Genomic DNA, 57,671 nt, shown 5'->3' with positions numbered 1-57,671 from the left:
TTACCTTCCAGCTTGCACAGGGTTACAATACGGCGGCGCTGCGGCGACAGCTCTGCAATGGCCTGCTCCAGCAAATGGTACTGCACCTCCTGCATAACCTTGCGTTCCGGCCCCGCATCTTCGCCCGGGCCAAGCGATAGTAACTTCTGGTGAAAGGTTTGTTCGCGCAGCTTTTTACGGGTATAGTTTACAGACAGGTTAAAGCTAATCACAAACAGCCAGCCCGCTACAGACTGCGATGCCTTGATCTCCTGCCTTTTTTCCCACAGCTTTATAAAAACCTCCTGCAAAATGTCTTCTGCAACTACCGTCTCTTTCACGAGTTTCAGGATGTTGCGATAAACTACTTCGTGATACTTCCAGTACAGGGTATCAAATGCGGCTACTTCATTTTCGTGTAGCCGTTCTACTAATACTGCATCTAATGTGTTCATGTCGGCATTTGGTTGTAAAAGCAGTCCCGCTTCCCCCAAAGCATTAGTTTCCCTCTTTTTCACTATAAAATAGTGACAATTCTGCTCACTTTATAACAAAAATTTAAATTAAAATATTTGCAAATGTGCTTTGCATTGATAAGTATGTCCTTTTAATTTCGGGATAACACTAAAGTTGTGTATAGCCCCCATATGCCTTCAACCGGGTAATTGACCGTTTTACCCGTTCACCTGCCGTGAATGTCCCTTTTATATTTTGAACGGCTAAATGGCCGGTTTTATGATAAAACAGCCATTTTTTTGGGCAAACAAATTGATCGTATATGCAGTGCCGTTATTGCAATTAATAATGAATAATTAATACTGATAGGGCAGGATAATAAACAGCATGGTTCATTGGCCCCATGTTGTAAACATCATGCAGACAGTGAACATTAACTCCATGCTTTTTTAATGCGCTTTACTGGTACAACCTTACCTTGCCGATGAGCACTTTTCCTTCGGGTGTGGTAACATTTACGATATACACGCCATCTGTATATGCGCCAAACAGGCGGAAACGGTCGCTTTTCAGTATTTCCCGCTGCAGCTCACGGCCCTGGCTATCCTGTATGGTAAGCAGGCTGCCCTGCCAGGCTTCCCTACCATGCAGCAACAGGTCACCGGTTTCCGTATCAGCCGCCAGATCCAGCTTTACAGCCTGGGGCGGCACGTTCACAAAGCCAAGGCCACCGTCAAGAGGCTGGCGGCACTGGCAAGGTGTTACGGTAACGGTAATGGCGTCGCGGCCCCGTTCTGCTGTATATAGCTCAGAGGCGGCATAATACACTGTAGTTTCCTTTGGGCTTACTTTAAAAGCGCTGCCGGTATGGAGCAAATGACCTCCTTTGGGTGCATCGTACCAAAGGGTTTCCGGGAAAGGATGGCCGGATGTGGCGATAAGCACGGCATTGTCGCCGGCACAAATGCTGTACTGCTCATAGGGGATCTGCAGGTTTTGCTCATAGGTCCAGGGAGCATGCGCCAGCGGACGGTAGTTGTTGTTGCCCTGCGCGCTAACTGCAAAAGAGCCGGCAATGGTTAGCAGGAATGCGAGAAGCGTGCGCATACCGCTGCAATTAAATGAATTTTTCTTCATAATATTTGAATTTCCGGGGTGGCTAAAACAATGCTATTGGTATTAACAACGCAAATAGACTGTAACTAAAGATTGTTTTGGATGTTTATGTTCGTGGAATGGTTAAACCTACATGCATTATTTTAGCAGTAAAAAAAGTATAGCGAATTTAGGGAGTTTTGGAATACCAACCACCTACATAAACAGGTAGGTACATGAAAAAAGGTTGTCCATTTTAGCAGACAACCTTCTGTTTATCAGGTCAGCGTAGCTGTTGTTTATGGTTCTGACTCTACCAGCACAATCTTTACAATAATAGGCTTGTCCGGCGCTGCCCCCGCGCTGCTGCCGCTTACATCCTGTGCTTCAATAGTAAGGCTTCCGGTGGTGTATGTATAGGAGTAGCTGTAACCTCCGTAAACTTCAGGGATGGCCTCAAAAGTTTCCCCATCTGCAGATATATATACAGATACGCCAAAATCCTGGTTCACCTGGTCGGTGATTTCCGGCATGCTGAGGGTAACAGCGTAACTGGGAACATCCGTCAGCTGCCAGTCTGCTTTTTGTATAGTAGTTTGGATGGTTTGGTTAGGGGTTACATATTCATACTTCTTGGTGCAGCCAGTGATCCATACGCTCATCACTAACAGTGGTAAAAATAGCAATGCTTTCATACTGTGAATTTTAGTTGTATACAGGAAGATTTTTGTATGACAAGCAAAGACAATGCCATTAACAAATATTTTTATTACATTTATGATAGCAGCATGTGCTGTAACCGGTAAACCCTCATACTATGTTTACATATTCCTCATCAGACCATTCCTACTCCTCCCGCGCAGCGGCCAGCGAACCAACCGCCTTACCTGCCGTTCCCGGTGCACCTTTACAAAAAAATGCCGCCAATATGGACGAGCTGGTACAAGGTAAATTTGTAACCCAGCTGCAACCGGAGGAAGAAGAAAAGCTACCTGCACAAGGAAAGTTTGTGATACAGAAAGCGCCTTTAAAGGAAGAAGAAAAACCCCTGCAGGGAAAATTTACCGTACAACGGAAAGCCAATAATACCGGGATGCCGGATAATCTTAAATCCGGTATAGAAAACCTGTCGGGTATGGATATGTCTGATGTGAAAGTACATTACAACTCCAGCCAGCCGGCCCAGCTAAATGCGCTGGCCTATGCGCAGGGCAGCAACATCCACATAGGGCCGGGACAGGAAAAACACCTGCCGCACGAAGCCTGGCATGTGGTACAGCAACGGCAGGGCCGCGTGCAGGCCACCACACAACTGAAAGAAAGCGTACCGGTAAACGATGATCCGGGGCTGGAGCACGAAGCCGATGTAATGGGCGCCAAAGCCATGAACGCATAACGCAGCCTGCTATTCGGACCGCAGGCTCTTCACCGGGTTCATAAGCGCCGCTTTAATACTCTGGTGGCTTACCGTTAATAACGTAATAAATAATGTGCCTGCGCCGGCGGCTACAAATACCCACCAGGGAATAGTGGTACGGTACTCATAATGCTGCAGCCAGCTATGCATAAAATACCAGGATAACGGCACGGCCAGCAGCAAGGCAATCAATACCAGCCAGGCAAACTCGCGGCTGATCAAACGCCAGATGCTGAACACGGAAGCGCCCAATACCTTGCGCACGCCTATTTCCTTGGTACGCTGCTCTGCTACAAAAGCCACCAGCCCAAACAGCCCCAGGCAGCTGATAAAAACGGCCAGTACCGCAAACAGGGTGGCCAGGCTGCCTACCTGCTGCTCGCTCTCAAACTTTTTTGCAAATTCATCATCTACAAAACTGTATTCAAAAGGCACATCAGGCATGTAGGATTTAAATACTTCCTCTATCCGCTGTAATGCCGCACTGGTATTCATGTGAGGGTTCAGGCGGATGTTGAGGTAGTTGCCCTTGTGGTTATCCAGCATGTACACTGTTTTTCTTATGGCGCGGTAAGGCGACTCCATCAACATGTCTTTAATAACGCCTATTACCGTGTATGGGGTTGTTTTGTCAAACAGTGTTATTTTAATCACTTTGCCTACCGGATCTTTTAAACCCATGTATTTAACGGCTGCTTCATTGAGCACAATGGCGTTGGAGTCAGACGCCAGCTGCGGAGAAAAATCCCGGCCTGCCGCCAACTTCCAGCCTACTGTTTTGCCAAACCCCGCGGTCACATATGCTTTTGCAAACCATTCGTCGGAGTGGGGCCCTGTATTGTCCCAGTCCAGCCCATTGGCGCCAAAGCTTACGCCGGTTATGCGGTTCAGCGACTCTGCCGCTTCCGTTACCGCACCGGATTGTTTGAGCTGGTCATACACGGCTGCAAAATGTTCATGTATTTCAGGCGTAGGCGTTGATACCATTACCAGGCCGTTGGGGCTGTAGCCCACTGACCGGTTTTTGCCCAGCTGTATTTGCCGGAACACAACCATCACGCCAATGATAAGCGTAGCCGATACGGTAAACTGCACTATTACCAGTACTTTACGCGGTACTACCGCCAAACGCCCTGCACGGAAAGTGCCTTTTAACGCTTTTACCGGTTGAAAGGCAGACAGGTAAAAAGCCGGGTAGCTGCCCGCGATACAGGCTGTTAATATGCTAAAGCCAATACCGGCGGCCCAAAACAGCGGCTGTTCCCATGGAATGCTGATCTTTTTGCCGGCTACCTGGTTAAAGAACGGTAGCATCAGCTGTGTTACCAGCAGGGACCCTACGAACGCAAAAGCCACTACCAGCAGCGACTCGCTCATAAACTGGCCTACCAGCTGCTTGCGCATAGAGCCAATGGCTTTGCGGATGCCCACCTCCCGCGCACGTTTTTCCGAGCGGGCAGTAGACAGGTTCATGAAATTAATGCAGGCCAGCAGCAATACAAATACGCCAATGATACCAAACATCCATACATAACGGATGCTGCCGCCTGTGCTTATACCATTGTTATCAAATTCAGAATATAACCGCCACCGATCCATGGGAAAAAGAAACATCTGCGGATGCTGCCGGGCCTCTTCCCCGGTAACGCGGCGGAGCTTCAGGTCCTTTATTTTCGCAGATACCTGTTCCATGCCTGCATGGTCTGCTACCTGTACATACGTCTGAAACCCGTCCTGGTCCCAGTTATCTTTCTGGATCCACTCCCTGTTAGCCACATACAGCTTCCAGGATGCCAGGAACTGCATATCGCTGAAATCGGAGTTGGCAGGAATATCTTTATATACTGCCGCTACCTTTACTGCTACTTCATTGTTGATCTTCATCAGCTGCCCTATAGGATCACGGTCCCCGAAAAAGGCTGCTGCTACGGAGGCCGACAGCATAATGGAAGACGGGTCATTTAATGCGGCAGGGCTGCCTTTGATCACCCGGATGCCCAGCATGTCAATGGCGCCCGGCTCCATATAATAACCGCTTTTGTTGAGCGGCGTGCGGCCGCTGGTTAACACCTCATGCGATGTTAACGATGACATGATCACATGTTTGAAATCGCTGCCGTACAGGTTGCGCAGTTCAGGACCGGTAGGATAAGGCGTATTCCAGGAAACGCCTACGCCGCTGCTGGTGCGGCGGCTTTCCATTACCAGCGCTATATTTTTATGGTTGGGGTGATAGTGGTTGTAGGAAAGTTCGCTGTACATCCATAAGCCAATGAGCATGGCAACGGTTAATCCTGCAGAGAGGCCGCCGATGTTGATAACAGCGGCTGTTTTATTTTTAAGGAGATTTCTCCAGGCAATTTTAAAGTAGTTCCTGAACATACAGCTGGTTTAAAAGGTGGATGAACCTGCAGCTGCTCCAATAAAAATGCCGGGGAGCTAAATAACTGGTTATCAACAGGTGGTTGGCGTAAAAGTGTCCGCTTTTGTACAGGCGGTGGTCATTTGGGGACGCTCATTCAAACACTACCTTTCCCTTACCGTCTATATTCGTTCTTTTATCAAAAACAAAGTCAATATATTTTGCATCACCTTTTTGCGCCTGCACTGTTTGCCTTACGCGGCCATACTCCTTTCCTTCTTCGTTAAATACTTTTACAGTGATTTGACGATCTATGTCTTTATCAAAAATCAGGTAAGCTGTTAATACATTGTCTGTGGCGCTGTCGGCACTGGTGATTGTCATTTTTCCGGCGCTCAGCCCGGCCTCTTTCAGCCCGCCGGAAAAAACTACTTCGTTCCGGAATGTTTTTTCCACCCCTTTTGCAACGCCGTCTGCAAATTCAGCGCCTGCTTTTGCAACCACCTCTCCTGTTTTGTTTACGGTAGATTTAGCCTTTTGCTTCGCCCAGTTGCATGAGCATAATACTGTGGCTGTTAATAGAATGAGCAGCTGTTTCATGTTGGGTGCTAAATTGATTAAAAGGCGTTATTGTTATCTATATTTTATTACTTATTCCCTAGTTCATTCTTCGTTACTGCAAGCAAATAACCACTGGTGTCCTGCCTCTCACTTCTGTTACACCGAAACATACAACCCGTTCTGTAAATTTATTGTTCGCCTTTAATTTCAACGTGGTCATACAGTTGGCTACTCATAGGCATATTATCGCCAAATCTACACGGTCTTCCCTTCTTTTCCAAACTCCTTGCGAATACCGGCCAGCACATCCTGCTGCAGGATGGTGGTGCTGCCGCGCTTCAGCGCCATCAGGCAGCTGTAACGGCTGATGTTGATAATAGCGCCGCCGGCCATTTCGTGCCTGCGGGCTATTTCCTCCAGGTTCAGCCTGGGCTCCAGCTGCACATTGGCAGGGAAAGCCTGCTGCCACAGGCGCAAACGCTGCTCAGGCCCGGGCATGGAAAAATAGATCATGGATTGAAAACGGCGGCCAAAGGCTTCGTCAATATTGGCTTTGAGGTTCGTGGCCAGCACTATCATGCCGGGGAAGTCTTCAATGCGCTGCAGCAGGTAAGCTACTTCCTGGTTGGCATAGCGGTCGTTGGAAGAGGAGGTTTGCGTACGTTTGCCAAACAGCGCATCTGCTTCATCAAAGAACAATATCCAGTGCTGGTTGGCCGCGCGGTCAAATACCTGCGCCAGGTTTTTCTCCGTTTCGCCAATGTATTTAGACACGATCATGGACAGGTCTATCCGGTACACATCCATGTTGAATGTTTTGCCCAGCAGGCAGGCGGTCAGGGATTTACCGGTGCCTGGCGGCCCATAGAACAGGCTGCGGTAACCGGGTTTTATTTTGCGGTGCATCCCCCAGTCATTCATCAGGGTATCACCATGCTCAATCCAGGCGCGGATCTCCTCTACCTCTTCCATGGTATGATCTTCCAGCACCAGGTCGGTCCATTCCAGGCCGGTTTCTATTCGTTTAGCCGGGAAGGTGATACTGTAATCCGGCTTGTGCGCGGTGCCCAGGGTAAAGTAGCTCAGGTATTCGGGATATAAGCTAAGGGCGCCGGCCAGCAATGGCTCATCTGCATTGGCGGGTACCAGCTTTAGTATGGAGTGCCTGGCAAAAAAATGATCGGGGCCAAACAGCTCTATGAGCCGGAAACGCTGTTCCAGGTTGTTCCCGGCTACCAGGAAAGCGGCGGTTTCACCGGTGGGCAAAAACCCGCCATGGTGCTGACCTTTAATGCCGCCAAACTCCGTAAAGCCACGGTCGTACGTAGCATTTTTGGTAAAGAAAACATCCAGCAGCTGCGGGCAAATATGCGGCATCAGCGCCAGCAGCAGCACCAGGCGCTCCGTGGCGTTCATGTTGTAATGCTGCACCAGCTGCGTATATACGGCGCTGTTATCATGCAGCGGCGGTGGCGACGGCTCATCCGGCAGGTCAGCGGCACCGTCTTCTCCAAAATATTTTTTCATGCGCATGTCCACCACCTGCTGGAACCAGGCCATTTCCCGGTGCAGCACAGCTGCGTTTTCACGGATCATGTGTATACCCATTCTGTATATAAAACTTTATCCATCCACGGGGTTTTGATCATGCCAATACCCCAGGGAAGCGTTTGCATAATTACGTCATATCCGCGCTGCTCCACGCGCAGGAACCAGGCTTCTTCGGTTTGCCGCAGGCCACCTTCCCGCTGCAGGAAAGCGTCCTGGAAGCCTTCTACAGAGGAGTTCTTCATTTTCTCCCACTGCTGTATCACCACCTTTATCATCTGTTCCGACAGCTGCTTTTCTGTTGCTGTGAGCTTTATTTCCAGCGGCACCGGCGCTTCCAGCGGAAAATTACATAATACCTTATTCAATGCCAGGGCGTGTTCAGGATGCTCTTCCAGCCCGTTTACGGTAAACTGTAAAAAATGAATGGCGCGGTGCTGGGCTTCCTCCCCGGTAAAGCGCCCATCCTGCAGCCACCCTAAATGCTGGAAAGCAAAGGATAAAAAAGGATGCAGCAATACCAGGCCGGCATTGCTTACATAAATAGTGTCCATCTCCGGCGGCTTTATTTTTTCCATGTTGCGGGGCGCCGGCAGTTCCTCCGTTACGGCAGGCGTATTGGCGGCTACCATGGCAGGCGCCGGCGGGTCCTGCTTTTGACCTGCGAACAAAACCGATTTTTCATTTTCGTATAGCTGCTGCCGTACCTGCTGCATGTGCGCGTGTGTTTGCACATACTGCGTTGCCTGCTGCTGCAGGGCCGGCAGTATATTACGCAGGTGCGCATAGGCGGCTGCATTAACGGTGCCGCCGGCATCGGCCAGCCTGCCAATAAAATTATCTACGCCCGGCAAACCGCTACCGGTAATGAACAACAGGAAACGTTGTGCATAGTCGGCTGCGTGATGCACACTGAATACGCCTGCCAGCAACTGTATGTGAAATTGCCGGAAAAGCAGGCGTATCTTTTCCCTCTCAAAGCTGTCGGTGATAATGACATCAAACAGCTGCTGCAGCTCCCGTAAAGCAGCATGCGGCGGGTGGCCCCAGCCAATATGTATGTCCTGCATCATGTGCAGGAAGGTAGCATCATCCAATTGCTGTGCGGCCTGTTCGGCCAATATCTTATGCGCAAATATATTCCGGTAAAAGGCCATTCGCTCCTGCTGGTGGTGCTGCGCGTAAAAAAGCACTGCTTCCTTGAAACCGGCAATCGGCCGCGTGTGGCTGTGCGCCGCTGTTTCCTGTAACAGCAGCAGGCTGTCCTGCATGGCATAGGTTTCCAGGCTTTCCCGTACCTGTGCTTCGTATATACCTGCCGGTGGAGTGAACAGGTGGTACAGGGCAACCCGGGCCGCAAGCTGGCTGCTGCCGGCGCTGAACAATTGTGTTAACTGTTCCGGCCTTTCGCGGAACAACAAAATAACCGCCTGTTTCAGCAGCTCGTTGGCTGCAGGTACGGCTATAGCGGGAAGGTGGTCCGGCAGCCGCCTGTGTGCAAGAAAAAAGGTAAGCACGTCCACGGCCTGCTGCAACCAGTGCTGCTGTTCTGTAACACTGCCAATGGCAGCGTACTGGCGGAAACGGTGTAACAGGCGCGATACCGCAGCCGGCAAACCGGCTGCCGGCGCAGTACCGGCAGCAGTAGCAGCGCCCGGCCCGGGCAATACCTGCCATAATCCATCCTGTATTACCATAGTGTCTGCGGCCAGCGGCGCAATGGCTTCCTGCATCCAGGCAGCTATTAATTCCCGTACAGGCGTAGGCGTTGCTTCCATTACCTGCCATATGCGAAACAGCTGGTTAAGCATTGCCGGTACCGGCTTTACGGCTGCTGCTATACCAGCCAGCTGCTCCCGGTAGTTCGCATACAACCATTCCAGCATTTTAGCTACCAGCTCTCCGGCCAGCACCGGGGTAAAAGTGCCCGCGGTAACAGGCAGGTTGCCGGTGTGCAGGAAATATGCCCACCATTCCTGCACCAGCTGTGCTGTTTGTGTTTTTATAGCGGCATCCATGGGTGCAATGCCCTTGCGGATATTGTCCAGCAAAGGATGCATGCCTTGTATGCCACCGGCATTCCAGGCAGCAGCGGCAGCGTGGTAAGCGGCGCTCCACGCGGTTTGCAGCGCTTCTGTTAATTCCTGTATATGGGCAAGCAGTAACGCATGGTGCGGCGCACCTGGCGCAGCCTGCAACATACTTTTCATTATAAACACCAGGCTGCCGGGCAACAGGCTCATAGCATCCGGCACACTTTGCGCCTGCAACACCCGTGCTATGAATGCAGGCAGCGTTACCTCCCCGTAGCCGGCGCCGGCCCAGGCCAGCCATAAGCTTTTAAGCAAAGGCTGCTGCAGCTGCATACCGGTAGCGGGCGGCGTTATTTGCACGCCTATGGTTTGCAATAATGCATGCACACTTTCATATAACGATAATGCAGCCCCGGGTAAGCCGGCTGCCTGCATTATGCGCAACAATACTTCCGGGCTGGTTTCCTGCAGGCTTCTTTCCAGGGCATATGGCACGGTACCCGCGTATTTGAGCACAGCTGCCGCCTGCGCAGGTGATTGCTGCAACAGCTGCTGCCAAAGGCTGTTAATGGAAAAATGGGCATAGGTGCTACCCCACCAGGGAATGCTGCCATATAAAAGGCGGTATAACAGCACATCGCGCAGCTGCTGCTGCTCGGGGGGCACAGCGTTGCCGGTAACCACATGCTGCGGGGTTACACTGCCGGCTGCCTGTAAGGGAATGCCGGCGGTTAACTGCTGCAATATATTTTCATTTGCAAATGCAGCGTGCTGCTGCCCGGCTTGAACAAGATGCGTCCATCTTTTAAATGCGGCTTCCTGCGGCAGCACAGCACTTAGCATTTCCTGCAAAAGCGCCTCCCCTGCTTTGGCCAGGGCGGTTACCTGCATGTACAGCGCAGGCAGCGATGCATACGGCGCCCACCAGGGAAAAGAGCCATACAGCAGGTAGTAGCGCAGCAGTGCTACCTGCCCGCCGGGAGCAGCAGCCATGGCCGTTGCCGCCGGATCTGCGTTGGGCAATGTTGCATGTGCGGCCCCTTCCGGCAATTGTATGCCGGTATGCTCCTGGTACAGGCTTTTTATAAAGCCACCCAGGGAGCCGGCGGCTATGTCCTGACGGTAAAATTCCAGCGCATTGTAAAACAGCTGCAGCAGCTGGGTATAGGCAACATTAAAATGCTGCGCCATTTGCGTAAGGTGGCTGTGCACAAACTGCCGGCGGTTAAAGGTGGCGCGGCTTTCTGTAAGCAGGTAATTGAGCACAAACCACCATACGGCCCTTTCCAGCGTAGTGCTTTCTGTTTGCAGTATGAGCTGCTTTTGCTGCAGCAGCACCACCTCCCGGCTATAGGCAAAAATAAAAACCGCCTCCGCGGGCTCCAGCACCTCTACCACTTTTTGAACGGCGTTCACCGGGAACTGGTAGGCCAAACGTTGACGTACATACGCCGCCCGGCCGATGTCCCTTATAAGGACCGCCAGGCTTTGCGGCGCGGCGGCCACCAGCTGCAGCAGGGCCTGTGCCGGCTGCTCGCGCTCCGCTGCGGTGGTCCACCAGGGCATGGTGCCGCTTAACAGGTAATGGCGCAGCAGCTCCTGCAGGCGCTGCGCACCTGTTTTAAGCTGCACCTGGCCCGTAAGGGTATATTGCTCGCCTGATACGCCATAACGCAAAATATCCGACAGCGCTTTTTCCAGGGCCGCGTTTATCCGTTCGGGCAACTCGGCATCTATATCCTTATACAGGATAGTGCCTATATCCAGCTGCAGGGTGTCCAGCACAGCCACCATTTGTTCCGGCACTATGCGTTGCAGCAGCGCATCCATGCTGCTGCTGATCTGCTGGCGGAACAGGTGGCTGATGCGCTCCTGCAGCGCCAGCGCCCTGGGCCTGCTGCTGCTTTGCACCTCAAAGGTGTACTGCCGGATAATATGGTGCACTTCACTCATCTGTCAAAAAAATGTGCCGGCGCCAGGGTTTCTATCAGCGCTGCGGTAACGGGCTGCAGGTCGCGCTTTTCGCGCAATGCCTGCAGCCATTCCAGGTAAGCGGTTTCAAAGTTCCGCATGTCGCCTACGCCTAACCATTTATGCTGTATGATAAACTGCACGGGCGTGTATTGCCGGAACAGCTCTTCTGCAAACGACCTGAACTCCGGCAGCTGAAAGCGCGCCGGCCACGAAGGGAATATAACGGTAAGGCCAAAACGGAAAAAGTCTTCCCGCAGCAAACGGCCATAGCCGTGTTTCACATAATATACAAAGTACCCCTGCTGCTGCGCGGCTTCTTCCTGCAGCTGCTGAATCGCGGCGGTTCTTTCGTCAAAAGTGTACCAGTAAGGATGCTCCTTTAACAGGTTGCCGTTGCGGTCATACAGGCGGTAGCCAAAGCTGCGCTCTGTATGCCGGGGTTTCAGGAGCAGGTGCTCTACCAGGTAAAACCCTTCTGACCCTATGCTGATCCGGCGCAGGTGCGCGATCATATCCTGCAGGGCATGCAGCGCTGCAGCGCGCGTGGCCGCGCGGATCACCACCCGCCACACTTCATGCTGCCGGTGCCGGTAAACAACCAGGTGCTCCCGGCGCTCCTCATCATATACAATACGGTAATTGTCTGTGCTTAGTCCCTGCTTCAGGAACGATACCGGCTGACTGCCATAATCATACACCACCGGCTGCTGCGCCGGATCGGCGGCTTCCGGCAGGTCCTGCACCGATACCTTGATCACCTCATCCTTTAACCTGTATTCTTTGGTTAACCACAGGTGCAGGTGATCGTGCTGTTTGTTAACCTGCACTTTCAGGTGGTCTTCGTCAAACACCGCTGTCAGGCGTTTACGTTGTACGCCCTGTATGTACAGCAGCTGCCGCATCCATTTTTCATAGCCTGCGTATTCACCGGGGTCAAAAAGATCTGCTGTATAGTTAAAAGCACGCAGGCGGTTAGCCGTGAGCTGCACTGCATCGCGGAGAATGGCGGCTTTCCATTCCAGCTCCCTGCTTATGCGCACTTTTTCCCCGCTGCCGTAAAGCTGCTCATATAGTGTAACGGGGTATTTCATGAGCGACAGGTTAAAGCGGGCCAGCAGATGATCCAGCACACGTTCCTTACGCTCCTGGTAAGTACTGTCTTTTTCCTGCTGCAACGATTTCATATACCCGTTACCGGTATCTTCCATAAACTGCTCCCACGTTAATGCGCCGCCCTGTTCTGTAAAGGCGTGCAGCAGGCTGCCCGCGTGCGGCACATTATACAGCGGCTGCGCCGCGTATGTGTAAGGCTCAACATTCCCGGCCAGTGGTGAAAAAAAACTGCCCATGCTACCCAGCTGCGCCAGGTAGTTGGCCAGCAGCTGCTCAAAGAACAACAGGTAAGCCTTTAGCTGCCTGGCCTGCGCCTTGCGCTTTGCAGACGCGTGCTTACCCAGGCCATGCGAGCCTATGCCGTATATATCCGGAAAGTGGTGCTGCAACGAATAATACCAGCCCAGGTTGCGGTAGGCGGCTTTTAAAGGCGGATCGGTTTCTCCTGTTTTTTGCCCCACAAACCTGCGCCGGGCAATGATCTTCATTTTCTGGTAGGTGTTCCAGAAGGCAACTTCTTTTAAGCGATACTCGTATTTATCGCTGAATATCTTTATTTCATTGTTATCGCTGGAAGCCTGCAGCAAAGGATAATAATTTTCCTTCAGCGTCAGGGGGCGGGCGGTGTAATTCCCATCATCGCCCGCTATATACAGGCTTTTTACCTTGGTAACCCCCGCTACGGCAGATACGGCCTTTACCAGCGCAGCCGGGTCTACTATGCCGGAACGGGGCTGCAGGTCGCTGTCAATGATGAAGCCATTTTTCAACAGCGGACCGCTGTAAATAGCTTCAACGGTATATCCTTTTTCCAGCAGCTCCGCTTCTGTAAAAAAGCGTACCGGTGGATGCAGCACGGTTTCCAGCGCATTCAGGATATGCGCCATCAGCTCCTGCAGGTCGTAGCGGCTATCAACCATAATCTCGGCCTTGAGGGATATTTCCTGCGGTTGCAGCACGGTAAAATCTGCAACGTCTTCACCTATATTACGGTAGGCCATCATACAACGTTGTACCGCTTCCGTTACCTGCTGCAGGGTAGCGGGCGTTGTATCGGTGCTCATCAGCTCGTCCTGCACCTGCATCAACACCCTGTACATTCCTTTGGTAGCGCCGCCCGGCGTTGGCGGGGCAGCCGGCTCTATCCAAACATTTTCCAATTCATCCACCTCATCCAGCAACAGCTTGCGGTAATCTTTTACTGTTACCGGGGCGGTGCTGAGAATAGCCGCCTTTGCATAAAATGCATGCTGTTGCGCATCAATATTTCCATGTTTGTCGGCCAGTATTTCGTCTATAGGAAAATCCGTACGGTAGGCCAGGTCGGTAATGGCATAGCACAGCTGCTCCAGGATGGTAACACCCGGGTCGTGCAGGTTGTAATCTGTCCATATCTTACCGGACAGTGCCTGCACATGGGCAATAGCTTCGTGGCGCAGCTGATCATAATCAAATGCCGGTTCCCGGGGCTTATCGCGGGAAATAACTATCGACGTCATAATTGCTTATATAAGGGTGATCGCTTAATAATAATATTCGTCCGGCATGAACAGCTCATCTGCCCAAAGGCGCGTAATACGGTAAAAGATCTCCACTCCCGGGCCATAGTTGCTGCCGGTGCGCATCTGCAGGGCATAATTATGTGTACGGCCTTTCCAGCGCAGGCGTATCTTGTTCCAGCAAAAGCCATAGTAGGCGCAGTCCTGGCGTATTTTGTTACGGGAGCTGCCAAAGGTGCTCATGGCATAAGCATGCATCATGGCATGGCGGCCCGCATGTTTAAGGCCGGTACGCGCCACCACCTCAAATACCTGGCAGTTGTCCAGTTCCTGTAAAACAGGATGCCATTTACCATCTGCCGGTATTCTGCCTGCTTTATAAGTGCCTATGCGCCCTTCCATACCGGTAAACCCGTTAACATCCATTTTAAAAACAGGGTCGCACTTTTTGCCAATGCCCATCTTTCCATCCATGTGAAAGAAAAAACTTTTATCGTCCTGTTCTGTTTTACCATCGCTTCCTGCATTGGGCTGCAGGCGCAAACCCGGATGCTCCTGCTCGTCTTTTTCCATAAAAAAGAAGGGTTCCAGGTCGTCTGTAGCACGGTAAAAAGATACCAGCCGTTTGGAGCTGCCCAGCGCGGAAATCAGCAGGCCGTTCTCCTCATCTTTAGAAAAACCGTCTTCCTGCTTGTTGATCGTAGAGTCTATCAGGTAGCCAAAATGGTTTTCTGTAGGCATTCTCCCGTTCCTGAAGTATTGTTTGAGCTCCTCACGCCCATACACTTTTTTATGTTGTTTAGCGTCCATTGTGGATCAATTTATTTTGGGTGAATACTGATCGTTAACATTTCTTCTTCAAAGACAGCGCCCGGCTGCCGGTCCGGTGCGCCTTCAGACGACTGATCGCCCACCAGCAGCTCGCGGCTTACCTGCAGGCTGTCAATGCCCAGCGGCTGTGGGTCTTCATACAGGGGCGATTCTATTATTGTAATAAGATGATCGTCAGAAGGTATCAGCACGCCTTCCGGTACAGAGGCGCGGATAAAAGGCACTTCTACTTCGGCGGTATCGGTGATACGCGCTGTCACCTGCCCGGTGCGCGCGTCTTTTTCAAAATAAAAATGCACCAGTGAAAAAGCTGTTACGTAGTTCACATAAGGCAGGCGGTTAATGAAGTTCAGCATTTCAGAGCGGTACAACACACTTCCTATCTTAAAGTTGTTCACCGTATCAAGCAGCCAGGGGCAGAGATAATGCTTAATGTCTTCCTGCAGCTTTTGCAGGTACAGGTTATCGTTATGGCTGCTGTCATCCGGTGTAAAGCGCACTTTACACACCACTTTTATGCGCTCATATACCGGGTTCCTGATCTCTGCTTTTACAAAGGGCGGCAGCTTTCCCTGCACATAAGCCTGTATGCGGTACAGCGTTGCCAGGTCTACCCGGGGCTCCAGCGTGTTAAACTGCCCGCTGCTGCTGCGGGGCGGGGCCGGCACAACCACAATGCTTATATCCGGCTGCTCCGGCTGCTGCTGCCCCAGCCCTGTTTCAACAGGTAAACTTTTAACGATCAGCAGCTCGGGAAATTGCTGCAGCAGCACCTGCGCAATATCAAGCCCCAGCACCGGCCGCTGCTTATGCCGCAGGCGCTCGCTTACACGGGTGTAATACTGCGGCGCTGTTTCCAGCCGGCGGCCGCCGAAAGATGCAAAGGGCTGCCATACCTGCTGCACGGTTTTAATATCCGTCTTAAATTTTTTGATGGCGAAAGGATCAATGGATAAGGTTTCATTCAGGCTTTGCCCTTCGCCTGCAAACAGCCGCTCTGCTACTGCTGCATTGGGAAAAATGCCTATTACCCTGGGATTGGCGCCTGTAACCTTGTCTGCAGATATTCTGAGCCAGTAAAGCGACGGATCCATCATGGTATTGCCGTTGCTGATATTGTCGGGTATACGTATTCTGATAATGCCGCTTTTCACCAGGTTGCCGGTATCGTCAGACAGCAGCTGCGTTCTTTCAAACGGCAGCCAGCGGTTATTATTCAGATGGCTCCATTTTAGCGGCGCAATATCTACCGCTGTATCGCCATAATGTTTTTCTTCCAGCTGAAAAAGCAGCGACAGCTCCTCTCCCGGGTACAGCCGGTCAAGACCAATGAACAGGTTACCCATATCTTCCGCCACCGGCACCAGCGTAAAGGTATTGTTATTCACTACCGGGTAAGTTTTGCGGTAACCGTACGGCATTACGTGGTACACTTCCAGGCCATCGCCCTGCTGCTCGCTCTGCACAGATTTCAGCGCTTCCATATGTTCCAGCGTATAGTTCACCGCCAGCGATTTTATAATAGGCACATACGGGAGGTTGGGCACCGGCTTTTTCTTTTTGGGCAGCAGGCTCTTTTGCGCGTTGCTCATAATTGTTTCGGGGAACACCTGCGAAAACAGGCGGTGGCCAAAGGCTTCGGAGGGCGCCAGTAATTCCAGGCGAATGGCGCCGTCGCGGTAAAGCGGTACATCCGGCTGCATTTCATCATTCAGCAGCATATCATTGGAAAACAGCAGCTTGGTAAAGTCTATGCCCCGTAACGCAGTAGCGTCTGATAAATAAAGCGTGCCTTCCCGGTCGCGGGTGGTCTGAAATAAGTTGAGCACCTGCTGGCTGCTGCGTTCCGGCAGGTACAGGCCGTTATTAAGGCTGCTCACGCCTATCTTAAATGCTTCGTTATGCAAATCGGCGTCATAACCCAGGTAATAGGCATCAAAACCGGTTTCGTGGCGCGGCAGGTTCAGCCACTCCAGGTTAATGCCAAAACTGCGGGTGAACCGGTTAAACACATTGCTGTTCCGTATGTCCAGGTAAGAGCCTACATAAGGCTGCGGTCCGAATAAAAGGAAAGAATGCTCAGGGCTAAGCGGCCCTATATTGTTCTGAAGCCGGAAAGATTTATGACCGGTAACCTTCACCTGCACGCACACACGTTCCAACAGCAGCGACCGCAGGAAACTGTAGGGATGGTGGAAGCTGGCATTGTTCAGCAGCACCTTCAGCAACGGCGCCTTTGACTGCAGCCCGCTGCCATGCGCCTTTTCATTGTATATGGTCCAGGCCTTGTCTGTGGGGTCCAGCACAAAAAAAAGCTCCAGGCTGTTGTCTGTAGCGGCAGTCATATTGCTTTTTACGCTGAAGCGCTGCACGGCTTCCCATCCGTCGGGTGAAGTGTAATACAGCTGAAATGCGCCGCTAAGCAGCTGCGTGGTTACCACTGCTTCGCTACGGGCAGACACCTGCGCAAAGTTCTTTATGTACGCAATGAGTCCGCTAAAGGTGGCAGGATCAAAATAAAGCTTCACGCATACCTGCCGGGTGCCTTCGTGCAGGAACATTACCGGGGAGCCAATGATAAAACCAATGTCGGTATCTTCCATGCTGCGGTGAGAGGCCGGCAGGTCGTGCTGGTCTTCGCCTAGCAGCAGCCAGGGTTTTATTACCGTGCTTTCCTTCTCATAATCGGCCGCGGGTATTACCGGGTGTATAGACAGGTAGGGCTGCGCTTCGCGTATGTCCTGCTGCTGCAGCGTGGGGGCCGATATTTGCAGGTAGTTGCTCACGTACAGGCTGTACAGCGCCATGATCTTAATGTTGTGCACTTTTATGGCGTCCTGCAGCACATAAGGCAGCGGCTCTTTGCGTGCCGGCGTAGCCGCCAGCAACACCTGGCCTTTGTCTACCGTAAACGTGCGGGCTACCGGTACCGGCTCTACGAAAATATGTACGCGGTCGGGTACCGCAGGTAATGTTTGTATGCCCAGCACCTGGCGGAAATAAAAATCAAGGTGCCGCCCCGGCAGCTTGTTCAGCTGGTACTGCAGGTGTTTGTACAGCTCTGTAAAAGCAAGCAGCAGCCCTATGTGCGGGGCATGCTGCATCACATCGGGCTGCGTTCGTAAATAATAAGCGGCGGAGCCCGACACCTGGTAGAACTTTGTGCGCAGGCCATCATACAGCTCATGCAGGGAATAGTAGCCTTCAAACACTTCTGTGCCTTCGCCGGGGTTTTCAAATGCATAGGTATACAGGCGGCGCAGGGTATGCGTCATTTCCAGCGGGCGAACCCGGTTTTCATACAGGGCCACCTGCCGGGGAAACAGGTGAATAACCTGGTACTCGAAACGGTGCAGGCGCGTCATGTCCTGTTCCAGCGCTTCCATTACCTGCTCTATATAACGCCATACAGTGTATGTTTTATCGGCCTGCCGCAGCTTTTGCAGCGTGTCCATTAACGTAATACCGATGTTATACAGCAGCAGGAACAGCTCGCGGGTATGTTCAAACAGCACGTCATCATTCTCTGTATTATTCAACGCTTCGCGGATGCGCATGAAAGCGGCTTCATAGGGCGTAAAATCCAGCGTGCCGGCAATAATGAGCATTACCAGCAGGTCGCTATGAAAAAACTCTTCCCAGGTACCGTCTACCTGGTTTTGAAAATTATAGTAGTTAAACTGGGTAGAAAGATTGGCAAGCTGCTGGAGCAGCTCATGCGGCGACCGGTCATCCACTTTTACATACGCCGGTACCAGGGCCTCCAACTGCCTTTCCAACTGGCTGATACCGTCCTGTATATGTTCAAAAAAATTGCTCATCCGTCGCTGATATTGGTACCTTCCAGGTAGTAGAAGGGATATACCATATTGTGTCTTGTATTAGTGGCTATAATGCTGTAAGTGATCTGCATGTACAGGGCGCCGCTCTCCTGGCTTCTGTCGGCCACCACCGCATCCAGGAACTTGATGCGCGGCTCATATTTGAGCAACGCGTGGTAAATGATGTGGTTCAGCTCACTGATCATGCGGGAGTCGGCTATTTCAAATACCAGCTTCTTGATATTACAGCCAAAGTCAGGCTGCATCAGGCGCTCCCCCGGTATAGTGCTGAGGATGATGCGGATGCTTTCTTCAATATCCATTACATCCGATACCATTTGCACGCCGGCATCCAGCTTATCGAAAGAAGGCGGAAAGCTCCAGCCTGTGCCTAAAAAAGATTGCATTTCCTTTGCCATGTTACCCTCCTATTAATACTGTAGGAAAACCGCTTACAATTACGCCGCCATGCGCAGTGCTATCGCCCATGCGGGCAGCGGGGCGCCCGCCTATCAGTACCGTGGCGGAGCCCATCACAATAGCATCCGGCGGTCCCACACAGGTAAGCATATCGCCCATTACAGCAGCCGGCAGCATGCCAATGAGCACATTGGGCATTCCGGGGCCTATAACGGGACCGCCTACATGCGGAATTGGCGGCAGGCCCGGCGTAACCAGCGGGCAGGTGTGCATATCGGTGAGGCGTGCGGCAGGTTGACCCATTCAGGTAATAATTAATAATTAAGAATGAATAATTAATTGATCATCACGGTTGCGCCCGTGATTTGTACTACGCCCCCGGACGTGAGCTGCGCATTACTGGTGCCTGTAGCGGAAAACGCAGTGGTGGCCGTATTGCTGATGTTCATACCGCTTACCGTTACATTAGCCGGGGAGGTAACGCTCACACCACCTGTGCCATCCAGTGTAATGCTGCCGGTTGCCTTTAATGTCAGGTTGGCAACGCTGGTGACCGCTATGCCGGAGGCGGATGTTTTAATTGAGTTCTGGTTCATATCGGTGATCTCAATGCCCATGGCGGTATCGCTCATGGTGATGGTATTGCCGCCGGGAGTGGCAATGGTGATCACCTTGTTCATATCGTCAAAAGTAACCTTCAGCTGGCTTTTGGTATAGATGGCCTTTGTATAGTTCATGTTATCCGCAGGCACAACAGGCGGCACTTTGCCCTTGCCATACAGGCTGCCGAGTATGACGGGAAAACGCGGGTCGTTTTCCACAAAACCCACTACTACCTCATCCCCTACTTCGGGAAAAAAAATATCGCCTGCATTGGCGGTTGCATACAGGTTGCCTAACCTTGCCCAGGTACCGGTTTGCCCGGTGGCGGTGGATGCCAGCTTTACCTGTACGCGATATTCTGCGCCGGGATCCTGAGAAATAGCTACCACCTCCCCGAGCTGCAGGCCCTGAATAGCGGGCACCTGGCCGTTTGCAGGGGAATAAGTAAAGCCTTCCTTTTCATATATGGGTTTGCTGTCGAGCCCAAACTTTACGCGGGTGGTCCACTTTCCTTCTTTCATGTCGTGCGTAACTGCTGTCACATATGCGTTGCCGTTAAAGCGCGAGCCTACGCCGCTCAGCTCTATAAGCGTGTTAGGCAGCACGCTGGCATTACCCATGAACGACACCCTGCCCCGCACGGCCTGCAGGCGCATGCGCAGCAGGTTACTGTTGGCCCATGTTTGCAGCTCGGCCTGCGTTAAGGGGGAGTTAGACACCATTTCCAACGCTGTTTGCTGTAATGCGCTGCCCAGCTGCTGCGGCGCGGGATCGCCCTGGGAGTTAACCGTGGGCTCGGATGCGCTGGATTGCAGCATGGCAAGGGTTTGCGGGTCCCAGGCAGATGCCGATAAGCCGGACGCCTGTTTTTCTGCGCTCAGCTCTGCATGAAAGCTGTTGATGGATTGCCCGAAGGCAACGGTTACCACGGCCGAACCGGACACCAGCGGCGGCCCTACCACTACCTGGTCATCTTTCAACGATACCAGGTAGCCGTTGAACTCTGCGCGGGCCAGCAGGAAATCCCAGTCCGTTGCATATTTCTGGAACATGATCTCATTCACGTCCGATGTAGCGGTAACGGAAGCGGAAAGGCCGCTGTTGCTGACCAGCGTTGACATAATAGCGCTGTCTGTCTGGTTCATGAACACCGCATCCTTCTTATTGATGGTCATTTTTACGGCGCTGTGCTTACAGGTAACCGTTAATGAAAACCGCCCGTTTTCATTGGCCTGTATAGATTGCCGCACAACAATGCCGGTGAATATCTGCGTACCGGGTGTAATGCCATAGCCGGCAGAAATGGTAACCGTGGCGCCAGGCACAAAGTATTCGCTGTCGCTGGCAGGAAAATCGCCGATCACGCCGGAAGCTGTTTCAGAAGCAGTGCCGTCGGTGATCATGATCTCTGCGTAGGAGATGCGGTTAATTTCATGGTGCACCTGTACGGACATTAACGGAAACAGGTCCTGTATAGCTTTACCATTGGCGGTAACGGTAACGCGCAACGTAGGGTCCTGTACGTTTGTGGGTATAGTGGCCATTCAATTACTTCTTTAATGGGGGAAAATAAAGCTCATCCCCGGGCTTAATATCATGTATGCTGTTTAACCCGTTCACGCGCGCTACTTCCATATAGTGAACGGTTTCCCCGTAAATGCGGTAGGTCATCAGCGGCAGCGTATCGCCTGCTTTTACCGTGCGCATATGCGTAAGGTCCGGCGAGTTAGCGCCGGCTTCCTGCGCCTTGGTGCTGAACGGCACCGACTCTGACAGGCTGAGCTTAATAACGGCCCGCAGGGCAGATCCGTCCGGGTTAAACAGTGTATACTTTACCGTTATATTCTTACATACGCCGGTAAATACGGTTTTGCCCCAGGTAATGCGCAGGTAATTGGGACGATGGCTGTCGCCCTGGTAATCATATACTATGCTTCTTACCTGCGCAATATATGCGTCAACGTTAGAAATCCCGGTAGGCAACGGCACCACGCCGGTGCCGTCTGCCAGCAGCTCCAGCTCAAAATCACCGGTGCCCATGCTGGCAAATATCTGCGTGGGGGCCGGCGAGCCGATGGTATCGGCCTTTTCATAAGTAACGTTATAGCTAAGGCTATAGGTTTCGGGGTTGATAACGGCGCTTACAGAGCCAATAAGGCCTGAAGTAGCCGTTGGATCCGAATAACCCTCTATCAAAAGCTTAACAAGTGTTCCTGCGGTGGGTGCTCCCGGGTCTGGCATTGCTTCTCTTGTTTACCTTACTGATTGATTTTCCATGTTCGTGATCAGCCGGTCCATACACTCCCGCACGATCTTGTCTTTCAGCACCTGCAGCTCGCGGCTGCCGATGCTGTCGCCCATTGCTTTAGGGGCCTGCTCTTCAATGTTTACCCTGATGATCAGCTCACGTATTTCGAGTGGCATGGCTTATTTTGTTTGCTGAAAATAGTCAAAGGCCAGCTCCAGTGTTTCCACCACCAGGTTGTTATCCTGTGCTTTGAAATCAGATACCTTCAGGCCTACCGGGTAAGCATTGGAAAAGCTCCACGTTGCCAGTATGCTGGCGTCGCCGTCGAGCAAATTCAATGTAACGGTGGCCGGCGTAAAGCTGAACTGCGTAATGCTGTTCCGCACCCACTGTGTGAGCTGGGAACCAATGAGCATACCGCGTTTCAGCACCAGGTTCTCATATTTGGGAGGAACGGGTAACCGGCGTATAAACCGGTTTTCCCCGCCCTCCTTTATTTCCATGGGGGATATTTTCACGGAGAGGCCGCTTACTTCCTGGAAGCTTCCTTCATTATTGCCCGTAAACCCGTCAACCACTACACTGAAATAAAAACCCCACGGCGGATAATAAGGAAGCTGCTGCGATGATGGAGAAGGATCCGGCATCTGTTATATATTTTACCCGTTAATAGACGGCAATACCAGTGTTAAACCTTCATGCGCTACCTCCATGGTTTCAATGGCCGGCTCGTTGGCGTCGGACTTCATATCCGTTACCTGCATCTTCACGGGGAAGGCGTTAAGCAGCGACCAGCTCATGGCTATCTGCCCGGTTTCATCCAGCAGGCTGATAGTAACGCTGGCGCGTTTGATGGTGTTCATTTTTATACCTGCGCTGCTGCCTGCGTACATGGTCCACAGCGTGGCATCGTTCTGGAAGGTGCCCTTCTTAAAGGTGATGTTGTTGTATTTTTTGATGCCGGGCATTTTCACCGTGGAATAGGTTGGGCTGCTGCCGCCGCGGTACTCAATTACCTGTGTTTCGGAAGAAAGACCGCTTACTTCCTGGAATATGATTTCAGTGGTGTCCCATACTACTTTAAATGAGAACTTTACCAAGGGCCATATATTGGCCGACTGGGTGGAACCGTCTGTTTTTAAATCTGCCATAAAAAAAGAATTACGAATTACGAATTACGAATTACGAATGATGCGATGTGCGCTTTTGTAATTGTTGCTCCGTAATTACAGTGAATAATATGAATTAGTGAATGAGATAAATTAAGTGAATCATAAAGCTGCTAACTACTAATCACAATTACCAACTACAAACCGGTTACAAACTGCCCTTATAAAAAGCATTGCCCCATTCGTAATCCGTAATTGCCAGTTCGTAATTAACCTAGCTTTGCTGCATTTGCTGCTGGAAGGTGATCACGATAAACTCTGCCGGGCGTGTTAACGCTACTTTCACCGTTACCAGCATCAGGCCGTCCAGTATGTCCTGCGGCGTCATGGTGGAGCCCAAGCCTACCTGTACGTCAAATGCCTGTCCCGGCGCAGCGCCTGCCAGCGCGCCCTGTTTCCAGAGGTTTTCCAGGAAGTTGCTTACCATGGTTTTGAGTGAGATCCAGGTGCCGGCATCATTGGGCTCAAATACATAAGAGCGGGTGGCCAGCTTTACGGACTGCTCAATCATAATGAGGGTACGGCGTACGTTAATGTAACGCCAGTCAAGGCTGTTGCCATCCAATGTTCTGGCGCCCCATACCAGCGTGCCCACGCCGGGGAACGGGCGTATCACGTTAATGGATTTACCGCCGATGATATCTACGTTGAGGCTTTGCTGCTCTTCGTTTGAAATATTTACAGCAGGCGCATTCACCATGCTTACCGATACATTGGCCGGGGCTTTCCATACACCGCGGCTGGTATCAACCGTAGTATAAATGCCGGCCATAGCAGCGCTGGGAGGCAGCTCGTTCAGCGTGTTGCGCAGCTCTTCCAGTATGTGCACATAGGTAGGGCTGGCTGCTTTCAATGACTGATGATAGTTCTTTTTAGTGCTGCTGTCCGGCGTGGCATTCTCCTTGAATTTTTTCACAATAATGGTAGCAGCCGGCTCGGGTAGCAATGTTTCCAGGTCAATGGAAGCATCCAGGTTTTCAAAGCTCAGCTCATCGGGTTGTACCACGGTGGTTTTCAGCCAGGGATAATAAGCGGCGCCATAGTTCAGGAAGTTCACGCCTATCTTGTCGCGGAAAGCTGTTACAATGTTATCAGTGGTGTCAGCAGGCAGCTGCTTTACAAGGTCAAAAATGCCGAAGCGGCTCTGCATGGAAGCGCAGTGGTTCAGCACCTGTGTGTATATAGATGTGTAAGCATCTTCTCCCAGGGCAATGGCATCCGGAATTACCACCAGCGTAGGTTCCGGCTCTTTTTCAAGTATGTTGAACACATTGGGCTTGCTGTCGGAGCCGATGAAATCATCTGCAGCAATTTCAAAGCCATCCGGCTTATCGCCATAGGTGCCTACAGACATAATGTAGCACACGCTGCCGCCATTGCCGTAAAACAGGCGGATGCTGCTGTACATGTATGCCGTGTTCTTATCATTGATTTTTACAATGGTAGGCTTACCATTAATGTTGAATGTTTCCTGCTTCACCTTAGGGTCCGGCTCGGCCAGCGTGAATTTTGGTTTAAAACCGCTGCCAAAATTTTCCAGGAACTCTGCAAAAGAGGTGATCCTGGTTGGCTTGTGTACCAGCGATTTTCCATTCCGCTCGGCTTTTTGCGTATAGCCGATAAACACAGGAACAGCAGTTGCCACCGCGGTAATGGAACTGGGAAACGCGTTCTTTTCCTCAATATACACCCCGGGGGTCATGAGAGTTGATGGCATGTGTGTGGTTTTTTGAGATTAGTATAAAAAAATTTCAGCGTATTCAGATCCGTCCTCATACAAGGCGGCAGCAGCATTGGATATGCTGCCCGTTTCCGGCGCCGGCAATGCCGGTATGATCACCTTGTACCGGTCGTCGCTGGCAGTGAAATAATCTACCAGCTGAAAAACATTACCGGCGCTGCCTAACGGTACAGGATCATTTGAAATAAATACCGGCACTTCGCGCCCGTCGGGCAATGTAACCCGCCGCAACGCGCCAAAGTAGCCGTTACCGTTAGCAGCTATCACTGCCGGCCTTGAAAGGGACTGCAACCCTTCGCTCATTAAAAAATAACACCAGCGGACAGCCCTTGCAGGAAAACGTATCTGGTACAACGGCTGCAGCTGCCCGTTCACCTGTAACGCAATTCTGCCAAAAGGCTTTACAAAAAATGTTTCCTGTAAAGTATTTACCGCCTGCAAATCCTGCGTGCTAACATAATCCTGCCGGTGCAGCGTACCTGCCGCCACCGGCGCTTCGTTGCTGAAAAAGAAAATACTGCTGGTAATGTCCTGCACATTCACCTGGGTGTAGTTATAAAACAGGTGATCTGTTAATAACAGGTCAAACAGCAAGGTATTGTTTTCTTCCAGCACCGCATCCCTGCTGCGCGGGCGTCCTGCATGCACTGCAGCATACAGCAGCACAAACCCGTCGCGCAGCCGTTTTACCAGCAAGCCCTGTTGCGACAGGCTTCTTGCGGCAGCTGCAGGTATATGTACGCGAATCCCTTCATAGCCGTGGCCGGGGAAAAAAGTATGACGGTAAACTACTTCGGTTAATATTTCATACTTCACCTGGATCTGTTTCCGGACTGCGTTTTAAGATGCAGGTCCTACCCGTCCTTCTGTTCCGGTTACGGAAGGCCTGTATTCCTTTATGATACTGTCGTCAAATGAAAGCATACGAACCTTATACACCACAGACGGCATGTACTTTGCGCCCAGGGTGGTCCATATGTTATTTAATTTATCGGCGCCGGGGCTTTCCATCTCAAAGATCAGCTTCCCGATACGGGGATCCATAGAGGGAGTATTAGCCCTGGTGAAAACGTTCTTAGATTGAAAATAAGCGACAACAAAGGAAAGGAACCGGAGTGCTTCATGATAGTTAGCACTGCTGAAATAGGCAGAAAACAACACGTATAAATTAATATTCACAGCAGGAACTGTGTTCGGGATAGTTACGCCCGGCGCGGCTCCGGTGATACTCTTACCAACAGTGTCTTTCTCTACATTCAACAATGTCACAACAATCTTGTTCTCTCCCTGTATTGCAATAGAACCATCCTGGTTCACAATACCGGATAAGATTACTTTTTCTTCGTTAGTCTGTAGTTTTCTTTTAAAGTTGCTATTAATTTCTTCTGTAATGCAGATCAAGGTTTCATAGATCATTCATTTAAATTTCTGTCAATGACAGATCAGGTAAGGAAGTTTGTTAGTTAAAGTTGTAAATTGGTTATTTTTGAGTTTAGGCTGCAGTCCTACTGAAACAAATCTGCGCACAATATAGCTGCTTAAACAATTAAATAAAAATTTTTCTTTAAAATTTAATTTTCTATTTTTTATATACACCTTAGCCCTATGTGCTCCCTCAGAAAATTGACCGGTTGCCTGTTTGTGTTCATGCTGCTTTGCGTTTGCGTTCCATGTGCCTACAGCCAGAAGATCCACCTGCCAGAAAAAGTAAGCGCGCCTAAGCTGCCAAAGGACACTGCTGTAAAAGCGAAGCTGATAAAAAAAATACTGAACGCATTTAAGTTCACGAAGAACGCAAGAGCGCGCGAGCAGGAACGTGTGATCACTATCATTAACCAGATACTGGCAGACTCCCTGGTGGTTACCGCCCGCGAGATACAGCTGCTGAACGAACAGCTGTCAAAAACAGAGAACCAGCACTTTGACTCGCTGGTAGCGCTCATAAACACCATGGGCATTAACTGCCGCGTGCCGCCGCCACCGGAAGATACCGTACCTGCCCAAACAGATACCGCCGCCGCACCGCCGGATAATGATCTGAATGCGCTGGTAAATAAAATGCTGCCCATCCTGCAGCAGAAAACAGATCTTGCCGCATCAGAAAAAGCCAAACAGGAAAAATTGAATACGGTACGCGCTGTTTACGGCCGCCCCGGCGACCAGGTAGATACGCTGAAGCTGAGCGACAGCCTGGGCGCGCGCTACACCATCAACCTTACGCAAAAGGTAAGCGTAAACGGTATACATCCTTACTGGATGGGCGACAAATACCTGAACTATAATTTCAGCGCGCTAACTACGTTTAGCTTTCTGGGTTATACAGCAGATGGCAGAACCGGACAGATAAAAGCCAGCTTTGATACTACCGCACTTAAAGCGCTGCAGGCAGCTGCGGGCGCAGGCTGCAATATTCAACTGATCATATCCGACAAGAGCGCTGCAAACATATCATCCCTGTTACAACACCAGGAGGCGCAGCTGGCATTTGCAGATACGCTGGCGCATTTGCTGCAGCAAAAACAGGCAAACGGCGTTACCATTTATTTTGAGCAGGTCAGCGGCAAACAGCGGCAGGCATTCACAGATTTTATCCATATCCTGTACGGGCACCTGCACAACTATAATCCCGGTTATACGGTGAACATAGTGATACCTGCTTTTGACAAACAGATGGCTTATGACCTGAAGGCGTTAAATGCATCGGTTACTTTCTTCCTGGTAGATTTTACTCATGCAGGCGGCAATACCGCCGGCGCGCTGGCGCCGCTGAAAGGCGATCCCGCGCGGTCTATTGACGCCACTATTTCCCGTTACCTGCAACGTGATGTTCCGCCTGCGAAATTTGTACTGCTGCTGCCTTATTATGGCGCGGTATGGCATAAAGGACAAAACGGCTCACCCGATGCATTCAGTAATTATATGAGCTACCAGGAAATTCGCACGCTATATCCTTCAGATACCATGACGTTGTATGATGAAACAGCTGAATCGGCATTTATAGAAGTTAAGAATGATGCTGGTACAGTACAGGAGGAAATATGGTTTGACGACGCCAGCACGCTGGGCCCTAAATATGATTATGTGCTGAACAATAACCTGGGCGGCGTGGCTTTATGGACATTGGGCGCTGATAACGGTTACGGCGATCTGTGGGATGAGCTGGTGGATAAATTTGTAGTACCCGACACGGTGTTTCTTGATACCATACGCCTCACTCCTCCCCCTCCTGTTCAGCTTACCTTTTGGGAGCGGATTAAAAAGGAGCTGCATGCTTACCGGCAGATGTTCCGCGATCCGTGCAGCGTGGAATCAACCGACTACCTTGGGGACACCTATTTTTCATATGCTGCTATATTTCTTTTTACACTGGTAATTGCGTTAACCGTATTTTATATAACCGGCGTGCGTAATAACGGCGACGACTGGAAATTGAAAAAGAAAACCATCGTGGCGTTGATTGTGTTGCTGAACCTGTTTATTATTACCACCGCCATGGCCATTTTCCTCAGTAAAGACCTGCCGTGGCTTGGTATTACCGACGATCCTGCGCAATGCCACAGCATACCGCTGAACACATTGCTGATCATACTGGCGATTGGCTTTATGGTAGGTATTGTTGCTACCCGTTTTCTTTTACTGCCCTTACTGAAAAGGGATGAAGTGCCTTAAACCGTTTCCAGCAGGGCGCTTACTTCCTGTACATGATAGGCGGGGCAGCCACCGGAACGGGATGCCACCAGGGCGCCGGTAGCATTGGCAATAGCCAGGCTTTCTTCCGGGCTGCGGCCTTTTATGAGGCTGCTGAGAAAACCGGCCAGGAATGCGTCGCCGCTGCCAATGGTATCAGCTACCTGCACGCGGAAACCCGGGTGCGAATAAAAGCGGCCGTTCATGTACAGCAATGCGCCCCTGGCTCCCATGGTAACAACAATGGTTTGGATGCGATAAGCATGCGCTAACATGCCCACCTGCTCCTCCGGTGCGGAGGCAGCGCCCAGCCAGCTGCTGATCAGCTCCAGCTCGGCCTGGTTCAGTTTTAAAATATCACAGTTGCTTAACAACATTTTAATCAGTGCAGGATCGTAATGCGGGGGGCGCAGGTTAATATCCAGCACCTTTTTTATTTTCCAGCTCAAAGCCTTTTCCAAAGTGCTGCGCGATACTGCATTGCGTGCCGCCAGGCTGCCGAACACCAGGTACTGCGCCTGCTGCAGCAAAGGCCCCAGTGAAGGCTGCCATTCAATAAAATCCCAGGCCGCAGGAAAAAGGATATTGAACTGCACATCATGCTCTCCTATGGGCTGCGCCAGCACCTTGCCGGTTGCCTGCAATGCGTCCTGCTGCACATACGCCGTTGTAATGCCATTATCTTTCAGCAGCGCAAGCAGGCGCTCTCCATAACTGTCTTTTCCCACCTTTGAGATCACGGCTACCTGCTGCCCGTGCTTTTGCAGGTGATAGGCGGCATTCATAGGCGCGCCGCCGGGCAGTTCCTTCTGCGGTAATATATCCCACAGCATTTCTCCAAAGCAAATGATATTATACATACACATGAAGTTATTAAAAAGTGCACATGATAATTAACGCCTGTTTTAAATAATTGGCTGTACTTTTGTATACACACTCCAAAAAATTTTCACCATGACCACCCAAACTTCCACCATGACCACCCAGGCTATAGCTACCCGCCTGGCTGAGCTTTGCCGTAAAGGCGAATTTGAAACCGCGCAGGATGAGCTGTATGCTGATGACGCTGTTAGCATAGAGCCTTATGCCACGGAAGATTTTCCAAAAGAAACCGCAGGCCGGGAAGCGCTTAAAGAGAAAGGAGAAAAATTTCAATCCATGGTAGAAGCCATGCACAGCGAGCCTGAAATAAGCGAACCTCTTGTTGCCGGCAACAGCTTTGCTATTACCATGACCATGGACATGACGATGAAGCAAAAAGGACGGATGAAAATGACTGAGCTTTGCGTGTATAAGGTAAAGGATGGAAAGATTGTTTCTGAAGAATTTTTTATGTGATTTTATGAAGCAGGAGGCAAGATGTGATTGCTTACTTCCTGCTTCCTGCTTCGTCTTTCACAAACAGCACTGCTACTGCGGCACACAGCATACATACCCCGGCCAGGGTTAATGCATAAATCGCCTGGCCGTCGAAAACGTATTTTACGATAAGCCCACTGAACAGGCCGTTCACGATCTGCGGAAAAGTGATGAAGAAATTAAAGATGCCCATGTACACCCCCATTTTCCGCACCGGCAGCACGCTGGAAAGAATGGCATAGGGCATGGAAAGAATGCTGCCCCAGGCCAGCCCGATGCCGATCATGGGAAACACCAGCCATGCGGGCGTGTGAATAAAATACATCCAAACCAGGCTAATGCCTCCCAGCGCCAGTGAAATAGCATGCGTGGTTTTACGGTTGGTAATACGTACCAGCGCCGGCAGGCATAAGGCATATACCGCAGACACACCATTATAAATACCGAACAGGATGCCTACCTGGTTGCCGGCATCGGCAAAGCGTACCGAAGAAGTATCTCCCGGCGGCACCTGGTACACATGCTGCGCCACTGCGGGCGTGGTGAACACCCACATAGAAAATAATGCAAACCATGAAAAGAACTGCACCAGCCCTAACTGCCGCATGGCTACCGGCATGTTGGCAAAATCCTTTACAATAGCGCCAATGCCTTTTGCCGTATGCGCGGCAGCTGCTTCGGGATTAAAACGCGCATGTTCTTCCGGCGAATATTCACGCGTGGTAAAAATGGTCCATAGTATAGCGCCGGCCAGCACAGCTGCGCCTATGTAAAAAGAGTAACGCACGTTATCCGGCACCTGCCCGGGAGCTGCGGTTTTGGCAATGTGCCCGTATTCCGACAGCAGGTAAGGCAGCCAGGACCCCACTACCGCGCCCACTCCAATCAGAAATGTTTGTACGGAAAAGCCGGTGCTGCGCTGCGCATCCGGCAGGTTATCGGCCACCAGCGCCCGGAAGGGCTCCATGGCAACGTTAATAGCCGCATCCATAAGCATGAGCATACCTGCGCCAATTAAAACAGGCGGCAACAGCGCTGTAATAGCGCCGGCATTGGGCAGCAGCGCCAGGGCCAGTGCAGCCACCAGCGCGCCGGACAGGAAGTAAGGCTTGCGCCGGCCCAGGCGGTTCCAGGTACGGTCGCTGTAATGCCCTATCAGCGGCTGCACGATCATACCGGTAAGCGGGGCGGCCAGCCAAAACAACGACAGGTGCTCCACATCTGCCCCAAAGGTTTGCAGGATGCGCGAAGCATTGCCGTTTTGCAGGGCAAAGCCAAACTGTATACCCAGGAACCCCACGCTCATATTCCATACCTGTGAAAGCCGGAGCGAAGGCTTAACGGCTGATGCGAGTGTTGTCATGGGATGAGTTGAGCATTCGTAATTACCTTCCCCTGCGGAGGTATAACGTGCATATTGCCGTGTATGTGCACGCTCACTTCCGCAGCGGAGTAGTTATAAATATGTACGCCATTCTTATCAACCTGTATTTCCAGGAGCGCGCCACGAAACCGGATCTTGAATGCAAACGACTGCCACTTTGCCGGCAGGAAAGGCGAAAAGTGCAGCTGTCCGTTGCGTACGCGCATGCCCGCAAACCCTTCCACCACGCTCATCCACGTGCCGGCCATAGAGGTAATATGCAAACCGTCTTCCGTGTCATTATTATAATCATCCAGGTCCAGGCGGGACGTGCGCAGGTAAAACTCGTATGCCCGCTGCTCATCGCCCAGCCTGGCGGCTATAATGGCATGCACACAGGGCGAAAGCGAGCTTTCATGCACGGTGCGCGGCTCGTAAAAATCAAAGTTGCGGCGCAGCGTTGCTTCATCAAAGCGGTCTTCCAGGAAATATAATCCCTGCAGCACATCGGCCTGTTTAATAAAGCAGGAACGCAGTATGCGGTCCCAGCTCCAGTGCTGGTTCAGCGGGCGTTGCGCAGGGTCCAGGTCTTTTACCAGCACCTGCTCTTTATCCAAATAGCCATCCTGCTGCAGGAAAATGCCTGATGCTTCATCCTGCGGATAATACAGGTGATCCAAGATATGCCGCCAGCGCGTAGTTTCCTCCTGCTCGCGGAATTTTGCTGCAATTATTGCCGCTTTATATTTTTCAGGCCACTGCTGCTGCACCTGTTGCAGCGCTTCCATTGTATATTCCAGGCACCAGCCGGCCATGGTGTTGGTGTACCAGTTATTGTTTACGTTGTTCTCGTATTCATTGGGGCCGGTTACGCCCAGTATTACATAGCGGTTACGCGCTGCGCTCCAGTTTACGCGCTGCGCCCAAAAGCGGGCAATGGCAATCAGCACTTCCAGGCCGTATTCCGCCAGGTAAACGCTGTCGCCCGTATAACGGGTATAGTTGTAAACAGCAAAGGCAATGGCGGCATTGCGGTGTATCTCTTCAAAAGTGATCTCCCATTCATTATGGCACTCTTCCCCGTTCATGGTTACCATGGGGTACAGCGCCGCACCGCCGGTAAAGCCCAGCTTAGCCGCGTTTTCAATGGCTTTGGGCAAATGGCGGTAGCGGTACAGCAGCAGGTTGCGCGCTACCTGCGGATCGGCGGTGGCCAGGTAAAACGGTAAACAATAGGCTTCCGTGTCCCAGTAAGCAGCGCCTCCATATTTCTCACCGGTAAATCCTTTAGGGCCTATATTCAGGCGGGCATCTTCCCCGGTATAGGTTTGGTTAAGCTGGAATATGTTGAAGCGGATGCCCTGCTGCGCAGCTGCATCGCCGGTGATCACAATATCGCTCTCCTCCCATTTGGCAGCCCAGGCAGCGGCCTGCTCTTCCAGCATACGGTTAAACCCTTTGGCATATATTCTTGCCACCAGCTGCTTACAGGCGCTTTTCAGGTCTTCCCGCGCATGGTTCTCCGAAGAAAGATTAGCCGCATATTTATAGATGGTGATCTCCTGCCCGGCGCTTACGGTAAGCACTACACGGCCTGCTGCATATTTTTCCGCTTCCACGGGCAGCAGCGGCGTGGCTACTTCCACACCATCCCTGCATACCTTGAACTTCATGCCGGTACATACATCAAAGCCCGTTTTTTTGGTGCGCATAGTCAGGTAGGCGCACTGGCCAATGGTTTCACGGTCCATCTCTTCCCAGAATTTCTCGTCATAGTTGGCGTCCTGGTTCTTTACATCCCCGTCTATAAACGCTGTGATGGTAAAGCGCCCTTCAAAGTTCAGCGGGGTAATGCTGTAGCGGATAGCGCCTGCTTCATCATCAACAATGCTGCAAAGGCGCTGCGCATGTACCCGCACCTGCCTGCCTTTGCTGAGCGTGGCTGTGAAAGAGCGTTCCAGGTAACCGGACTTCATATTCAGCACCCGCCGGAAATCATTAACGGTACAGGCATGCAGGTCCAGCACTTCCTCATCAATGCGTATGTCAATGCCTATCCAGTTAGCAGCATTCAGCACTTTGGCAAAGTATTCGGGATAACCGTTCTTCCACCATCCAACGCGGGTTTTATCCGGGTAATATACGCCGGCCACATAGCTGCCGGGCAGCGTTTCGCCGGAGTACGCCTCCTCAAAATTAGCGCGCTGGCCCATACGGCCGTTGCCAATGCTGAAAAGACTTTCAGACACTTTATTCAAACGTGGATCAAATCCTTCTTCGATGATATTCCACTCATCTACTTTAATGTAGTGTTTCATATTTTTTGTTTGGTGGAAAGCGGAAAGCTGAAAGCAAAAAGCTTCCTGCATTTTGTTCCCCTCCGCTTTTTACCTTTTGCCTTTTACCTTCGCTTTATGCTTTAAGCTTTTTGCTTTTTGCTTCCGGATTAAGCTTTTTACTTTTAGCTTTCTGCGTTAAGCGTTCTACGCTCATTTCATGCAACCCCTTTACTACTTCATCTGCGCCCTGCAATACCGCAGGGTCGCCAATGCCGATCACTTTCATACCGGCGGCTTTAGCCGCCTCAATACCCGCAATGGCATCTTCAAACACCACACAATGGGCAGGCCGGGTATGCAGCAGCTTAGCGCACTGCAGGAACACCTGGGGGTCTGGTTTAGAAGCGGTAACGGTGTTGCCGTCTACAACAGCGTCAAACAAGTGTAACAAACCGGTTTTTTCCAGTATAAGGCCCGCATTTTTGCTGGCAGATCCCAGCCCAGTTTTTATACCTGCAGCCCGCACCTGCTGCAGGAAGGCCGCTGCGCCGGGCAGCACGTCTTCCGGCGTCATGCGGTTAATCATGTCCACATACCAGCTGTTTTTAATAGCCGCCAGCTCCTGCTGCTCCAGCGGGGTTTTATCTACTCCTCCCCATTCCAGTATCAGCTGCAGGGAGCGCATACGGCTTAAGCCTTTCAGCTTTTCGTTCTGCGCTTCGGTAAAATCAAATTCCAGCTCGTTAGCCAGCTTTTTCCACGCTTTGTAGTGATACACGGCCGTGTTTACAATTACGCCGTCCAGGTCAAAAATGCACGCTTGTACCATAGTAATGCTTTATGTAAGTGCGCAACGATGAGCACGCTTTATTGTTTGTTCTTTATACATCATGCAACATATATACCAGACAGCTTATTGCAACTTTTATGATGTTTATAATACTGAACGCCCAACGTTTAACGGAAATTTCCCTTGTGCTTATTGTTGCTTTCCGCGTTATACCGCACCGGCATTACCCATCCGGGCATTTTGCCGTTTATATTTAACCTTCAGCCTTCAGCGCTCCGCGTAAGCATGCCGCGTCACATTGGGCGTTCTGTATTATTTCAATTCCAGCACCAGCGTGGTATATGCCGGTATGCTAATGCCGGGGGCAAGCGTTTGCTCCTTTCCTGTAATTACATCCACTGCTGCGGTAAAGCCCTTCAGCCGCTCCGCAAACCTTTCAGTATTCAGGCTTTGCGCCGTATCATTGGCATTCATCACCATCATTACAGCCTGGCGGCCGTTATAACGGAAGTACACGTACACCCCGTTTTCCGGTACATACTGCATCAGCTTACCGGTTTGCAGCACCGCGTGCTGTTTCCGGTAATTGGCCAGCCTGCGCAGGTAGTTGAACACGTCGTTTTCCTGCGCCGTGCGGCCGGCAGCCGTAAATTTATTTACAGGATCGCCGGGCCAGCCGCCTTTAAAATCTTCCCGCACCAGGCCATCGGGGTTACAGAAGTTCTTCATCAGTATTTCCGCGCCGTAATACAGCTGTGGAATGCCCCGCGTGGTCAGCAGGCAGGCCATGGCCATTTTGTAGCGGGGAATGTTTTCTCCTGTAACGGAAAAGAAGCGGCTCAGGTCGTGGTTATCCAGAAAAATGACATTGCGGGTAGCATCCTGGTACACAAAATCGTTGGATAACATGTTATAAAGCCCTGTCACCCCGTCCTGCGCTTTCACCTTACCGCCCGCCAGATCGGAGATGGCCCACAGGAACTGGAAATCCGTTACGCCGGGTAGTTCTGTATCAAAGCCGTGGTGTATGGTATTGCCCTGTGTGAACACGGCCTGGTTAGGCACGCCGTGCACGAATGTTTCACCAAAGAAGGTGAGCTGCGGGTATTCCTTTTTCATGGCTTCGGCCCACTCTTTCATATAGCCGGCATCGTTATACCCGTAGGTGTCCAGGCGAAAACCGTCTACCCCGGCGTATTCTATCCACCAAATATGGCTTTGCGTAAAATAGTTGCGCACGTAGGGATTGTCCTGGTTCATATCCGGCATATGAATGTCAAACCAGCCATCGGTCATCCGCTTTTTATCGATTGCCGCCGCATAGGGATCAAACAATGGCTGCTCTTTAAAGTTGGAGCGGGTAAATTGCGGCCATTGATGCACCCAATCCCTGGAGGGCAGGTCCAGCATGGTCCAGTGGCGGCTGCCAATATGGTTGTGCACCAGGTCCTGTATCATTTTCATGCCGCGCTTGTGCAGCTCGTTTACCAGCTTTTTATACAGCTCATTGCTGCCGTAGCGGGGGTCAATGCGGTAGTTCTCCGTAGCGGCATAACCGTGGTAAGAGGCTGAAGGCTGATCGTTTTCCAGCACAGGGTTCAGCCACAGCGCGGTAACGCCCAGGTTCTGCAAATAATCCAGGTGATCAATTATGCCCTGTAAATCACCGCCATGGCGGTAGTACATGGAGTCGCGGTTAAGGGTGGTCTGCGCCATGCCCTTTACAATGTCGTTGCTTTTATCGCCGTTGGCAAAACGGTCGGGCATAATCAGGTATACCAGGTCTTTACTGGTTATGCCCTGGGCCCTGGCAGCGTGATCGCGGGCTTTCAGCTCGTAGTTGTAGCTGATCTCCTTTGCGCCGCTTTTGATAAAACGGATGCGGATAGTACCCGGCCTGGCGGCTGCTGTAATATCCAGGTCAATAAACAGGTAGTTGGGGTTCTCTACCTTGTGCACTTCTTTTAAGGTTACTCCCGGGTATTCCAGCTGCACATTCCTTTCTGCAATGTTATTTCCGTGTACAATCAGCTGCAGGAAAGGCTGCCGCATGCCTGTCCACCAGAAAGCAGGCTCTATGCGCTCCAATGCAGGCAGCCGGGCGAAGGCGGAGGCAGTAAGGCATAGCCAGGTAACGAGTAATAGAGAAAAGTGTTTCATTCGATAAGTAATTGCCTCAATATCCTGTGTTTTGTTGCAAATTCGGGTTAGCGGTTCTGTCAGCAGCGGGAATAGGATATAATGCGCGGAAATCATCCACTGCCTTGCCTTCCTTCACATTGCCCTTCCACGGCCACAGGTAGCTGCTGCCGGTGAATTTACCAAAGCGGATCAGGTCTGTACGGCGCTGCCCTTCCCAGAACAGCTCCCGGCTCCTTTCGCCCAGTATAAAATCCAGCGTAAGCTGGCCGGCGGTAATGTTGCCGCTGGTATTACCGTAAGCGCGTGTACGAAGGTCGTTCACGTATTGCAGCGCAGTAGCTGCACTGCCACCGGCGCCGCCGCGCAGCACGGCTTCGGCATACATCAGGTACACATCGGCCAGGCGGAACATGGGATAATCTGTGTCCGGGAAATCGCCGGTTTGGTCGGAACCATGTACGCCTGCGGAGCTTACATTGCGGTATTTGGCAATGGCATAACCGTCTGCAAATGTAAAAATATCGTTGATCTCCAGGTTCTGCCCGTTAGTATAGAACATGGCGCGTTTGTCTGTATTACCGGAAGGATCAGGAAACCGCGCTACAAAAGCTTTGGTGGTACGCAGCCCGGCCCATCCCCCGTTGATGCCAAATGCGGCGGCCGACATGCTGCCGCCAACCGGTGCATGCACCAGGAAGGTCATGCCGCCGTAGGTTTTGGTGTGAATACCATCAAACGTGATCGGGAAAATGATTTCAGGAGAGGTGTTGTTGTCTGTAAGGAACAGCTTACGGTATTCGTCAGACAATGCATAGCCGGCGGCGGTCACTTTAGCGCAATAGGTAATGGCTTCGGTGTATTTCGGCTGCTGTATGTACACTTCCGCGTTCAGGTACAGCTTTGCCAGCAGTGTCCAGGCAGCGGCTTTGTCGGCACGGCCGTACTCGTTCTGCCGCGCGTTTACCAGGTCGGCGTCTATTGCTTTCAGCTCAGACTCTATATAGCTGAACAGGTCGGCGCGGTTGATCTGCGGCGGAAAAAAGGAGGCGCTCACCTCATCCTTTTCAGTGGAAAAAGGTACGTTGCCAAAAAGGTCCAATGCATGCCAGTAGGCCAGGGCGCGCAGGAAGCGGGCTTCGGCGCGGAAATGCTTTGCTTCTTCCAGGTTGTTGCCGCTGATGTTATGGCTGCTTAACTTATCGTCTGTTGTTTCGCGGATAAATTCATTACATACAGCTATCTCGTAAAAAATACGGTCGTAGGTAGCTTTAATAAATTCGTTACCGGAGGTCCAGGTCATTTTGTGGTAGTCCGGTAAGGTGCCATCGTTCCAGGCTATCACTGCTTCATCTGTGGGCAGCTCCTGGGCCGACCAGTACTGGCGGATGTAATTGGAAAAGCCTTCGTCTATACCTGTGAGGTCAGGCTTGCCGGCAGGGCCCTGCTGCCCGCTGATGGCATAGCCTGCATACAGCTTGGCCAGGATGGATTTATAGTTCGAGAAATCGTTATACACGCTGGCAGATGTTTGGTCGTAGAACGGCTCACGGTCCAGGTCCTTGGTACAGGAGCTAACCAGCAACGCCAGGCTTACACACCCTGCCACTACCCATGTATTGATATATTGCTTCATCATTTTTTCCGGTTTTGGTCAGTTTAAAAATCAAGATTTACACCCAGGGAATACACGCGCGGACGGGGATAGAACTTGTTATCTATGCCTTCCCCCACATTGGTGGTGCCTACCTTATCGTTTCCTAATTCCGGGTCCAGGCCGCTGTAGCCGGTGATCACAAACAGGTTAGATACGGTGCCGGACACACGCAGGTTTACCTTATCCTTTAACAGGTGCTTAAAGCTGTAGCCCAGGCTTAAGTTATCCATACGCACAAAAGAGGCATTCTCCACATAGTAGTCGGAAAAATACTGGTTCACGGCAAAGCCGGTTTCCCGGATGCTGGTAGCTACGTTGGCCAGGTAGTTCTCGTAAGAGAAGTTGCGGTAGGCGCCGTTGTTGGAGCTGGCATTGTTATACACGTAGTTGCCAATGCTGCCGTGTATGGAAAAGCCCAGGTTCCAGTTCCTGTAGGCGAACTGGGAGTTAAAGCCCAGCAGGAATTCAGGATTGGGCGATTTATAACGGTAACGGTCGTCCGGCGTTATCTGCCCGTCTTTGTTCAGGTCTTCATACCCGCCTTCCACCGGCTTTCCATCTTTGTAAACCTGCTTGTACACAAAGAAAGAATACGGCGCATAACCTACGGAATGTATTTCAATGGTATTACCGGTTCCGCCGGAAATGGTGCCTATTGGTATGCCCTGCGCGGCAGGATCTTTTACCTTGGTAAGGTTGGTGATCTTTATAGTGTTATAGGTAAAGTTAAAACCGGCATCCCAGGTAAAATCATTCGTGCTTACGGGGGTGGCGTTCAGCGTAAACTCCAGGCCTTTGGTTTCAATGTTGCCTACGTTGGTCAGCAGCTGGTTGGTAAGATTGGAGCCGGCTGCTACGGGTATTACGCTCAGCAGGTCTTTTGTTTTTTTGATATAGTAATCCACGCTGCCGGAAATGCGGTTATCCAGGAAACCGAAGTCCAGGCCGGCATTGTAGGTTTTTGTTTCTTCCCACCTGATGTTGGCGTCATACCCTTCGGGACGCAGGGTCAGGTAGTACTGGCTGCCCAGCTGGTATGCCGCGGTAGGATCGCCAATGGTGTAGCGGGGCAGGTACGGATAGTCTGTTAACAGGCCGCCGAAATCCTGCTGTCCGGTAACGCCATAGCCTATACGTAATTTGAGGTCGGAAAGCACTTTTGAATTTTTCAGGAACGACTCCTGGTTAATACGCCAGGCCAGGGCCGCAGAAGGAAACGTTCCCCAGTGCTGTTTAAAGCGGGATGATCCGTCCCTGCGCACCGTTACGGTTAACAGGTAGCGGTCCAGCAAGGTGTAATTCAACCTTCCGAAAAATGACACCAGCGTGTTCTGTGTTTTGAAAGGCACACCGGCAGCGCTGATCGTATCGCCCTTGGCGTTCAGGTCCGGGTAAGCCGGTTCTGTGCGGATGAAATCCTGGTAGGAGTAACCGCCTGTTACGTCAATACGGCTGCCGATGCCCTTCAGGTCTTTAGCATAGTTCAGGTAAAAATCCAGCAGCTTGTTATTGCGCGTCTGGGAGTAAGATTTATCCATACCGCCGCGGTTAAATACATTGCCGGCGTAAGCAGGCACCAGGGTGCGGCCTTCTGTTTTAGACACATCGTAACCCAGGTTCAGGTTTGCGCGCAGCTCGGGCAGAAAATGGAATTTGTAATCGAATTGTATGTTGCCCAGGCTCCTTTTCACTTCACCTTTATCGTTCTTCAGCTCCAGCATGCTCAAAGGGTTGCGGGTAGCCAGTGTGTAAGGAGCGGCGCCGCCGGTTGTTGGATCCAGCCACTCGAAATAGTTGCCAAAGGCATTGGTGGCATGTATGGGTTGTGTGGGATCAAAAGCAACGGCGGCGTTAATGGCTTCCTGATCGGCAAAGCGGCTGTTGGTAATAGCGCCTCTTACATTCAGGTCTATTTTCAGGTGATCGTCCAGCAGGCGCGGGCTCAGGCTGATGTCTGCCGACTGGCGGCGCATGCTGGATGTTTTAAGAATACCGTTCTGGTTTGTAAAGCCAACGGAAACGCGGTAAGGCAGCCATTTGGCAGCGCCACTGATGCCCAGGTTATTGTCGGTGCTGAAGGCGGTGCGGTAAATAGCATCCTGCCAGTTAGTGTTAGCGCTGCCCAGCAATGCTTTCTGCGCGTCAGCCCCATGCTCGTTCACTACCTGGCGGAACTCGCCGGCGGAAAGCACCGGCACAATTCCTTCTTTCTGCGATATTGACTGTATGGAACTAAAGTTCACATGCATTTGCTGCCCCACCTTCCCTTTTTTGGTGGTGATGATGATCACGCCGTTGGAAGCACGTGAACCGTAAATGGCGGTGGCAGAAGCATCTTTGAGGATGTTGAACGACTCAATATCATTTGGGTTGATGAAGCTCAGCGGGTTGGAAGCGCCTTTTACTTCTGCATTGTCCAGGGGCACGCCATCTACCACAATCAGCGGATCGTTGCTGGCATTCAGCGACGATCCGCCGCGGATGCGGATTTTGCTGCCTGCGCCGGGCGCGCCGCCGTTGGATGAGATTTGCACGCCGGCCACCCTGCCGGTGATCAGCTGCTCCGGTGTGGTAATGGGGCCTTTGTTAAAATCCTTAGAGCTGATGGCGGTAATGGAGCCGGTAAGGTCGCTTTTCTTTTGCGTACCGTAACCTACTACCACTACTTCATTTAAACCTTTGGTATCTGCCGTCAGCTGAAAATCCTGCTGCAGCGTTCCGTTAATGGTTAATGCCCGCTCTATAGGCTGATAGCCGATCATTCTTATTACCAGGGTAATGTTGCCATTGGCAGGCAGCTTAAAGCTGCCGTCGGGACCAACAATAGCGTGTGCGTTGGTTCCCTTTATAAATACTGTGGCCCCGGGCAGCGGCTGACCGGTTTCGTCGGTCACCTTTCCGCTGATATTCCCTGTTTGTGCATAGGTAGAAAGGGAAAACGCCGTAAAGCACAACAGCAGTACATACTTGAGAAGGCGTAGTTTTTGCATCCTGTGAAATTTTTGTTCAGTTTTAGTTAACTAACCGGGAACGATACCGGGAACGTTCCCGAAACGTGGTAAAAAAATATTACATAACGTTGGCGCTAAAGTAAAGGAATTTCCGGAACTGCAAAAAAAATTTTAAAGGGGGATTAAAGTCTGTGGATGGAATGCCCCACTGTAAAGATTTAGCAATGGATTTCCATCTGCAAAACCTGGGGATAAAACTTAATAGAAGAATCAAATTTTGGAAGACAACAATATTAACGAACAAAACGCTGAACAACAGGCGTATACCGGCCGGAATAGTAACCGGCGCAGGCTGTTGCATTTTCCGGAGCCGTTTTGGCGCTTAGCGGAGCGGCACTGCCCTCCGGCAGCAAAAGCGCGCACCTCTTATCTTGCGGAAGCAGCTGGTTCTGCATAAATGAAAACATATTGCGTATCACCCGCCGGTTGACTTCCGGGCAATGATCTTTGACTTCAGCACAATGTGCTCATGCACCGGCGCTCCGCTTTCCAGTGACTTGAACAGCAGCTGCGCGGCATGTACGCCCAGCTCTTTGGCAGGCTGCGTAATAGTGGTAAGCGAAGGGTTTAACAGCGGCGCAATTTCGAGGCTGGAAAAGCTGATGATCTTTACCTTCTTCGGAATGGCAATGCCCAGGTCGTGGCATACGTGGTAACTGGTAATGGCCAGGCGTTCCACGGCAGCAAACAGCCCGTCCGGCTTCAGGGTAGTGAGCACTTTGGAAAGGATGTTATAGTTTTTTTTATGATCGTTGCTGCAGTCTATTACCAGGTCATTCCTGTAGGGAATGCCTTCCGCCGCCAGCGCATCCACATAGCCCTGCATGCGCATTTTACCGATTGACAGGCTTTTGTTGATCACCAGGAACGCGATCTTCCTGCAGCCTGCTGCTACCAGGTGCCTGGTGGCATTAAAGCTGCTTTCATAGTCGTTAGTGGTTACCTTGGCCACGTCTACATCATCATACACGCGGTCAAAGAATACCAGGGGCATGTGCCGCTTTTTAAGCTTGTTCAGGTAATTGTGGTCATTGGCTTCGCCGGAGGCCGACATAATTACGCCGTCTACCCGGCCATTGGAAAGGTCGTCGATAAACGACACCTCCAGCTGGTACTCATCGTCTGTTACATAAATAAGGGTGTGGTAGCCCTTTTCCCGGGCTACGCGCTCAATGCCTTTAATGGCTTGCGAAAAAAAGTTGTTGGCCAGCTCCGGCACAATGATGGCAATGGTGCTGCTCTTTTTTTCCCGCAGGCTGCTGGCATACAGGTTGGGCTGGTAGTTCAGCTCCCGGGCGCGGGCCAGTATACGCGCCTTTGTTTGCGCATTAATGTCGCTGTTGCCGCGGAAAGCGCGAGACACCGTTGAGGTAGACAAATTCAGGTCCTTTGCCAGCTGTCTAATATCCATCTTCTCCATCGGGGGTGAAATTACATATATTTTGGACGACAAAATTCAGCTATAAAATTGCTTATTTTTTTGACGATTAGCTACTGCCGCCTACCTGCAATTAATTAATAATTAAGAATGAATAATTAATAATGAAGGGAGGAAGTGATTAAGAAAAGATAGTGATTATTGCAATAAAAAAGGCGTACAGTGTGGGCACACTGCACGCCTTTTACATTTAATATTTTACATTCCTTTTATTTCCCGCTCAATGCCGCAATCGCCGCATCCACTGTTTTCACCTGCGCATCCAGCCGGGCGGCTGCTTTCCGGGCTTTTATGGCCTGCAAAAGCGGTATAAACCGGTCCTGCAGGTTGTAAGGCTTATAGTCGTTTATATGCCGGAGGGCATTTTCAAAGTGCCTGTTAAAAGCGGCGCCGTCACTGGCTTGCGCAAGCAGCCGCAGGTAAGCTGCCAGCACCCGGAATTTTGTGCTGATGAACATATTGTCCATCATCCCGCTGATAAACTCCAGCTTAGCCGGGTCGCCTGCCCTGGCATACACATTGGCCAGGGCAATGCTTAGCACCCCTTTGTTGTCTTTTTCCAGCCCGCCGGCATAGCGCACGGCCTCCGGCAGGTTCAGGGCCGCCATAGCATCCAGGGCTGCCGCCTGCACGGCATAGGAACGGCTGCTCATTTTTTCGCGGAACAAGGGCATGTAGGTGCTGTCGTTCAACCGGCCCAGGGCTTTAACGGCAGCGGCCTGCACCAGGGTAAAACTGTCTGCGCGGGCAAGGCTTAACAGCACCGGCGGCGCGGCAGCTTTTATCCCCGGCTGCTGCATGTTCAGCGAGTCAATAGCTGCAATACGCAGGCGGAAAAACCTGTCCTTACAGGCGGCCAGCAGTATGGTGCGGGCAACGGCTTCCTGCTGCAGGGAGGCGGCGCTTTGTATGGCCTCCAGCCGGTCCATATACAGCGGTGCATGCCGGTACTGGTACGCATATTCCTGCAATGTGTGGTGATCTGTTTTTACCGCCACCAATACTTTGCCGGCATCCACATTCACCAGGTCGGGTTTGGCGGGCAGGGTAAAACGGAAAGTATCTGCCTGCTGCTTCATCCATACCTGGTGGCGCTCTTTTTTGCCATTCACATATATGTCAATAGCAAAAGGCAGTGTGAACACCTTACCGGCCTGCGTTTGCCGTACATACACAGTTTGCGTGCGGGTGGCTGCATCCCAGCTATACTGTATATCCAGGTAAGGATGCCCGCTGCCGTAATACCACTGGTTAAAAAACCAGTTCAGATCCAGGCCGCTAACGGCCTCCATGGCTAAGCGCAGCTGCTGCGCCTCCCCTGTTCCAAAAGCGTTTTGCGTAAGGTAACGGTGCAGCCCTTTGTAAAACACTTCCTTACCCAGGTAGCTGCGTAACATATGCAGTATGCGCCCGCCTTTCTGGTAGGTAACACGGTCCATCATATCTTCCGCTGCATTGTAATGAAAACGCACCAGGGTTTTCTGCTCTTCCGAAGAACCGCCATCCAGGTAAAGCTGCAGGGCATTGTTGTTGGTATAATCACCGGCATCGGGGCCGTTCTTATACTCCTGCCAAAGGGTTTCACTGTAATTGGCGAATGACTCGTTTACCGTAAGGTTGCTCCAGCTTTCGGTGGTTACATAATCGCCAAACCACTGGTGAAACAGCTCGTGCACAATGTTGCCTTCCCATGCGCGTTCGTCCAGCAACTGGCGGTCGTTCTGGTAGGTGAAGTCGCCATGCACGGTAGCAGTGGTGTTTTCCATGGCGCCGCTTACAAAATCGCGCACTACTATCTGCGCATATTTATTCCATGGATAATCCACCCCCAGGATGTTGGAAATAAAGGTCATCATTTCAGGCGTGTTGCCGAACAGGTGCTTTGCATACGACGCCTGCGCCGGCTCTACGTAATAGCTTACGGCTTTATTCCTCCACTTATCTTTATACACATAAAAATTACCCGTGGCCATCATTACCAGGTAGGGCGCGTGCGGCAGCTCCATTTTCCAGGTGTCCGTACGGGTGCCGTCGCCATTCAGATGCTGCGCTGTTAAACGCCCGTTGGAAAGGGATATATGTTTAGCCGGCACGGTCATGCTGATCTCCGTAGTGGTTTTCTGGTTGGGTTTATCAATAGTGGGAAACCAGGCAGAGGAGGCTTCTGTTTCACCCTGGGTCCATATCTGCACAGGCTTGCCGGCAATAGCGCTGTCGGGGTTAGTAAAATACAACCCCCTGGCGCTGGTAATGGCCTTGCTGCCTGTTGACTTCACCTGCGCGGGCTGTGCGGTGTAGGCAATATATATGGTGTACTTTTCGCCGGGCTGGTAGGTTTTATCGAGCTTTACCCCCAGCATAGTGCTGTCATAGGTATATGTCAGCGGCTGGTTTTTACCGGCTTTTACCAGCGCCAGCTCATGTATAAGCATATACTTTGCATCCAGCGTAAGTGAGTCAGTAGCATAGGCATGCGGCAGTAAAGTGATCCACGCCTTGCCATACAGCAGCTCTTTGCTGTTGTTGAAATGCACATCCAGCTTCGTATGCACCAGGTCATTGATCTTTGGCGGCGTTTCGCGATAGGCGCTCTCCTGCGCCCGCAACGGGCACATGATAAAAAGAAGCAGCAGGGTTTTTACACCCCCCCGGCAGATAAAGCGTTTGTTCATTTGTTGGCTTTTAACAGCACAAAGCTAGGCAGGCGGCCCGGTGCAGGATAGCACGTTATTGCGGTTTTGTTACTATCTTGCTTATATTCATCGTTCATGTTTTATGAGCCGCAGCATTTTACACCAGGGAGATTACTATGGCAACATACAAAAGAAGGTGCAAACGCAGGGGGTGATCCTTACCCTGAGCCATTACCCTGTTCATACTACCTTACCGGATCATTTTCACGAGAACAGCTACCTGTGCTACGTACAGCAGGGCAGCTACCGGGAACAATCCGTATCAGGCAAGCTGGTATGCGAGCAGGAGGATATTGTATTTCACCCGGCAGGCATTGCGCACAGCAACACGTTTCCCGTAGCGCCGGCCAGCTGCTTTAATATAGAGATAGATGCCGCCTGGATGAATAAATTTGATGCCGGCCCGTTTGCCCTCAGTAAAATCGCCAGGCTGAAAAGCCCTGCTTTAAAAGCGCTGATCAAAAAAATGCAGGGGGAGTTCCGGCAGTATCATGCCTGGTCGGGACTGATGATAGAAGGCTTAACGCTGGAGTGTATGGCGCTGTTTCTGCGGGAAAAAGCAGCGCATAACGATGTGCCGCACTGGCTGCGCATGATAAAGGAGCTGCTGCATGAGCAGCAGGAGCCCGTAGCGCTGGCGGAACTGGCCGCGCTTACACAAATGAGCCCCTTTCATATTGTACGGGCCTTTAAAAAAGCATATGGCATGAGCATAGGCGAATATGCCAACCAGCTGAAAATAGAACGCGCCTGCTCGCTGCTGCGGCATACCCGGCAAAACCTGGCGCAAATTGCGATAGAATGTAACTTCTCGGACCAAAGCCATTTTGGACGCATCTTTAAAAGAAGCACCGGGCTTACGCCCCTGCAGTACAGGAAGGCTGTAAGCGGCATATAAAAGAATGTAAAATCACAAATCTAAAATGCTAAATGTAAAAGTAAGGCTCCGCTAACGTGATACTTTGCCCAGGTCCGTAGCACTTTACTTTTACATTCAGTATTTAAAATTTTACATTTTGTATTCTTTTATCAGGAAATAGCTACCTGCTGCTCCAGGAACTGCCAGTTAAAATACTGCTGCGCATTAAAATAGCAGATGTCCTGTATTACCTTGCCTACCCAGGCTATATCATCCGGCAGCTCGCCATTCTCTATCTCCTGGCCAAACAGGTCGCACAGGATGCGGCGGAAATATTCATGCCGCGGATAAGATAAAAAGCTACGCGAGTCGGTAAGCATGCCTACAAAGCGGCTCACCAAACCCATATTGGATAAGGCATTCAGCTGTTTAACCATACCATCTTTCTGATCCAGGAACCACCACGCAGAGCCAAACTGCACTTTGCCTGCTACAGAACCATCGTTGAAGTTACCGATCATGGTAGCCAGCAGCTCGTTATCTGCAGGGTTCAGGTTATACAGGATGGTTTTCGCCAGCTTGTCTTTGCTGTCCAGCCGGTCCAGGAACTTAGCCAGGGCCCGCGCCTGTGAAAAGTCGCCAATGGAGTCCCAGCCGGTGTCGGGGCCCAGTACGCGCAGCATGCGGGAGTTATTGTTCCGCAGCGCGCCCAGGTGGTATTGCTGCACCCAGCCTTTTTCCCAGTCCCACTCCGCCAATTCCAGCAGCAGGGCCGATCTGAATTTGCGGTTCTCTTCCGGGGCAAGCGCAGCGCCGCTCCTTATTTTTTTGAAGATGGCGGCTATTTCCGTTGCGGTAAAATCATCTGCATAAATTTCTTCAATACCATGGTCTGATACGGAACAGCCCATAGAGGCGAAGAAATCATGCCGGTTGCGCAATGCTTCCAGCAGGTCCTGGTAGGTGCTGATTGATACGCCGGAGGCCTGCTCCAGCTTTTCCAGGTACTGGTTATATTTTACGGGATCATCTACGTTCATGGCTGCATCCGGCCGGAATGCGGGCAGGATGGGTATTTCAAAGCCTTCCTGTTTCAGCTGCCGGTGATATTCCAGGGTATCTACCGGGTCGTCGGTGGTGCATACCAGCGCTACCTTCATCTTACGCAGCAGGTTGCGCACGGAATAATCGGGGCTTTGCAGCTTTTCTGTGCACTCGCCGTAAATGCGGGCGGCTGAGGAAGGGTTAAGTATATCGCTTATATCAAAATAACGTTGCAGCTCCAGGTGTGTCCAGTGGTACAGCGGGTTACGCAGGGTATAGGGTACGGTGGCCGCCCACTGCTCAAACTTTTCCCAGTCCGGCTTATTGCCGGTGCAGTAACTTTCATGTACGCCATTGGTACGCATAGCCCTCCATTTGTAATGATCGCCGTATAGCCATGCCTGTGTTAAGTTCTCAAACTGTATATCGCCTGCTATCTGCGCCGGCGGCAGGTGGCAGTGGTAATCGATCACCGGCATCTCTTTTGCATACTCATGGTATAAACGCTGCGCCGTAGCTGTGTTCAATAGGAAATGTTCATCCAGGAACTTTTTCATAATTTATGAATTAATGATTGCAACACGTGGTAATGACCCATCATTACACACTCATCTTTACATGATTTACTTTTTTAATCACACTGCGGGGGCCTTCCTGCAGCAGTGCGGATAACATGCCGGTAACAGCCGGCGCAAAGCCTTTGAGCGCTGTAAGGTCTGTTCCCCACAGCTCCGTATTGCTTAACACGGTTTTTACCAGTACGCCGGGCTCCAGCCTTTTCCACTGGTCGTGGAACCAGGCGGCATGATCGTCCTGTATCGTATATTGCTGCCCGTTAGCCGTTCCTTTGTACGCTCCTTCTGCTGTTTGCTCGCTGCGCATGAACAGCAGGTAGGCGGCAAAGCCCAGCGCCATCAACTGCGGCACTTCCTGTGTACGGCTGTAATGCCGCAGCAGCACCGGCACATTACGCATTTTCATTTTAGAGGTGTACTGCATGGTAATGCTCAGCCACTGGTGGGCAATGTGCGGGTTGCGGAAACGGTCCAGCACACTGTTTGCAAACCGGGCTGCTTCGGCGGCGGTAATATAAATATCGGTGATGGCAGGCGCCATTTCCTGCAGCATCAGCGCGGCAATGCAGGCTTCCATGGCTGTATCTTCCATAGCCTGGCGCACCGTACCAAAACCGGCCAGCACTGCCAGCCCGCAGCTGAAAGTGTGCGTGCCGTTCAGGAGGCGCAGCTTCAGCTCACGGAATACGTTAATGTCGGGCGCCAGGATAACGCCGCTGTCGGCTTCACTAAAGCTTAAACGTTCCCTTACCACCGGGCTGTTGGTTTCAATGGCCCACAGGCGGTAAGCTTCGGCCATGATCATCAGGGCATCTTTATACCCCAGCTCCTGCTCCATGGTGGCCTGCTCCTTTGCCGGCAAGGCGCCGGGCACAATACGGTCTACCAGGGAGTTGCAGAAATAATTGGCCTGTGTTACCCAGTTAGTGAAGTCCTGCGGCAGGTTGTTACGGGCGGCCAGCTCCAGCACTATCTCTTTCAGCTTTTTGCCGTTGTCAACTATCAGCTCTGTAGGAATTATTACCAGGCCTTTATCCTCCGCGCCTTTAAAATGCTGGTAACGGCGGTACAGGAAAGCCAGCAGCTTGCCCGGGAAAGAGGCCGGCGGCGCAGCATGCACATCATCGGCTGTAAGGCTGATGCCTACTTCGGTAGTATTGGATATAACCACCTGCATACCGGGGTTCTCCGCGCATTGCAGAATGGCCGGCCATTCCGCGGCAGCGCTCAGCACACGGCTGATGGATGCATTCAGTATATTTTCAGCTACCATTTTCCCCTGCTCAATACCTCTTACACAAAGCGTGTATAGCCCGTCCTGCGCTGCAAATGCATCGGTGCTGCCTTTGCCGGTAGACTTTACCACTACTACACGCCCGTTAAAAAGCCCTGCTTTATTGGCTTTGTCAATAAAGTAATCGGGCAGGCCGCGCAGCAGCACGCCGGTGCCAAACTGCAGCACCTTTTCGGGCAGCTGCAAATGCATTGCCTGGGGCAGCTGTATGTTTCCGTTACTATGAATGGATAATAATTGTTCTTTTGACAATTGTTTCATCATGACATTATTTAAATCCATGCCCCGCGAGCGGGGTTCATCTGCTTATTTTGCCTGTTTAATTAACCAGTTCACCAGGTCAGTGGCGGCCTGGTAATTTTCATATTCAGCGGGTAGCTTTCTGCCGTCCAGGTACTCGTTGTAAAACCAGGGGTCGCCTACGGCAAACACAGTGCCCTTACCCACCTTTGCTACTGACATCAGCACATGGTCCCCGTCTTTATATACGGCGGCAGCCGGCGCTTTCACCCTCATGCTGCTCAGCTCTTTTATATACACTTTTTTGGTGTGCGTAAATATAGCATGCCCCGCAGGTATCTGTAATGCGCCCTGCTCAAACTGGCGGCCCTGCACGCGGTTGCGGCTGTCTTCATTAAAGTGAATGCCAAAACGTTCGCTCAGCAGGTTAATGTGCTGCAGCTCGGCGTTGGACGAATCGTTTTCCATGATCACCAGCACGCCGCCGGCTTTTACCCAGTTGTACAGGGCCGATGCTGCGGCGGCTGTCATATAATGCGGCTGCGCGGTTTCTTTTTGCGTATCAGGATCTACGATGATGTAGATATTGCTGTGCCGGAGGTTAGCTGCGGTGGGCGCTTCAGACAGCGTATCTGTTGTAACGCCGTAACGGTTAAACAGGTGGCCGAACAGGGAATAACCGTTGTTATCCATCTCGCTCCAGATGTAGTGAAAGCGCTCCATGCGGCCCGTTACATCTTTCCGCCATTCATTGTTGAAATACTGGTCAAGCGTAACAGTAAGGCCTTTGCCTTTATCCAGGTTAGGCAGCATTTCCATTTCATTAGCGGCCATAATATAAGCGCCTACGCCCTTGGGATCGTTGGCTACCACTTTTTCACTGATATAGTAGGCAAAGCTGCCGTCGCGGTAAGGATGGCCGCCCAGGCCGGCAATACTGCACACGCCTTCCAGGTTCACGCCTCCTTCTCCGGCAGGACGGATGAATTGTTGCTGAATGCCCGCAAAACCTTTTTGCGCGGTTTGACGGTAGGTTGCGGGCAGGTAGCCTTTTCTTACGCCTTTCTCCAATGCATATACGAACATGCAGGAGCCGGATGCTTCCAGGTAATTACCCTTTTCCTTTCCTTTGTCCAGCACCTGGTACCAGCAGCCCGAAGCGGGGTCCTGGTATTTTTTTACGGCTGCGGCATAGCGGTTCAGGATGGCGATAAGCGTGTCCCTGCCTTTATGATGTGCAGGAAAATAATCCAGCACATCTACCAGCGCCATACCGTACCACCCCATTGCCCGGCCCCAGAAATTGGGCGAGCGGCCGGTGGTTTTATCGGCCCACTGCTGTTCCCGCGACTCGTCCCAGCCATGGTACAGCAGGCCGGTGCGGGCATCCCGCGCATGCTTTTCCATCAGCACAAACTGGCGGGTAATATCATTAAAAGCAGTGTCTTCATGAAAGAGCGCCGCATATTGCGCATAAAAAGGCTCGCCCATGTACAGGCCGTCCAGCCACATCTGGTAAGGATAGCGTTTCTTATGCCAGAAACCGCCGTCGCCGGTGCGGGGCTGTGTGCGCAGCTGCTCACGCAGGCGATCTGCGGCGGCCTTATATTTCTGCTTACCGGTTACTTTATACAGCAGCAACAGCAGCGTGCCGTTCTTTACATTATCTATGTTATAATCCTGCTGCTTGTAGGTACGTATGTTGCCGGCATCGTCCAGGTAGTTGTCAATGCTTTGCTGCACATAGCTAAAGTATTTTGCATTGCCGGTATTCAGCCACAGGCCGGCTATGCCTTCCAGCACCACGCCATGGTCGTAGGTCCAGTTGGGCGGTGAGGAAGCGGCATCTTTCCATTTATGCATAATGGTAGTGGCCATGGCGGCAGATTGCGCCTGCGCAATGGCGGCGCTGCCGGTCAATAATACCGTGAGGATGCATGCTTTTATTCTGTGCATATTCGTTGCTGTTTCTACTGCCTTACCTCCAGCGCCTTGCTGGAAGCGCCTGCGGTAAACTGTGTGCTTTCTTTTGCTTTCCGTATGTCCGTGTCTGTTACTACTATGTTATCGCTGCTTTCACCCTGCACTGTTATAAAACGGTCGGCATGGTCGTACTGTATATTATTAAGCGTAATATCCTGGCTGCTGCGCACCGTTATCAGCGGATCGGTTTCTTCAGTGATCAGGCGTACATCAGAGAAATGTACATTTTTTGCTTCCATGCATTCAATGCCTTTTTGTGCGCTGATGGTCATGTGATCCATGAAGATGCCTGAGATGGGCATTTCCGGCAGGCCGCGTATGAACACTGCTTTGGCAGCGCCTTTGCAAACAATGTTACTGATATGAAAGTCCCGGAACTGCGGTGTGCCTTCATTTACAGGGTGGGTAACCACTTTAGGTGCTTCCCTTTTTTCGCCGGTTAACGGCACGGGGTCTACCGCGGCATAGTACATATCAAATAAAATGGCTTCACCGGGTATATAATTCATGTTAATATCCGAGATGTATATTTTTTCCACCACGCCGCCGCGGCCGCGGGTGGTTTTAAAGCGCAGGCCAATATCCGTGCCCATGAAGGTGCAGTTAGATACAAACAGGTTACGCGCTCCGCCCGACATTTCACTGCCTATTACAAAACCGCCGTGAGCATGGTATACGGTACAATGGTCTACAATAGTGTTTTCCGTGGGCTTGCCTCTTTTGCGGCCCTGCTCGTCCCGGCCTGATTTAATGCAGATGCCATCGTCCCCAACATCAAAGGTGCAGCCGGTAATGCGCGCGTAGCTGCATGACTCCAGGTCTACCCCGTCGCCGTTCTGGGCATACCAGGGATTTTTGGCGTAGATATTCCGCAGGGTAATGTTCTCGCATAACAGCGGATGCAGGCACCAGGCCGGCGAGTTCTGGAAGGTAACGCCTTCCAGCAGCACGTTCCTGCAGCTGGTAATGCTGATAAGGTTTGGCCGCAGGAAGTCCTTCACATTCTCATAGTCGCTGATTTTTTTGCCGGGCATAATAACGCCTGCCTGCTTTATTTTGGTGGCGTTGTAATAATTGCGCGAAGGGTACCAGCCGGTGCTGTCCTTCCCTTCTCCTATCATACCGCCCGATGCTACCAGCTTTTTCCACTGGCTTTCCGTGAGCTTGTCTTTTTTAACAGCCCGCCAGGCGCCGCCTGCACCATCTATGATGCCGCTACCGGTAATGGCTATATTTTCCAGGTTCACACCCGATGCCGGCGCCTGGCAGCGTACAGCGCGTAATCCCTCATAGGTGGTTTCCACAAGGGGATATAGATCTTTATTGGCTGAGAACTGTAATACCGCGCCGGCTGCCAGGTGCAGGTTCACATTACTTTTAAGTACAATAGGGCCGGTAAGCCACATGCCTGCCGGTATCAGCACTACGCCGCCGCCTTTATTGCTGCAGTCTGTAATAGCTTTGTTAATGATTGCCGTGTTCAGGGTAATGCCATCGGCCTTTGCCCCTGCGGCTGCAATGTTAATGGTATCGCGGCGGAAGTGCGGCTCATATATTTCGGGCAGGTCAAACCGGTACTTGCCTTTAAACGGCGTTTTGGCCAGGTATGCGGCCAGCGGCAAATGTTTTTCGTATATCTCTTTTGCTACCAGGCTTGCGATGCAGGTAGCGCCGTATGCATTAAAGTGGGTGTTGTCTTCCACTCCCTGCGGAAGGGTGCTGTAATGCCCGGCCGGCGTGGTTTTAAATAGCTTTACAGAGCCTTCGGGCCCCAGCTTTACCAGCAGGGCTTCGCTGCTTTTGTGCAGGTCTATTAACGGGGTTTTGGTGGCGGCTGCCACTTCGCGCACTACGCCCGGGTAATCCCCATGCTGGTCTACAAACGCGCCTTTTTCATCAAACTTACGGCGCATAACAGGCGTTATCAGCACCGGGTTGGCGCCTTTGGCCCTGGCTTCCCTTACAAAACGCAGCAGGTTTTGTTTGTAGGTGGTATGCGGGGCTGCATAACGGGTGCTGTCGGAGCTCTTTTCATCGTTATGCCCGAACTGTATCATTACCCAGTCGCCCGGCTGCAGCTGCGCCAGCACACTATCCCAGCGGTGCTCGTTAATAAAGCTTTTGGTGCTGCGGCCGTTCACGGCATAGTTCTTTATCTGCACCCCATTTTCAAAGAACAGCGGGAACAGCTGTCCCCAGCCTCTTTCCGGGTTATCGATCAAAGGCTTGTCTGACATGGTGGAGTCACCGATCATGAATATGCGCGGCGTGCGTACGCTTTGCATCCATCCTAACAGCGATAATAGTATAGTAATGTATAGCTTCATTCTTCTCAATAACTTTTAGGCAAAATCAGCAGTGCTCAATACTTCCGGTATGCCCTCTACTTTAATATACCGGCGCGTGTGATGATCAGCAGCCTGTTTGCAGTGATTTATTCATAACGTTTACATAAGCATGTATGGAAATTACCGGACAGCGGCTGTAACAATGTGGATATTGCAACAGTTAACACTGCAGCTTTCACAGGCGCTACAGCATTGCAATTAAGTTAGTTTTTCATTACCGGTATCCGACATGACAATTGTACAGCTATATTCAGTAATACAAAAGCATTTACGGCTATTTTTTTACGCAAACGTTGCCGGGAACGATGGGCGAATAAGCCGTTGCCAACAGCTGACTGTTAGCGGTCCATAACCGGCAGCTGTGTTTAACCGAACAGCGGCGGCCATTGCTACTGCGATTCCTGCTAACCGTTCATAACCGGCAGCTGTATTTAACATTGAGCAGCCGCCACTGATAACTTCGTTTAGTAGTTGCGGTAACTGCGGCCGTGCGGCTAACATTGATGGTATGCATTGGCTGCCGTTAGTAACTGCACCGGCTGCCGGCCAAATGGCTGGTATTACGCCGGAGGTGACCGCCCTTCAAACACATACACATTAAACTAAATACATAACTATCAGTGGTCATTTACTATTAAAAGCTGCTAAAAAACCTTATTTTTACTATTCCGTTATGAAATTTGCAGCTGCCACTATAAAAGATATTGCCAAGGCCCTGGGGCTTTCTACCTCAACGGTTTCCCGGGCCCTGCGGGACAGTCATGAGATCAGCACCGAAACCAAACAGCTGGTGCTGGAATACGCCACCCGCATTAACTACCATCCCAATCCCATTGCGCTGAGCCTGAAAGAAAAAAGAAGCCGGTCTATAGGCGTAATCGTGGCTGAAATTGCCAACAGCTTTTTTTCACAGGCCATTAATGGCATTGAGTCGGTAGCCAACGACCGGGGGTATAATGTAATTATTTCCCAGAGCCATGAGTCGTATGATAAAGAGGTGATGACCCTGCAATACCTGGCCTCCCGCTCTATTGACGGGCTGCTTATATCCGTGTCTACCGCCACCAAAGACCTGCAGCACCTGAAGGCGCTGCACGACCGCGGGTTTCCTATTGTGTTCTTTGACCGCATTGTTGAAGACATTAATACGCATAAAGTGATGGTGGATAATTTCCGCGGCGCCTATGACGCTACCATGCACCTTATTAAACAGGGCTATAATAACATTGCCACCATCACCAATTCAGAAAACCTGTCTATTACCCGCGAGCGTGTGGCAGGATATGTGGAAGCCCTGGCGCAAAAACACATTAAATCGCGCAAGCAGCTTATCAAATACTGCTTTCACGGCGGCATGCTGCTGTCGGAGGTAGAAGAGGCCATTACGCAGCTGCTGAAGGTACGCCCCCGGCCGGATGCTATTTTTGCCGGCTCCGATAAGCTAACCACCGGCTGTATGCGCGTGCTGAAAAGAAAAGGCATACGCATACCGGATGATATTGCGCTGGTGGGCTTTTCCAACTCCGATATTATTGAGCTGCTGGACCCGCCGCTGACTGTTGTTCGGCAGCCTGCCTTTGAAATGGGACAGGTAGCCACAGAGCTTTTACTGCAGCTGATAGAAAGCAAACGGCCGGTAAAGGATTTTGAAAGAAAGATACTGGCTACGAGTTTAATAGTTAGTTAGCGCGCAGTGACCGGTACCGGACACCGGTGCTCAAAAGTGAACAATTACCCGGCAGGCCAGGCACACAATCGCCTCATTATCAGTACACAGCAGTATTGGCATGTTTTTACGTCGGTTGGGCATAATCCCGCCGCTATGTTCAGGAACTACTTCAAAATAGCCTGGCGCAATCTTGCCAGGAACAAAGTTTACGGCATTATCAATATCGCAGGACTTGCGCTGGGCATCAGCGCCTGCCTGGTCATTTACCTGGTGACCAGCTTTGAGCTGAGCTTCGACAATTTTCACCCGCAGAAAGAAAGGATATACCGGGTTACATGCGACATTAACTCTCCCCTGCGGGGCATCTTCCATATTGGTAATGTGCCTGACCCTGCCCCTATGGCCATGCGCACGGAGCTGACGGGATTTGAAAGCGTGGCCCTCTTTCACAGCTACTACGCCAAAGTAACCATTGCCAACGGCAACCTGTCGGTAAAGCAATTTGACCAGCTGAAACAAGGCGAAACAAGAACAGACATTGTTATTGCCGAACCGCAATACTTTGACATATTCCGGTATCAATGGCTGGCAGGCAACGCCGCTACCGCCTTGCATGACCCATTTACCGTGGTGCTTACGGAAAGCAAGGCCCGGCAGTATTTCGGTAACATACCGCTGGATGGCGTTATAGGTAAAACGGTTATTTATAACGACTCCCTGCGCCTTTCCGTGTCGGGCATTGTAAAGGACCTTCCGCGGAACACAGATTTTATTTTCCGCGACTTTATTTCGTTTGCCACTGTAAAACACAGCTTCCTGGCCAATGATTTCGGGCTGGATCAATGGGGCAATTTCAACAAGGCTACACAGGCTTTTGTTAAGCTGTCCGCAGGCAGCAGCCCCGCCAAAGTGCAGGCACAGTTCCCCGCCTTTGTTAAAAAATATGTGAGCCTGGGCGAAGAAGACAAGGCTACGTTTAAACTGCAACCTTTATCTGATATTCATTTTAACCAGGATTACAGCGACAACTTTACGCGGAAAGCGCATTTGCCTACTTTATATGGCCTGATGGGCATTGCCGCTTTTATACTGATCATTGCGGCCATTAACTTTATTAACCTGTCAACAGCCCGGTCAATTGACCGGGCCCGGGAAGTGGGCATCCGCAAAGCGCTGGGCAGCAGGCGCAGTCACCTTATACTTCAGCTGCTGGGCGAAACCCTTATACTTACGCTATTTGCAGCCGGCCTTTCGCTGTTGTTTGCATCCCCCGTTCTCACTGCCTTCCAATCGTTCATACCTGATGGCGTAACCGTGCGGCTATTCCAACCGCCTACTTTTATTTTCCTGCTGGTAACAGTAGTAGTTACTACCCTGCTGGCAGGCCTGTACCCGGCATTTGTGCTATCTTCCTACCTGCCGGCGCTTAGCCTGAAGGGCGCCACCATGCAAAAGGGAAATCAACGGGGCTACCTGCGCAAAGGGCTCATCATCTTCCAGTTCACCATCTCGCTGGTATTTATCATTGGCACCCTGGTCATAGGCCGGCAGATCCGGTTTATGCTCAACCAGGATATGGGTTTTCAGAAAGACGCCATCATCAACATACCTACCAGCGGCAATTATCCTGCTGATAAAAAGATGCTGCTGGCAGCGCGCATCCGGCAATTACCGGGCGTGGAAATGGTGAGCATGAGCAATGGCACACCAGCCGCCAGCTCTCACTGGAGCACCCCGCTTAAATATATGGAACATGAGGTAACGGTACCCTGCCAGCTGGAATGGATAGATGAAAACTTTGTTCCGCTATACCAGCTGCACATTATCGCGGGCCGTAATGTACTGCCGTCAGACACCATGAAGGAGTTTCTTGTAAATGCCACCTGCGCACGGGCACTGGGTTTTAAACGCCCGGAAGATGCCATTGGAAAGTTCGTGGAAAGCGGCGCCAGCGACGGCTCTAGCCATACCTGCCCGATTGTGGGCGTGGTAGCCGACTTTCATACACAATCATTGCATGAGCCTATTAAACCTGTTTTTTTGGCTGTGTCAAAAAAGATCACCTATTCCATTAACGTAAAGCTGCTCACGCGCAACCAGCGCATAAGCCACTTCAAGACCACCGTGGCAGGCATAGAACAGTTATGGAACAAAACTTATCCCAACGAAAAGTTTGTGTACACTTTCTTTGATGATACCATTGCGCGGTTTTATGAAAGGGAGCAAAAAACCGCACAGCTGATGAACACCGCTATGTGTATCGCTATTTTCATTTCCTGCATGGGATTGTTTGGATTGGCCACTTTTACCGCACAGCAACGTACCCGCGAAATAAGCATCCGCAAAGTACTGGGGGCCAGCGCGGCCAACATT

At 51.3% G+C, this 57,671-nt stretch carries 39 protein-coding genes (1 of these 39 running past the window's edge); 6 read left to right on the top strand and 33 right to left on the bottom strand.

Going from position 1 to position 57,671, the window contains the following annotated elements; all coding sequences use genetic code 11:
• From VFS25_RS18590 to VFS25_RS18580, 3 genes are all read right to left on the bottom strand, one after another.
• A protein-coding gene (locus tag VFS25_RS18590) for an RNA polymerase sigma-70 factor (RefSeq protein WP_326463673.1) crosses the window boundary here: on the bottom strand, positions 1–434 show its 5' portion. It extends 157 nt beyond the left edge of the window; only the first 434 of its 591 coding nucleotides appear in the window; its start codon is at positions 432–434; the stop codon falls past the left edge of the window.
• Between the two features lie 460 nt (positions 435–894).
• A complete protein-coding gene (locus VFS25_RS18585; protein ID WP_326463672.1) occupies positions 895–1,542 on the bottom strand; it encodes a hypothetical protein in 648 nt (215 codons plus the stop codon).
• 287 nt (positions 1,543–1,829) lie between these two features.
• Positions 1,830–2,225, bottom strand: coding sequence for a hypothetical protein (locus VFS25_RS18580; protein WP_326463671.1), 396 nt, complete (start codon positions 2,223–2,225; stop codon positions 1,830–1,832).
• Between the two features lie 122 nt (positions 2,226–2,347).
• Here VFS25_RS18580 and VFS25_RS18575 point away from each other — a divergent pair, with 122 nt between their 5' ends.
• Positions 2,348–2,926, top strand: coding sequence for a DUF4157 domain-containing protein (locus tag VFS25_RS18575; RefSeq protein ID WP_326463670.1), 579 nt, complete (start codon positions 2,348–2,350; stop codon positions 2,924–2,926).
• 9 nt (positions 2,927–2,935) lie between these two features.
• Here VFS25_RS18575 and VFS25_RS18570 read toward each other — a convergent pair whose 3' ends face one another.
• The 17 genes from VFS25_RS18570 to VFS25_RS18490 all read right to left on the bottom strand — a co-directional run bounded on the left by VFS25_RS18570 (position 2,936) and on the right by VFS25_RS18490 (position 26,286).
• Entirely contained in the window at positions 2,936–5,329 is a 2,394-nt protein-coding gene (locus tag VFS25_RS18570) for an ABC transporter permease (protein ID WP_326463669.1), read from the bottom strand.
• Between the two features lie 133 nt (positions 5,330–5,462).
• Positions 5,463–5,909, bottom strand: a complete 447-nt coding sequence (locus VFS25_RS18565) for a hypothetical protein (RefSeq protein ID WP_326463668.1) — start codon at positions 5,907–5,909, stop codon at positions 5,463–5,465.
• Between the two features lie 216 nt (positions 5,910–6,125).
• Positions 6,126–7,466 (bottom strand): ATP-binding protein, encoded by a 1,341-nt coding sequence (locus tag VFS25_RS18560; protein WP_326463667.1) that lies wholly within the window; start codon positions 7,464–7,466, stop codon positions 6,126–6,128.
• Positions 7,463–11,404 (bottom strand): contractile injection system tape measure protein, encoded by a 3,942-nt coding sequence (locus VFS25_RS18555; RefSeq protein ID WP_326463666.1) that lies wholly within the window; start codon positions 11,402–11,404, stop codon positions 7,463–7,465. The genes VFS25_RS18560 and VFS25_RS18555 overlap by 4 nt, the downstream gene beginning before the upstream one ends.
• Positions 11,401–14,037, bottom strand: a complete 2,637-nt coding sequence (locus tag VFS25_RS18550; protein WP_326463665.1) for a hypothetical protein — start codon at positions 14,035–14,037, stop codon at positions 11,401–11,403. The genes VFS25_RS18555 and VFS25_RS18550 overlap by 4 nt, the downstream gene beginning before the upstream one ends.
• A 24-nt stretch (positions 14,038–14,061) precedes the next feature.
• The gene (locus VFS25_RS18545; RefSeq protein ID WP_326463664.1) at positions 14,062–14,847 is read right to left on the bottom strand and encodes a hypothetical protein; all 786 of its coding nucleotides are present in this window, start codon (positions 14,845–14,847) and stop codon (positions 14,062–14,064) included.
• 11 nt (positions 14,848–14,858) lie between these two features.
• Positions 14,859–18,689 (bottom strand): hypothetical protein, encoded by a 3,831-nt coding sequence (locus VFS25_RS18540; RefSeq protein WP_326463663.1) that lies wholly within the window; start codon positions 18,687–18,689, stop codon positions 14,859–14,861.
• Positions 18,686–19,108 (bottom strand): GPW/gp25 family protein, encoded by a 423-nt coding sequence (locus tag VFS25_RS18535; protein ID WP_326463662.1) that lies wholly within the window; start codon positions 19,106–19,108, stop codon positions 18,686–18,688. The genes VFS25_RS18540 and VFS25_RS18535 overlap by 4 nt, the downstream gene beginning before the upstream one ends.
• Before the next feature lies 1 nt (position 19,109).
• Positions 19,110–19,412 (bottom strand): PAAR domain-containing protein, encoded by a 303-nt coding sequence (locus tag VFS25_RS18530; RefSeq protein ID WP_326463661.1) that lies wholly within the window; start codon positions 19,410–19,412, stop codon positions 19,110–19,112.
• Positions 19,413–19,444: 32 nt separating this feature from the next.
• Entirely contained in the window at positions 19,445–21,256 is a 1,812-nt protein-coding gene (gene vgrG / locus VFS25_RS18525) for a type VI secretion system tip protein VgrG (RefSeq protein WP_326463660.1), read from the bottom strand.
• A 4-nt stretch (positions 21,257–21,260) separates the two neighbouring features.
• A complete protein-coding gene (locus tag VFS25_RS18520; RefSeq protein ID WP_326463659.1) occupies positions 21,261–21,953 on the bottom strand; it encodes a hypothetical protein in 693 nt (230 codons plus the stop codon).
• A gap of 12 nt (positions 21,954–21,965) precedes the next feature.
• Entirely contained in the window at positions 21,966–22,136 is a 171-nt protein-coding gene (locus VFS25_RS18515) for a DUF5908 family protein (RefSeq protein WP_326463658.1), read from the bottom strand.
• A 3-nt stretch (positions 22,137–22,139) separates the two neighbouring features.
• Positions 22,140–22,607, bottom strand: a complete 468-nt coding sequence (locus VFS25_RS18510) for a phage tail protein (RefSeq protein WP_326463657.1) — start codon at positions 22,605–22,607, stop codon at positions 22,140–22,142.
• Positions 22,608–22,619: 12 nt separating this feature from the next.
• Positions 22,620–23,111 (bottom strand): phage tail protein, encoded by a 492-nt coding sequence (locus tag VFS25_RS18505; RefSeq protein ID WP_326463656.1) that lies wholly within the window; start codon positions 23,109–23,111, stop codon positions 22,620–22,622.
• Between the two features lie 232 nt (positions 23,112–23,343).
• Complete coding sequence (locus VFS25_RS18500) at positions 23,344–24,846, bottom strand: phage tail sheath family protein (RefSeq protein ID WP_326463655.1); 1,503 nt, start codon at positions 24,844–24,846, stop codon at positions 23,344–23,346.
• A gap of 18 nt (positions 24,847–24,864) precedes the next feature.
• Positions 24,865–25,686, bottom strand: a complete 822-nt coding sequence (locus VFS25_RS18495) for a hypothetical protein (RefSeq protein WP_326463654.1) — start codon at positions 25,684–25,686, stop codon at positions 24,865–24,867.
• Between the two features lie 24 nt (positions 25,687–25,710).
• Positions 25,711–26,286, bottom strand: a complete 576-nt coding sequence (locus tag VFS25_RS18490; protein WP_326463653.1) for a DUF4255 domain-containing protein — start codon at positions 26,284–26,286, stop codon at positions 25,711–25,713.
• A 189-nt stretch (positions 26,287–26,475) separates the two neighbouring features.
• Between VFS25_RS18490 and VFS25_RS18485 the strand changes: the two genes are divergently transcribed.
• On the top strand, positions 26,476–28,539 hold the full coding sequence (locus VFS25_RS18485) for a glycosyl hydrolase family 18 protein (RefSeq protein WP_326463652.1): 2,064 nt from the start codon (positions 26,476–26,478) through the stop codon (positions 28,537–28,539).
• Here VFS25_RS18485 and VFS25_RS18480 read toward each other — a convergent pair.
• Positions 28,536–29,417: a carbohydrate kinase gene (locus VFS25_RS18480; RefSeq protein ID WP_326463651.1), complete on the bottom strand. Its 882-nt coding sequence runs from the start codon at positions 29,415–29,417 to the stop codon at positions 28,536–28,538. The genes VFS25_RS18485 and VFS25_RS18480 overlap by 4 nt on opposite strands.
• 94 nt (positions 29,418–29,511) lie before the next feature.
• Between VFS25_RS18480 and VFS25_RS18475 the strand changes: the two genes are divergently transcribed.
• Complete coding sequence (locus tag VFS25_RS18475) at positions 29,512–29,895, top strand: nuclear transport factor 2 family protein (protein WP_326463650.1); 384 nt, start codon at positions 29,512–29,514, stop codon at positions 29,893–29,895.
• Between the two features lie 31 nt (positions 29,896–29,926).
• Here the strand turns inward: VFS25_RS18475 and VFS25_RS18470 are convergent, their stop codons facing one another.
• From VFS25_RS18470 to VFS25_RS18435, 8 genes are all read right to left on the bottom strand, one after another.
• The gene (locus VFS25_RS18470; protein ID WP_326463649.1) at positions 29,927–31,279 is read right to left on the bottom strand and encodes an MFS transporter; all 1,353 of its coding nucleotides are present in this window, start codon (positions 31,277–31,279) and stop codon (positions 29,927–29,929) included.
• Entirely contained in the window at positions 31,276–33,597 is a 2,322-nt protein-coding gene (locus VFS25_RS18465; RefSeq protein WP_326463648.1) for a glycoside hydrolase family 65 protein, read from the bottom strand. The genes VFS25_RS18470 and VFS25_RS18465 overlap by 4 nt, the downstream gene beginning before the upstream one ends.
• Positions 33,598–33,691: 94 nt before the next feature.
• Complete coding sequence (gene pgmB, locus VFS25_RS18460; RefSeq protein ID WP_326463647.1) at positions 33,692–34,387, bottom strand: beta-phosphoglucomutase; 696 nt, start codon at positions 34,385–34,387, stop codon at positions 33,692–33,694.
• Positions 34,388–34,660: 273 nt separating this feature from the next.
• Positions 34,661–36,508 (bottom strand): glycoside hydrolase family 13 protein, encoded by a 1,848-nt coding sequence (locus tag VFS25_RS18455; protein WP_326463646.1) that lies wholly within the window; start codon positions 36,506–36,508, stop codon positions 34,661–34,663.
• Between the two features lie 16 nt (positions 36,509–36,524).
• Positions 36,525–38,126, bottom strand: coding sequence for a RagB/SusD family nutrient uptake outer membrane protein (locus tag VFS25_RS18450; RefSeq protein ID WP_326463645.1), 1,602 nt, complete (start codon positions 38,124–38,126; stop codon positions 36,525–36,527).
• A gap of 20 nt (positions 38,127–38,146) precedes the next feature.
• On the bottom strand, positions 38,147–41,134 hold the full coding sequence (locus VFS25_RS18445; RefSeq protein ID WP_326463644.1) for a TonB-dependent receptor: 2,988 nt from the start codon (positions 41,132–41,134) through the stop codon (positions 38,147–38,149).
• Between the two features lie 436 nt (positions 41,135–41,570).
• Positions 41,571–42,566 (bottom strand): LacI family DNA-binding transcriptional regulator, encoded by a 996-nt coding sequence (locus tag VFS25_RS18440; RefSeq protein ID WP_326463643.1) that lies wholly within the window; start codon positions 42,564–42,566, stop codon positions 41,571–41,573.
• A gap of 236 nt (positions 42,567–42,802) precedes the next feature.
• Entirely contained in the window at positions 42,803–45,265 is a 2,463-nt protein-coding gene (locus VFS25_RS18435) for a M1 family metallopeptidase (protein WP_326463642.1), read from the bottom strand.
• A 103-nt stretch (positions 45,266–45,368) separates the two neighbouring features.
• Here VFS25_RS18435 and VFS25_RS18430 point away from each other — a divergent pair, with 103 nt between their 5' ends.
• A complete protein-coding gene (locus tag VFS25_RS18430) occupies positions 45,369–46,184 on the top strand; it encodes an AraC family transcriptional regulator (RefSeq protein ID WP_326463641.1) in 816 nt (271 codons plus the stop codon).
• Positions 46,185–46,315: 131 nt separating this feature from the next.
• On the opposite strand, the gene uxaC is transcribed toward VFS25_RS18430, so the two are convergent.
• The 4 genes from uxaC to VFS25_RS18410 are packed head-to-tail and all read right to left on the bottom strand — an operon-like array spanning position 46,316 to position 53,608.
• Positions 46,316–47,746, bottom strand: a complete 1,431-nt coding sequence (gene uxaC, locus VFS25_RS18425; RefSeq protein ID WP_326463640.1) for a glucuronate isomerase — start codon at positions 47,744–47,746, stop codon at positions 46,316–46,318.
• Between the two features lie 43 nt (positions 47,747–47,789).
• Positions 47,790–49,322, bottom strand: a complete 1,533-nt coding sequence (locus VFS25_RS18420) for a tagaturonate reductase (RefSeq protein ID WP_326463639.1) — start codon at positions 49,320–49,322, stop codon at positions 47,790–47,792.
• Between the two features lie 42 nt (positions 49,323–49,364).
• Positions 49,365–51,254, bottom strand: a complete 1,890-nt coding sequence (locus tag VFS25_RS18415) for a DUF4350 domain-containing protein (RefSeq protein ID WP_326463638.1) — start codon at positions 51,252–51,254, stop codon at positions 49,365–49,367.
• A gap of 14 nt (positions 51,255–51,268) precedes the next feature.
• Positions 51,269–53,608: a glycosyl hydrolase family 28 protein gene (locus tag VFS25_RS18410; RefSeq protein ID WP_326463637.1), complete on the bottom strand. Its 2,340-nt coding sequence runs from the start codon at positions 53,606–53,608 to the stop codon at positions 51,269–51,271.
• 694 nt (positions 53,609–54,302) lie between these two features.
• Between VFS25_RS18410 and VFS25_RS18405 the strand changes: the two genes are divergently transcribed.
• Entirely contained in the window at positions 54,303–55,316 is a 1,014-nt protein-coding gene (locus VFS25_RS18405; protein WP_326463636.1) for a LacI family DNA-binding transcriptional regulator, read from the top strand.
• Between the two features lie 135 nt (positions 55,317–55,451).
• Positions 55,452–57,671, top strand: a 2,220-nt coding sequence (locus tag VFS25_RS18400) for an ABC transporter permease (protein WP_326463635.1), incomplete at its 3' end; no start/stop codon positions are given.

The organism is Chitinophaga sp., assembly GCF_035761305.1.
Lineage (GTDB): Bacteria > Bacteroidota > Bacteroidia > Chitinophagales > Chitinophagaceae > Chitinophaga.
The sequence above is the reverse complement of the archived record's forward strand: the minus strand, read 5'-3'. Positions and strand labels throughout refer to the sequence as shown.

Excerpts from the sequence above, each read along its gene's own strand:
- VFS25_RS18545 (WP_326463664.1), bottom strand. The coding sequence starts at position 14,847 with ATGGACGCTAAACAACATAAAAAAGTGTATGGGCGTGAGGAGCTCAAA.
- VFS25_RS18470 (WP_326463649.1), bottom strand. The coding sequence starts at position 31,279 with ATGACAACACTCGCATCAGCCGTTAAGCCTTCGCTCCGGCTTTCACAG.
- VFS25_RS18580 (WP_326463671.1), bottom strand. The coding sequence starts at position 2,225 with ATGAAAGCATTGCTATTTTTACCACTGTTAGTGATGAGCGTATGGATC.
- VFS25_RS18405 (WP_326463636.1), top strand. The coding sequence starts at position 54,303 with ATGAAATTTGCAGCTGCCACTATAAAAGATATTGCCAAGGCCCTGGGG.
- VFS25_RS18435 (WP_326463642.1), bottom strand. The coding sequence starts at position 45,265 with ATGAACAAACGCTTTATCTGCCGGGGGGGTGTAAAAACCCTGCTGCTT.
- VFS25_RS18445 (WP_326463644.1), bottom strand. The coding sequence starts at position 41,134 with ATGCAAAAACTACGCCTTCTCAAGTATGTACTGCTGTTGTGCTTTACG.
- vgrG (WP_326463660.1), bottom strand. The coding sequence starts at position 21,256 with ATGGCCACTATACCCACAAACGTACAGGACCCTACGTTGCGCGTTACC.
- VFS25_RS18515 (WP_326463658.1), bottom strand. The coding sequence starts at position 22,136 with ATGCCACTCGAAATACGTGAGCTGATCATCAGGGTAAACATTGAAGAG.
- VFS25_RS18555 (WP_326463666.1), bottom strand. The coding sequence starts at position 11,404 with ATGAGTGAAGTGCACCATATTATCCGGCAGTACACCTTTGAGGTGCAA.
- VFS25_RS18440 (WP_326463643.1), bottom strand. The coding sequence starts at position 42,566 with ATGGATATTAGACAGCTGGCAAAGGACCTGAATTTGTCTACCTCAACG.
- VFS25_RS18575 (WP_326463670.1), top strand. The coding sequence starts at position 2,348 with ATGTTTACATATTCCTCATCAGACCATTCCTACTCCTCCCGCGCAGCG.
- VFS25_RS18505 (WP_326463656.1), bottom strand. The coding sequence starts at position 23,111 with ATGGCAGATTTAAAAACAGACGGTTCCACCCAGTCGGCCAATATATGG.
- VFS25_RS18570 (WP_326463669.1), bottom strand. The coding sequence starts at position 5,329 with ATGTTCAGGAACTACTTTAAAATTGCCTGGAGAAATCTCCTTAAAAAT.
- VFS25_RS18585 (WP_326463672.1), bottom strand. The coding sequence starts at position 1,542 with ATGCGCACGCTTCTCGCATTCCTGCTAACCATTGCCGGCTCTTTTGCA.
- VFS25_RS18565 (WP_326463668.1), bottom strand. The coding sequence starts at position 5,909 with ATGAAACAGCTGCTCATTCTATTAACAGCCACAGTATTATGCTCATGC.
- VFS25_RS18475 (WP_326463650.1), top strand. The coding sequence starts at position 29,512 with ATGACCACCCAAACTTCCACCATGACCACCCAGGCTATAGCTACCCGC.
- VFS25_RS18535 (WP_326463662.1), bottom strand. The coding sequence starts at position 19,108 with ATGGCAAAGGAAATGCAATCTTTTTTAGGCACAGGCTGGAGCTTTCCG.
- VFS25_RS18550 (WP_326463665.1), bottom strand. The coding sequence starts at position 14,037 with ATGACGTCGATAGTTATTTCCCGCGATAAGCCCCGGGAACCGGCATTT.
- VFS25_RS18430 (WP_326463641.1), top strand. The coding sequence starts at position 45,369 with ATGAGCCGCAGCATTTTACACCAGGGAGATTACTATGGCAACATACAA.
- VFS25_RS18540 (WP_326463663.1), bottom strand. The coding sequence starts at position 18,689 with ATGAGCAATTTTTTTGAACATATACAGGACGGTATCAGCCAGTTGGAA.
- VFS25_RS18455 (WP_326463646.1), bottom strand. The coding sequence starts at position 36,508 with ATGAAACACTTTTCTCTATTACTCGTTACCTGGCTATGCCTTACTGCC.
- VFS25_RS18420 (WP_326463639.1), bottom strand. The coding sequence starts at position 49,322 with ATGATGAAACAATTGTCAAAAGAACAATTATTATCCATTCATAGTAAC.
- VFS25_RS18530 (WP_326463661.1), bottom strand. The coding sequence starts at position 19,412 with ATGGGTCAACCTGCCGCACGCCTCACCGATATGCACACCTGCCCGCTG.
- VFS25_RS18520 (WP_326463659.1), bottom strand. The coding sequence starts at position 21,953 with ATGCCAGACCCGGGAGCACCCACCGCAGGAACACTTGTTAAGCTTTTG.
- VFS25_RS18500 (WP_326463655.1), bottom strand. The coding sequence starts at position 24,846 with ATGCCATCAACTCTCATGACCCCCGGGGTGTATATTGAGGAAAAGAAC.
- VFS25_RS18480 (WP_326463651.1), bottom strand. The coding sequence starts at position 29,417 with ATGTATAATATCATTTGCTTTGGAGAAATGCTGTGGGATATATTACCG.
- VFS25_RS18450 (WP_326463645.1), bottom strand. The coding sequence starts at position 38,126 with ATGATGAAGCAATATATCAATACATGGGTAGTGGCAGGGTGTGTAAGC.
- VFS25_RS18490 (WP_326463653.1), bottom strand. The coding sequence starts at position 26,286 with ATGATCTATGAAACCTTGATCTGCATTACAGAAGAAATTAATAGCAAC.
- VFS25_RS18410 (WP_326463637.1), bottom strand. The coding sequence starts at position 53,608 with ATGAAGCTATACATTACTATACTATTATCGCTGTTAGGATGGATGCAA.
- VFS25_RS18465 (WP_326463648.1), bottom strand. The coding sequence starts at position 33,597 with ATGAAACACTACATTAAAGTAGATGAGTGGAATATCATCGAAGAAGGA.
- VFS25_RS18485 (WP_326463652.1), top strand. The coding sequence starts at position 26,476 with ATGTGCTCCCTCAGAAAATTGACCGGTTGCCTGTTTGTGTTCATGCTG.
- pgmB (WP_326463647.1), bottom strand. The coding sequence starts at position 34,387 with ATGGTACAAGCGTGCATTTTTGACCTGGACGGCGTAATTGTAAACACG.
- VFS25_RS18560 (WP_326463667.1), bottom strand. The coding sequence starts at position 7,466 with ATGATCCGTGAAAACGCAGCTGTGCTGCACCGGGAAATGGCCTGGTTC.
- uxaC (WP_326463640.1), bottom strand. The coding sequence starts at position 47,746 with ATGAAAAAGTTCCTGGATGAACATTTCCTATTGAACACAGCTACGGCG.
- VFS25_RS18415 (WP_326463638.1), bottom strand. The coding sequence starts at position 51,254 with ATGCACAGAATAAAAGCATGCATCCTCACGGTATTATTGACCGGCAGC.
- VFS25_RS18510 (WP_326463657.1), bottom strand. The coding sequence starts at position 22,607 with ATGCCGGATCCTTCTCCATCATCGCAGCAGCTTCCTTATTATCCGCCG.